The organism is Metapseudomonas cellulosilytica (assembly GCF_049334135.1).
In the GTDB taxonomy this organism is placed as follows: Bacteria; Pseudomonadota; Gammaproteobacteria; order Pseudomonadales; family Pseudomonadaceae; genus Metapseudomonas.
Map to the genome: position 1 here is coordinate 1 of NZ_JBHZGN010000023.1, position 57,671 is coordinate 57,671.

Annotated in this window: 42 protein-coding genes, 1 tRNA gene, 1 other RNA gene and 3 pseudogenes (1 of these 47 running past the window's edge); 18 read left to right on the top strand and 29 right to left on the bottom strand. The window is 65.5% G+C overall.

The window, feature by feature from the left end; translation table 11 throughout:
- A partial coding sequence (gene mmsA / locus ACFW0H_RS23510) for a CoA-acylating methylmalonate-semialdehyde dehydrogenase (RefSeq protein WP_422916263.1) occupies window positions 1–1,004 on the top strand: 1,004 nt, incomplete at its 5' end.
- Window positions 1,005–1,061: 57 nt separating this feature from the next.
- Here mmsA and ACFW0H_RS23515 read toward each other — a convergent pair.
- The 4 genes from ACFW0H_RS23515 to ACFW0H_RS23530 form a co-directional block, all read right to left on the bottom strand.
- Window positions 1,062–1,322: a helix-hairpin-helix domain-containing protein gene (locus tag ACFW0H_RS23515; protein WP_422916264.1), complete on the bottom strand. Its 261-nt coding sequence runs from the start codon at window positions 1,320–1,322 to the stop codon at window positions 1,062–1,064.
- A gap of 111 nt (window positions 1,323–1,433) precedes the next feature.
- Entirely contained in the window at window positions 1,434–1,967 is a 534-nt protein-coding gene (locus ACFW0H_RS23520; RefSeq protein WP_422916265.1) for an REP-associated tyrosine transposase, read from the bottom strand.
- Window positions 1,968–2,081: 114 nt separating this feature from the next.
- A complete protein-coding gene (locus ACFW0H_RS23525) occupies window positions 2,082–2,531 on the bottom strand; it encodes a BRO-N domain-containing protein (protein WP_422916266.1) in 450 nt (149 codons plus the stop codon).
- Between the two features lie 357 nt (window positions 2,532–2,888).
- Window positions 2,889–3,704: an NYN domain-containing protein gene (locus ACFW0H_RS23530; protein WP_422916267.1), complete on the bottom strand. Its 816-nt coding sequence runs from the start codon at window positions 3,702–3,704 to the stop codon at window positions 2,889–2,891.
- A 131-nt stretch (window positions 3,705–3,835) separates the two neighbouring features.
- Between ACFW0H_RS23530 and ACFW0H_RS23535 the strand changes: the two genes are divergently transcribed.
- Both ACFW0H_RS23535 and ACFW0H_RS23540 read left to right on the top strand, forming a co-directional pair.
- Window positions 3,836–4,018 (top strand): type II toxin-antitoxin system HicA family toxin, encoded by a 183-nt coding sequence (locus tag ACFW0H_RS23535; protein ID WP_422916268.1) that lies wholly within the window; start codon window positions 3,836–3,838, stop codon window positions 4,016–4,018.
- A 32-nt stretch (window positions 4,019–4,050) separates the two neighbouring features.
- Window positions 4,051–4,458, top strand: coding sequence for a type II toxin-antitoxin system HicB family antitoxin (locus ACFW0H_RS23540; protein WP_422916269.1), 408 nt, complete (start codon window positions 4,051–4,053; stop codon window positions 4,456–4,458).
- A 17-nt stretch (window positions 4,459–4,475) separates the two neighbouring features.
- Here the strand turns inward: ACFW0H_RS23540 and ACFW0H_RS23545 are convergent, their stop codons facing one another.
- From ACFW0H_RS23545 to ACFW0H_RS23560, 4 genes are all read right to left on the bottom strand, one after another.
- Window positions 4,476–5,765 carry an NAD(P)/FAD-dependent oxidoreductase gene (locus ACFW0H_RS23545; protein WP_422916270.1) on the bottom strand — a complete coding sequence of 430 codons (1,290 nt, stop codon included), beginning with the start codon at window positions 5,763–5,765 and terminating at the stop codon, window positions 4,476–4,478.
- 246 nt (window positions 5,766–6,011) lie between these two features.
- Entirely contained in the window at window positions 6,012–6,353 is a 342-nt protein-coding gene (locus ACFW0H_RS23550) for a zinc ribbon domain-containing protein YjdM (protein WP_422916271.1), read from the bottom strand.
- A gap of 605 nt (window positions 6,354–6,958) precedes the next feature.
- Window positions 6,959–7,708 carry a phytanoyl-CoA dioxygenase family protein gene (locus ACFW0H_RS23555; protein ID WP_422916272.1) on the bottom strand — a complete coding sequence of 250 codons (750 nt, stop codon included), beginning with the start codon at window positions 7,706–7,708 and terminating at the stop codon, window positions 6,959–6,961.
- A 194-nt stretch (window positions 7,709–7,902) separates the two neighbouring features.
- The gene (locus ACFW0H_RS23560; RefSeq protein WP_422916273.1) at window positions 7,903–8,745 is read right to left on the bottom strand and encodes an arylamine N-acetyltransferase family protein; all 843 of its coding nucleotides are present in this window, start codon (window positions 8,743–8,745) and stop codon (window positions 7,903–7,905) included.
- A 382-nt stretch (window positions 8,746–9,127) separates the two neighbouring features.
- Here ACFW0H_RS23560 and ACFW0H_RS23565 point away from each other — a divergent pair, with 382 nt between their 5' ends.
- Window positions 9,128–10,573: a high affinity choline transporter 1 gene (locus ACFW0H_RS23565; RefSeq protein WP_422916274.1), complete on the top strand. Its 1,446-nt coding sequence runs from the start codon at window positions 9,128–9,130 to the stop codon at window positions 10,571–10,573.
- A gap of 204 nt (window positions 10,574–10,777) precedes the next feature.
- On the opposite strand, the gene ACFW0H_RS23570 is transcribed toward ACFW0H_RS23565, so the two are convergent.
- From ACFW0H_RS23570 to ACFW0H_RS23585, 4 genes are all read right to left on the bottom strand, one after another.
- Window positions 10,778–11,089, bottom strand: a complete 312-nt coding sequence (locus tag ACFW0H_RS23570; RefSeq protein ID WP_422916275.1) for a hypothetical protein — start codon at window positions 11,087–11,089, stop codon at window positions 10,778–10,780.
- 108 nt (window positions 11,090–11,197) lie between these two features.
- Window positions 11,198–12,016 carry an outer membrane protein OmpK gene (locus tag ACFW0H_RS23575; protein ID WP_422916276.1) on the bottom strand — a complete coding sequence of 273 codons (819 nt, stop codon included), beginning with the start codon at window positions 12,014–12,016 and terminating at the stop codon, window positions 11,198–11,200.
- Between the two features lie 534 nt (window positions 12,017–12,550).
- Window positions 12,551–14,761 (bottom strand): Ig-like domain-containing protein, encoded by a 2,211-nt coding sequence (locus tag ACFW0H_RS23580; protein ID WP_422916277.1) that lies wholly within the window; start codon window positions 14,759–14,761, stop codon window positions 12,551–12,553.
- 41 nt (window positions 14,762–14,802) lie between these two features.
- Window positions 14,803–16,095, bottom strand: coding sequence for a hypothetical protein (locus ACFW0H_RS23585; RefSeq protein ID WP_422916278.1), 1,293 nt, complete (start codon window positions 16,093–16,095; stop codon window positions 14,803–14,805).
- 389 nt (window positions 16,096–16,484) lie between these two features.
- Between ACFW0H_RS23585 and ACFW0H_RS23590 the strand changes: the two genes are divergently transcribed.
- From ACFW0H_RS23590 to ACFW0H_RS23600, 3 genes are all read left to right on the top strand, one after another.
- Entirely contained in the window at window positions 16,485–17,897 is a 1,413-nt protein-coding gene (locus ACFW0H_RS23590) for a sensor histidine kinase (protein ID WP_422916279.1), read from the top strand.
- 5 nt (window positions 17,898–17,902) lie between these two features.
- The gene (locus ACFW0H_RS23595; RefSeq protein WP_422916280.1) at window positions 17,903–19,333 is read left to right on the top strand and encodes a sigma-54-dependent transcriptional regulator; all 1,431 of its coding nucleotides are present in this window, start codon (window positions 17,903–17,905) and stop codon (window positions 19,331–19,333) included.
- A 191-nt stretch (window positions 19,334–19,524) separates the two neighbouring features.
- On the top strand, window positions 19,525–20,040 hold the full coding sequence (locus ACFW0H_RS23600; RefSeq protein ID WP_422916281.1) for a response regulator: 516 nt from the start codon (window positions 19,525–19,527) through the stop codon (window positions 20,038–20,040).
- An 87-nt stretch (window positions 20,041–20,127) separates the two neighbouring features.
- Here ACFW0H_RS23600 and ACFW0H_RS23605 read toward each other — a convergent pair.
- The 3 genes and pseudogenes from ACFW0H_RS23605 to gspG all read right to left on the bottom strand — a co-directional run bounded on the left by ACFW0H_RS23605 (window position 20,128) and on the right by gspG (window position 21,450).
- Window positions 20,128–20,203: transfer RNA gene (locus tag ACFW0H_RS23605), tRNA-Ala, on the bottom strand.
- A 201-nt stretch (window positions 20,204–20,404) separates the two neighbouring features.
- Window positions 20,405–20,887 (bottom strand): annotated as a pseudogene (locus ACFW0H_RS23610) (type II secretion system F family protein); the annotation flags it as partial.
- A gap of 146 nt (window positions 20,888–21,033) precedes the next feature.
- On the bottom strand, window positions 21,034–21,450 hold the full coding sequence (gspG, locus tag ACFW0H_RS23615; RefSeq protein WP_422916341.1) for a type II secretion system major pseudopilin GspG: 417 nt from the start codon (window positions 21,448–21,450) through the stop codon (window positions 21,034–21,036).
- 172 nt (window positions 21,451–21,622) lie between these two features.
- Between gspG and ACFW0H_RS23620 the strand changes: the two genes are divergently transcribed.
- Together ACFW0H_RS23620 and ACFW0H_RS23625 are read left to right on the top strand one after the other, a co-directional pair.
- Window positions 21,623–22,243 (top strand): lytic transglycosylase domain-containing protein, encoded by a 621-nt coding sequence (locus ACFW0H_RS23620; protein ID WP_422916282.1) that lies wholly within the window; start codon window positions 21,623–21,625, stop codon window positions 22,241–22,243.
- Between the two features lie 362 nt (window positions 22,244–22,605).
- Window positions 22,606–23,007 (top strand): annotated as a pseudogene (locus ACFW0H_RS23625) (hypothetical protein); the annotation flags it as partial.
- Window positions 23,008–23,037: 30 nt separating this feature from the next.
- On the opposite strand, the pseudogene ACFW0H_RS23630 reads toward ACFW0H_RS23625, so the two are convergent.
- A pseudogene (locus ACFW0H_RS23630) lies at window positions 23,038–23,619 on the bottom strand (hypothetical protein); the annotation flags it as partial.
- Between the two features lie 374 nt (window positions 23,620–23,993).
- Here ACFW0H_RS23630 and ACFW0H_RS23635 point away from each other — a divergent pair.
- From ACFW0H_RS23635 to recD, 6 genes are all read left to right on the top strand, one after another.
- Entirely contained in the window at window positions 23,994–25,451 is a 1,458-nt protein-coding gene (locus tag ACFW0H_RS23635) for a sensor histidine kinase (RefSeq protein WP_422916283.1), read from the top strand.
- Window positions 25,451–26,848: a sigma-54-dependent transcriptional regulator gene (locus ACFW0H_RS23640; RefSeq protein WP_422916284.1), complete on the top strand. Its 1,398-nt coding sequence runs from the start codon at window positions 25,451–25,453 to the stop codon at window positions 26,846–26,848. Before ACFW0H_RS23635 ends, ACFW0H_RS23640 begins: the two co-directional genes overlap by 1 nt.
- 903 nt (window positions 26,849–27,751) lie before the next feature.
- A complete protein-coding gene (locus ACFW0H_RS23645; RefSeq protein ID WP_422916285.1) occupies window positions 27,752–27,928 on the top strand; it encodes a hypothetical protein in 177 nt (58 codons plus the stop codon).
- Between the two features lie 260 nt (window positions 27,929–28,188).
- Window positions 28,189–31,590, top strand: coding sequence for an exodeoxyribonuclease V subunit gamma (recC, locus tag ACFW0H_RS23650; RefSeq protein WP_422916286.1), 3,402 nt, complete (start codon window positions 28,189–28,191; stop codon window positions 31,588–31,590).
- Window positions 31,587–35,222 carry an exodeoxyribonuclease V subunit beta gene (gene recB, locus ACFW0H_RS23655; RefSeq protein WP_422916287.1) on the top strand — a complete coding sequence of 1,212 codons (3,636 nt, stop codon included), beginning with the start codon at window positions 31,587–31,589 and terminating at the stop codon, window positions 35,220–35,222. The genes recC and recB overlap by 4 nt, the downstream gene beginning before the upstream one ends.
- Complete coding sequence (gene recD / locus ACFW0H_RS23660) at window positions 35,219–37,249, top strand: exodeoxyribonuclease V subunit alpha (protein WP_422916288.1); 2,031 nt, start codon at window positions 35,219–35,221, stop codon at window positions 37,247–37,249. Before recB ends, recD begins: the two co-directional genes overlap by 4 nt.
- A gap of 55 nt (window positions 37,250–37,304) precedes the next feature.
- On the opposite strand, the gene ACFW0H_RS23665 is transcribed toward recD, so the two are convergent.
- The 6 genes from ACFW0H_RS23665 to ACFW0H_RS23690 all read right to left on the bottom strand — a co-directional run bounded on the left by ACFW0H_RS23665 (window position 37,305) and on the right by ACFW0H_RS23690 (window position 42,566).
- Window positions 37,305–38,213 (bottom strand): MurR/RpiR family transcriptional regulator, encoded by a 909-nt coding sequence (locus ACFW0H_RS23665; protein WP_422916289.1) that lies wholly within the window; start codon window positions 38,211–38,213, stop codon window positions 37,305–37,307.
- Window positions 38,214–38,386: 173 nt separating this feature from the next.
- A complete protein-coding gene (locus ACFW0H_RS23670) occupies window positions 38,387–39,151 on the bottom strand; it encodes an ABC transporter ATP-binding protein (protein WP_422916290.1) in 765 nt (254 codons plus the stop codon).
- 18 nt (window positions 39,152–39,169) lie between these two features.
- The gene (locus ACFW0H_RS23675; RefSeq protein WP_422916291.1) at window positions 39,170–40,282 is read right to left on the bottom strand and encodes a succinylglutamate desuccinylase/aspartoacylase family protein; all 1,113 of its coding nucleotides are present in this window, start codon (window positions 40,280–40,282) and stop codon (window positions 39,170–39,172) included.
- Between the two features lie 10 nt (window positions 40,283–40,292).
- Entirely contained in the window at window positions 40,293–40,991 is a 699-nt protein-coding gene (locus ACFW0H_RS23680) for an ABC transporter permease (RefSeq protein WP_422916292.1), read from the bottom strand.
- A gap of 16 nt (window positions 40,992–41,007) precedes the next feature.
- Window positions 41,008–41,697: an ABC transporter permease gene (locus ACFW0H_RS23685; RefSeq protein ID WP_422916293.1), complete on the bottom strand. Its 690-nt coding sequence runs from the start codon at window positions 41,695–41,697 to the stop codon at window positions 41,008–41,010.
- A 92-nt stretch (window positions 41,698–41,789) separates the two neighbouring features.
- Window positions 41,790–42,566: an ABC transporter substrate-binding protein gene (locus ACFW0H_RS23690; RefSeq protein WP_422916294.1), complete on the bottom strand. Its 777-nt coding sequence runs from the start codon at window positions 42,564–42,566 to the stop codon at window positions 41,790–41,792.
- 408 nt (window positions 42,567–42,974) lie between these two features.
- Here ACFW0H_RS23690 and ACFW0H_RS23695 point away from each other — a divergent pair, with 408 nt between their 5' ends.
- Window positions 42,975–43,415: a CopD family copper resistance protein gene (locus tag ACFW0H_RS23695; protein WP_422916295.1), complete on the top strand. Its 441-nt coding sequence runs from the start codon at window positions 42,975–42,977 to the stop codon at window positions 43,413–43,415.
- Between the two features lie 260 nt (window positions 43,416–43,675).
- Window positions 43,676–44,392: a LuxR C-terminal-related transcriptional regulator gene (locus ACFW0H_RS23700; RefSeq protein ID WP_422916296.1), complete on the top strand. Its 717-nt coding sequence runs from the start codon at window positions 43,676–43,678 to the stop codon at window positions 44,390–44,392.
- Between the two features lie 291 nt (window positions 44,393–44,683).
- Here ACFW0H_RS23700 and ACFW0H_RS23705 read toward each other — a convergent pair whose 3' ends face one another.
- From ACFW0H_RS23705 to ssrA, 4 genes are all read right to left on the bottom strand, one after another.
- On the bottom strand, window positions 44,684–49,204 hold the full coding sequence (locus ACFW0H_RS23705; RefSeq protein WP_422916297.1) for a T1SS-143 repeat domain-containing protein: 4,521 nt from the start codon (window positions 49,202–49,204) through the stop codon (window positions 44,684–44,686).
- Between the two features lie 324 nt (window positions 49,205–49,528).
- Window positions 49,529–49,789 (bottom strand): hypothetical protein, encoded by a 261-nt coding sequence (locus tag ACFW0H_RS23710; protein WP_422916298.1) that lies wholly within the window; start codon window positions 49,787–49,789, stop codon window positions 49,529–49,531.
- A gap of 493 nt (window positions 49,790–50,282) precedes the next feature.
- Window positions 50,283–52,106, bottom strand: a complete 1,824-nt coding sequence (locus ACFW0H_RS23715) for an ABC transporter ATP-binding protein/permease (RefSeq protein WP_422916299.1) — start codon at window positions 52,104–52,106, stop codon at window positions 50,283–50,285.
- A gap of 297 nt (window positions 52,107–52,403) precedes the next feature.
- Window positions 52,404–52,778, bottom strand: a transfer-messenger RNA (tmRNA) gene (ssrA, locus tag ACFW0H_RS23720).
- A gap of 234 nt (window positions 52,779–53,012) precedes the next feature.
- Here ssrA and ACFW0H_RS23725 point away from each other — a divergent pair.
- Complete coding sequence (locus tag ACFW0H_RS23725) at window positions 53,013–55,931, top strand: hybrid sensor histidine kinase/response regulator (protein ID WP_422916300.1); 2,919 nt, start codon at window positions 53,013–53,015, stop codon at window positions 55,929–55,931.
- Between the two features lie 76 nt (window positions 55,932–56,007).
- Here ACFW0H_RS23725 and ACFW0H_RS23730 read toward each other — a convergent pair whose 3' ends face one another.
- The 3 genes from ACFW0H_RS23730 to ACFW0H_RS23740 all read right to left on the bottom strand — a co-directional run.
- Complete coding sequence (locus ACFW0H_RS23730; RefSeq protein ID WP_422916301.1) at window positions 56,008–56,253, bottom strand: hypothetical protein; 246 nt, start codon at window positions 56,251–56,253, stop codon at window positions 56,008–56,010.
- Window positions 56,254–56,390: 137 nt separating this feature from the next.
- Window positions 56,391–56,669 carry a hypothetical protein gene (locus ACFW0H_RS23735; RefSeq protein ID WP_422916302.1) on the bottom strand — a complete coding sequence of 93 codons (279 nt, stop codon included), beginning with the start codon at window positions 56,667–56,669 and terminating at the stop codon, window positions 56,391–56,393.
- A 578-nt stretch (window positions 56,670–57,247) separates the two neighbouring features.
- On the bottom strand, window positions 57,248–57,671 hold the final stretch of the coding sequence (locus ACFW0H_RS23740; protein ID WP_422916303.1) for an FAD-binding and (Fe-S)-binding domain-containing protein. Its footprint extends 2,390 nt past the window's final position; 424 of the gene's 2,814 nt are visible here — the last part of the coding sequence; its start codon lies beyond the right edge, outside the window — the gene reads right to left on this strand; its stop codon occupies window positions 57,248–57,250.

The window sequence follows — 57,671 nt, forward strand, 5'->3', positions numbered from 1 at the left end:
GCGGCAACACCTTCATCTTGAAGCCCTCCGAGCGCGACCCGAGCTCCACCCTGTTCATCGCCGAACTGTTCCACCAGGCCGGCCTGCCCAAGGGCGTGCTGAACGTGGTCAACGGCGATAAGGAAGCCGTGGACGCGCTGATCGAAGCGCCGGAAGTCAAAGCCATCAGCTTCGTCGGCTCGACCCCGATCGCCGAGTACATCTACACCGAAGGCGCCAAGCGCGGTAAGCGCGTGCAGGCCTTGGGCGGCGCCAAGAACCACGCCGTGCTGATGCCGGATGCCGATCTCGACAACGCCGTCAGCGCGCTGATGGGTGCCGCCTACGGCTCCTGCGGCGAGCGCTGCATGGCGATTTCCGTCGCCGTGTGCGTGGGCGACCCGATCGCCGACGCCCTGGTGGACAAGCTCGTCCCGCAGATCAAGGGCCTGAAGATCGGTGCCGGCACCCACTGCGGCCTGGACATGGGCCCGCTGGTCACCGCCGCCGCCCGCGACAAGGTGGTCGGCTACATCGACGACGGCGTGGCCGCCGGTGCCACGCTGGTGGTGGACGGCCGCGGCTACCGCGTCGCCGGCCATGAGGACGGCTACTTCGTCGGCGGCACCCTGTTCGACCACGTCACCGCCGACATGCGCATCTACCAGGAAGAGATCTTCGGTCCGGTACTCTGCATCGTCCGCGTCGGCAGCCTGGAAGAGGCCATGCAGCTGATCAACGACCACGAGTACGGCAACGGCACCTGCATCTTCACCCGCGACGGCGAAGCCGCGCGCCTGTTCTGCGACGAGATCGAAGTGGGCATGGTCGGCGTCAACGTGCCGCTGCCGGTGCCGGTGGCCTACCACAGCTTCGGCGGCTGGAAGCGCTCGCTGTTCGGCGACCTGCACGCCTACGGCCCGGACGGCGTGCGCTTCTACACCCGCCGCAAGGCCATCACCCAGCGCTGGCCGCAGCGCGCGACCCACGAGGCGGCGCAGTTCGCGTTTCCGAGCAATGGTTGAGTGATGTGTTGAATGAAGAAGCCCCGGCAATTGCCGGGGCTTCTTCGTTTGGGCGTCTCACGCCGAGCGGCTTGCCCGGGCGAAATCAATGATCGCCTGGATCGCCCCGCGCGCCTGGGGGCTGTTGTGCCAGCAGGTGGAGCCCATCATCTGCGATATCTGCTTCGTCAGGTCGGCCGCCTCGCAGCCGGCCAATTGCTCCAGAGCGTTGAAGCCGATCTGTTCCAGCCGGGCCACCACCGTCGGGCCGACGCCTTTCAGTTTGACCAATTGGGTGCGGATTTCCGCGGGAAAGCCTGCGCTGTCCTTGTTTCCCATGGTGTTCTCCTTGAGTGCTCTTGCTCCTAAATCGATGGGTATCGCTTCGCTCCACCCATCCTACAAATGTGCTCCGTAATCCGTAGGATGGGTGGAGCGAAGCGATACCCATCACATTTCCCCCACACCGTGTTCCATGTCCCCTCCATCCCCCGCCCAATCCACCGGCAGGATGCCCGCTTTCACATACCGGTGAAACGACGACCAGGGCCAATCGGCCACGCGCTCAACGTAACCATGCTTGCGCGGGTTGTGATGGATGTAATCCACATGCCGGGCGAAGTCTTCGTCATCGCGGATGCGGTGCTCCCAGAAGCGGCGTTGCCAGATGCCGCGTTCGCCTTTGCTCAACCGGCTTTCAGATGCCTGCTCGCCAAAGGGAAGCGCGCGGGAAAACTCAGTCTTGATCAGTCGCCAGCGCCGGGCGTAGTCGGCGTCTCCCGCCGGCAGGGTGCACAACGCGTGAAGGTGGTCTGGAAGGATGACGATGGCGTCGATGCGCCAGGGATGGCGCTTCATGCAATAGCGAAAGCTGGCACGCAGCAGGTCGATCTGGTCGATGAGCACGCGGCTTCGTCGGTCGGCGAGATTCAAGGTGAAGAACCAGGTAACGCCTGGGGTGTGGTCGCGACGGTAGTCAGTCATGGTGAGGCCTCCTTGCCATTGGTTGATGGGTATCGCTTCGCTCCACCCATCCTACGGTGGTGCGGGGATGGTGTTTCGTAGGATGCGGTGGAGCGAAGCGATACCCATCGTCGTTCAAGCGCCCATGTACCGCGGCACCTGCTCCCACGGCATCCACAACTCTCCTTGCCATTCCAACAGCGTCAGCCGTTGCGACTGCCAACTAAGCATCACCCTGCGCGGACGGAAGTAATCCTCGGCATGCTGGTCGCGCAGGGTGGGGATGACTTCGCGGGTGAGCCATTCATCCAGCTGCTGGCATTCGGGATGGCCGAAGCGGATCAGGGCTTTGTAGAGGCCGGCTTCGTTGATGACGTCGATATGCTCCTCGCTGCCGGTGGTGTAGCGGAGGCGAATGCGGCGGGTTTCATGGGGCTTGAGGCGGCGGGGCAGGGCTTGTGGATGGTGCAGGCCGAGCAGGCGGGCGAAGTCGTAGGCGGAGAACCAGGGCTGATTGTCGATCATCACGCCACGCAGTGGGCGGTTGTGGCGGTGGAAGAAGGTAGGGGTGTGTGCGTCATGCATGGTGGAACTCCTGTGGCTCGTTTAGGAGCTGCCACCTTCGTCGTCATCGAAAGGGTGGCAGACCGCGCGGGGTTGACGAACCGGGCCACAGAACCGGCAGACCCCGAGGGATCTCCCCACGCGGTCTGCCATAAGGGCGGTGCAGTTTAAGGGACTGCGAGCAGGTCGCAGCTTGCGAGGGAACGTCCGCCGTTCTCCGCATGCACCGTAGGCAAAATCGCGCTTGTGGCTTCAGGTCGTCAAACCCGGTCGCGGGATTGACCGCGACCGGGGCACGTTAGGGAGCAGGCAGGGGAGGAACAAGACCCGGAAACGGGTTTGGGAAATTTCCGACGATTTCCCAGGGAGGCATTGCGGCTACTTGCCGTTCTTGCGATTGCGGACGAAGAGCACCTTTCCTCCGGTGGTCGTGGTTCCGCGTTCTTCGAGCTCGAAGCGATGAGGGTTTCCCTTGATCAGGTCGCTCAGCTTCTTGAAACCGTACAAGCGTGGATCGAAGTCGGTTCGAATCTTGGTGATGTCGGAGCCCACTGCCGCGAGCGGCGCCCAGCCGTCTTCGTCGTCGAGTCCGTCGATCACCGTGGCGATTGCGTCAACCGGAACCTTCTGCGGCTTGATCGGCGCAGGCTTGTCAGTCGACTTGACCGCTTCGGTGGCTGGCGGTGGTGGCACGGGCAGTGGCTTGTCGCTGCCCGTGGTGGACTCCGGCAACGCCTCTGCGCGCAGTATCTCCGTATAGATGAACTTGTCGCAGGCCGAGACGAAGGGCTTGGGTGTCTTCTCTTCACCGAATCCGTAAACGGTCAGGCCCTCTTCTCTCAGGCGCGCGGCAAGGCGAGTGAAATCGCTATCGCTGGAAACCAGGCAGAAACCGTCAAAACGCCGGGTGTAGAGCAGGTCCATGGCATCGATGATCAGTGAACTGTCGGTGGCGTTCTTGCCCTTGGTATAGGCGAACTGCTGGATCGGCTGGATGGAGTGGTCGAGCAGAACCTTCTTCCAGCTACCGAGCTGCGGCGCGGTCCAGTCTCCATAGATGCGTTTGACGCTGGCGACGCCATACTTGGCAATTTCCTCGAACAACCCTTCGATGATGGACGCTTGTGCATTGTCGGCATCGATGAGCACGGCAAGGTGCTTCTGTTGGTGTGTCGGGTGGGCTTTGCTGGCCATGGTTCGTCCTTGAAGGGAGATGGCTGAACATACTGCGAACTTGCCAAGCGACGCCAATCCAACGGGCGATTGATTTGCTCTTTCAAGATTGGTGGTTACTATAACCACCAAATTTGCGCCAAGGACTGGATGTGAACAGCCGACAACTCATGGAGCTGATCGAAGCCGATGGATGGTTTCTGGTCAGGATCAGGGGCAGTCATCACCATTTCAAACATCCGGCCAAACCTGGATTGGTGACGATCCCCCACCCGAAGAAGGACCTGCTGCCACGGACGGCGGCTAGCATTCTCAAACAGGCAGGGCTCAAGTGAGCTCGTCTTCATCTCTCCCGAAGGGCTACATCATGCTTTATCCGATTGCGATTCTCCCCGGTGACGATGGGCACGCCTGGGGCGTAGAGGTGCCGGACCTGCCCGGCTGCTTCTCTGCCGGCGATGATCTGGATGAGGCGATGGCCATGGCGCGAGAAGCCATTGAGGGGCATCTGGAAATCCTGGCGGAGGAGGGTACGCCGATTCCAGTCGCGAAGAAGGTCACGTTCCATGCCGCAAATTCGGACTATGCCGGCTGCACCTGGGCTCTGGTGGATATCGATGTGACCCGTTACATGGGCAAGGCGGAGAAGCTGAACATCACCTTGCCCGGCTATCTCCTGAATCGCATCGACGATTACGTACGGAATCACCCTGAGCAGAAGAGCCGGTCGGGCTTCCTGGCCGCCGCGGCTCTGCGAGTGTTGCAGGAGTCCTGAAGGAGGACGGAAAGCCCTTACCGATTCAAGCGCCGCGCATCAAAGGCATCGCGGGCCTGGAAGGCGGTGTAGGTCATCTGCGCGGCGAGCATCCCGGCGAGGCCGAAGGTGCGGGTCAGGCCGAACTTCTTGAAGCCGGCGGGAATTGGCGCGGCGTTGGCGATGGCATCCGCCAGTACCTCGCCAGCCACGGTGGTCGGCGCCATGCCGTGGCCGCCGAAGCCGACGGCGTGCCAGATGCCGTCGTCGTCCTGGCCGATCTGTGCCATCTGGTGGCGGCCGTAGCTCATCAGCCCGCCCCAGGAGTACTCGATTTCCACGTCTTCCAGCTGGGGATAGACCGATACCAGGTCCGCCCTGAGCAAGCCGGCGATGGCTTCCGGGCCGCGGTCGAGGATGGAGATCCGTCCGCCCCAGAGAATCCGGCTGTCCTGCAGCGGCCGGTAGTAGTCGAAGGCGAAGCGCGTGTCGTAGACCGCCGCCTCGCAGTCGATGGCGTCCTTCAGGCGCTGGCCGAGCGGCTTGGTCGCGACCACGTAGGTGGCGATGGGCAGCACTGCCCGTTCGACGCGGCGGTGGACGCCACGGGCATAGCCGCCGCCGGAGAAGACGACCTGTTCGGCATGCACTTCGCCGCCTGCCGTTTTCACCACGTACTTCCCGTCGCGTTTCTCGATGGACAGGGCAGGGGAGCGCTCGTGGATGCGCACGCCCAATCCCGCTGCCGTGCGGGCCACGCCGCAGACGTACTTGAGCGGGTGGAAGTGGAAGGCGTTGCGCTCCAGCAGGCCGCCGAAGTAGCGCTCGGTCTTCAGCATCTCCTTCAACTGGCCGGGCGGGATGTACTCCCAGTCCACGCCGTAGGCTTGCTTCATCAGCTTGCGCGGGGTTTCCAGGCGGGCCGGGTCGTTGAACCAGTTGGCGAGGATCACGCCCTTGTCCACCAGGTCGCAGTCGATACCGTACTGCCGGACGCGATGGCGAATCAGCTCGACCGCATCGATGGTCAGCCGGTACAGGCGGCGCGACTCATTGGCGCCCAAGGTGGCAAGGAGGTCGGCATTGCCCAGGCTGTAGCCGCCGAACACGAAGCCGCCATTGCGCCCCGAGGCGCCGTGGCCGACGCCATGGGACTCCAGCACCACCACATCGGTGACACCCCGTTCAGCCAGACCGAGGGCGGTCGAAAGGCCGGCCAGGCCGCCGCCGAGGATGCAGACGCGGGTGTCGATCCGTCCGGCCTGGGCAGGGAAGGTCGGTTTCTCGACCGTGGCTTCGTAGTAGGTCTGGTCAAAGGAGCTGTGCATCAGTCGATCCTGTCGGGCCTTTCGGGACTCACGCTGGCAGAGGGCATTAGGCTGGCGCGTTGTTGAACGACTGTTTAGCTTTTCCGCGCTGGGGAAGGCAACCGAATAATCCTCGGCATGTCATTCCGTGGGGGAATGTTGGCCAAGGCAAGGGCGCCACGCACACGAGATTCGAGGGAAATCCGGGGATTCCGGCGCCAACAAAAAGCCCGGCATGTGCCGGGCTTTTGGTCAGTCGGTGGCGGATCACACCTTGCGCACGAACTCCGACTTCAGCTTCATCGCGCCAATGCCGTCGATCTTGCAGTCGATGTCGTGGTCGCCATCCACCAGGCGGATGTTCTTCACCTTGGTGCCGACCTTGACCACCAGGGACGAGCCCTTGACCTTGAGGTCCTTGATCACGGTGACGGTGTCGCCGTCCTGCAGGACGTTGCCGACGGAGTCCTTGATCACCTTCTCGTCACCGGCGGCGTCGGCGCTGGCGTCGGCGGACCACTCGTGGGCGCACTCGGGGCAGACCAGCATCGCGCCGTCCTCATAGGTGAATTCGGAGTTGCATTTGGGGCAGGGCGGCAGTGTGCTCACGGTGTACCTCGGCTTCGATGTCACGAAAAGCCGCATATTGTATAGGGTTTTGCCATGGCTTTGCCCATTTCTGCGGTTTCGTAAGTGCGATGTGTCGGGGTCATTACCGACTTGACCATGTCTAGACCTGCCCGCCAGATGCGGCTGCTAGCCTGCTCGCACTGTGCGCACAAATTCTGTGGAGCGTGCTGTGGATATCTTCTGGATGAATTGCGCCAGGGCTTGTTCCAGATGGGTTCGGCCGGGTTGCTCGTTTCATGCGCAGGAAAGGTGCAACCGGGGTGATTGGGCTACCTGCCCCGGATACCCACGAAATCTGTGGGGCAAGTTGTGGATAGCTTCTGGATTGCGGGCTGGAGGCCGCGCGGGGCGCTTGTTTCAGGCAGGTGTACGGATTTTGATCAGCGTCCCTGAGGCCATGGGCGCCGGGTTGCAATGTTCAGGCATGAAGCCTGAAAGGCGCTTGACATCGCCGCCACGAGTGAAGCAGAGCGGGGGTGGGAAATGCCCACAAAAGCTGTGGGCCTCTCTGTGGATATCTTCGGGATAAGTCCGTGGATGGCCCTCGGCGGCTGGGCCGGAAGCGCTTGCTCGGTTTTTCGTCGTCAGTCGTACTCGGCAGCCTGGTGGTCGCCCAGCAGGCGGCGCTGGCGAGCCGTGCAGGCGGCCAGCACCTCGGCGTTGAAGCGGAACGCCAGGTAGGGCGAGAACTTCTGCGCCACCATGCGCCGGCCATAGTGGATCTGCAGCAGGTAGCGGCTGCGATCGAGGGTGCGGTTGCGGCTGCCGGCGTGCCACAGCTCGCTGCGGAACATCAGCACATCGCCGGCCTTGCACAGTACCGGCTTGGCGGCTGTGCCGCGCCAGTCGGTTTCGCCCGGCCGCGGCCTGCGGCCGGCGCGATGGCTGCCGGGGATGACCAGGGTGGGGCAGAGGTCGGCGTCGATGTCGTCGAGGTAGAGGTGCGCCGTGCAGATCTGCATCGGCAGCGCGAAGGTCGGGTCGGCCAGCAGGCTTTCCGGCAGCTCCATCACCAGGTGGTCGAGGTGCAGGTCGGCGCCGACGAAGCCGGGGTGGCAACGCCAGGCGGTCTGTCCGATCACATGGCAATCCTCGCCCAGGGCTGCCTCGGCCAGTTCGATCACCCCCGGCAGGTCCAGGTAGGGCAGCCACTCCGGACCCCGGTTGAACACGCACTTGAAGTGGTCGTCCACCAGCCCGGTGTAATCCCAGTGGATGGGCTGGAGCTGGTTCATCAGGCGGCGCAGGGTGGCGATGCCTGGAGCGTCCAGCACGCCGGGGAGGAGGGTGAAGCCCCGGGCGTGGAGGGACTGGAGATGATCGGCGGTGGACATGCTCATGTCCTCGAACGCGGGGGCACCACCTGTAGGGTGGACCACCCTTCACCGGTCCACCAATCGCGCTCCGGGTTGGTGCCGATGGTGGATGGAAAAGCGCCATCCACCCTACGGGTCAGCCCGTAGGTTGGGCTGAAGCATGAAGCCCAACGAACCCCCGCACGTTGGGCTTCGCTACGCTCAGCGCCAACCTACGGTGTGACGTTCAGCAGTCCGGCCAGCCGGGTGTGCAGCGGTTCGAGCTCGTCCTCCGTCAGGCTCAGCAGGAAATCGTTCTTCAGCACGTCGACCAGCTCGGTGGCGTCTTCGATCGTGCGACTTTCCACGCGGCCATCGCGGAAGCGCTTGTTGAACAGGCCGTTGGCCAGGGTCAGGCGGCAGTCGCCTTCGCTGCGGGCGCACATCAGCATCTGGCGGAACACGCTGTCGGGGTGGGTGGAGGTGTACCAGTTGCGCGGGATGCAATCGACCCAGGCGTTCACTGCGGAACCGAAGCGGTAGCAGGCGGCCCAGCCGCTCTCGGTACGGAAGTTTTCCAGCTGCACTTCACCGGAACCGTCGTCCTGGGGGCGCAGGCGGTAAGGCAAGTCCGGGTCTGCCGCGCCCTCCAGGGGTACGGCGCGCCAGGGGGTGGCGGAGCCGAAGCCGACGTCCGCCAGGTGCGGTCCCTCCGGGAGCAGCACGCGCAGCATCAGATGGGACAGCATGGTCTGCGGCGCGTCCAGCGGCAGGCCCCAGCGTACCCGGCCGCCCAGCAGTTCGACGCGGTAGCCGAGGGCCAGCAACAGGCGGGCGAAGAGGTTGTTCAGCTCGTAGCAGTAGCCGCCACGCTGGCGCCCCACCACCTTGGCGAACACCGAATCGGCGTCGATGCGGATGGGACGGTCGAGCAGTACGTCGACATTCTCGAAAGCGACCCGGCGCTGGTGGGCGGCGATCAGGCGGTCGAGGCCGGCGAGGTCGGGTTGCTGTGGAACCGGGGTGTCCAGGTGACGCAGGTAGGCCTCGGTTTGCTGCGGGTTCAGCGCATGCATGCAGGAAGGCTCCATGACAATGAAGCCTGGATGCTAGCAGATACCTTTGCCTGGGCGATGAACGGTAGCTTGGTGTCTTTCTTAATCAACGGCGCCTGTAAAAAATAAAAAACTGACGGGTCACGAGGTGACGTTGCAAATGCCTTTAAACCGGTGTATTGCGACGAGTCCTGTCTTGAGGGTCAAAAGCGTTCTGTCGATTTTTTTGCTCATCTCCAGCTTATTTGTTTGACATATTTTACGTCTTTGGCAGACTTCGCCTCCGTGGTAACCGCCCGGATCGCTCCGAGCCGGGCCCCGCCGTCAATAACAAAAACTCCGTCAGTCGAGGCGCCTCCCCCAGGCCCCGGCCCCGACGGGCGTGCCTCTGGAACAAGAACAAATGCTGATCTGGTTTGTTGCGGTATACCTGCTGATCACCGTCGCTGTCGGTTTCTACGCCTCCACCCGCGTCAAGAACTCCACGGACTTCGCCTCCGGCGGTCGGAGCATGTCCTTCCCCCTCGTCGTGGCGATGGTGTTCGCCACCTGGTTCGGCTCGGAGGCCGTGCTGGGCATTCCCGCCACCTTCCTCGAGGAAGGTTTCGCCGGGATCATCGAAGACCCCTTCGGTTCCTTCGGTTGCCTGATGCTGGTGGGCCTGGTGTTCGCCCGTCCGCTCTACCGCCTGAACCTGCTGACCATTGGTGATTTCTTCAAGAAGCGCTTCGGCCCGAACGTGGAACTGCTCACCAGCCTGGTCATCATCGCCTCCTACCTGGGTTGGGTCGCGGCACAGCTCACCGCGCTGGGCGTGGTGTTCAGCGTGCTGTCCGACGGCGCCCTGACCACCACCCAGGGCATGATGATCGGTACCTTCATCGTCCTGCTGCACACCCTGTTCGGCGGCATGTGGTCGGTGGCCATGACCGACTTCCTGCAGATGATCATCATCGTCGCCGGCCTGTTCTACCTGACCTGGCTGGTGGGCGACATGGCCGGCGGCCCGGCCACCGTGATCAGCCATGCCGCTGCCGAAGGCAAGTTCACCTTCCTCCACGGCACCTCGGCCAAGGATATCGTCGCTTTCCTCGCCGCCGCGGTGACCATGATGTTCGGCTCCATCCCGCAGCAGGACGTGTATGCCCGCGTGATGTCGGCCAAGAGCGAGAACATCGCCGCCCGCGCGTCGATGACCGGCGCCTGCTTCTACCTGTGCTTCTGCATGCTGCCGATCTTCCTCGCCTACTCGGCCAAGATGATCGACCCGGAAATGGTCAAGCACTGGCTGGCCGAAGACTCGCAGATGATCCTGCCGCGCCTGATCCTGGAACGTACCCCGCTGTTCGCCCAGATCATGTTCTTCGGCGCGATCCTCTCGGCGATCATGTCCACCGCTTCCGGCACCCTGCTGGCGCCGTCGGTGACCTTCACCGAGAACATCCTCAAGCGCTTCATCCCCGACATGAACGATCGCCAGGCCCTGCTGGCCATGCGTTGCAGCGTGCTGGCGATGACCTTCGCCACCGGCCTGTTCGCGCTGAACTCCGAGTCCAGCATCTACGAGATGGTCGGCAACGCCTACAAGGTGACCCTGGTTGCCGCCGCCGTGCCGCTGTTCGCCGGCCTGTTCTGGAAGCGCGCCACCACCCAGGGCGCCCTGCTGGCTATCTTCGCCGGACTGGGTTCCTGGGGCCTGCTGGAGATGACCTACCAGGAAACCGACTTCTGGCCGCCGCAACTGGCCGGCCTGCTGTTCAGCTGGGTGGGCATGGTGGTGGGTTCGCTGCTGCCGCAACTCGTGCGCAGCCGTGCCGAGATCATCGGCGCTACCCCGGCCAGCGCCTGAGTGCCTTGAGTCCATGAAAGAGCCCCGCCATGTGCGGGGCTTTTTCATGGGGGGAGATCCATCCCATGGGCGACGGGAAACCTGTAGGGGCGAATTCATTCGCCATGCAGGCCGAAGGCCTGCTCTACGAGGGTGGAGAGGGGCAGCTGCGCCGCCCTTGGCGAATGAATTCGCCCCTACAGAAAACGCTCCAGCCCAGGCGCCTCAGGCCACCAGCTCGACGAAACCGCGCAGCACCGTCAGGCCCACGAACACGGCCATGGCGATGGCGCTGCCACGGGGCACGTTGTCGGCGAAGCGGCGGTAGTTGATGGGCGTGAGGAAGAGCTTCGGCCAGCAGGCGAAGGCGGCGCAGAGGGTGATCAGGGACAGCAGCGCCAGGCCGCTGGAAACGTCGAAAGGGTCGTCGGAGAAGATGCAGCTGATGGGGATGATGATGCCGAGGGCGATCCAGCCGCCGGTGACCAGTTTCTCACCCGGGGTACGTGGGGAGGCGTGGGGGCTGTCGCTGGCCATCGGTAGTTTCCTTGTCAGACTGCAGGCGGAGACTGCCGCGCATTCTCCACCTGCGTCCTGCAAGGCGCAAGACAGAGAGGCCCGCCATTGCGACGGGCCCCACAGTCGTCAGAAATGGACCTTGGCCAGCAGGCTGAAGGTGTTCTGGTCGGTGCCGCCGAGGATCTCGTCGCCGAGGAAACCGTTGTCGTCGATGGCGTACTTGTTTTTCCAGTAGTCGTACTCGATGCCGACGTAGAAGTGCTTCACCGCGCTCCAGCCCATGGCCTTGCCCAGGTCGTACTTGATCTGCGGGTTGAAGTGCAGGTTGGCGTGCAGGTCGTTCGGACGGTCCGAGGTGGCGTCCTTGTTGTTCCACACCCAGTCCATGAACCCGTCGATCAGGATGTCCGAGTTGCCCACCGGGATGGTGTAGGACCACACCGGGGTGACCTGCCACTGGCCGGACGGGTTATTGGTGATGCCGTCGGGCTTGCGGTAGTAGAAGTTCAGCTGGAAGTAGTCGAAGCCGGGGACCTTCAGGTCGAATCCCGGGCCGAGCAGGTAGTTCTGGTTGCGGTTCTCGCCACGCTCGTAGGTGGCGGCCAGCAGCACGTCGCTGATGGGGCCGAATTCCAGCTTCTGGTCGAAGATCTTGCCGAAGGACAGGCGCGGGGAGATTTCACCGTAATAGGTGTTCTTGCCGAGGTTGGGGTCTTGCTCGCTGTTGTAGTTGATCTGGTCGACGAAGATGAACAGGTCGCCGAAGGTCCAGCCGCTGGCGTGCTCGAAGGTGAAGGTCTGCTGGATTTCCGGGTTGATCTGGAAATCCTTGCCATAGAGGTAGGTCAGGCTGTTGTCCTGCCACAGCAGGGGACCGTCGGCCAGGGCATTGCCGGCCGCCAGCAGGCCGCCGGCGAGCATCAGGGAAGGGAGGGTGCGGTTCATCGGGGGTGGAGCTCCAGGAACTTGAAGAGGCTATCGGCGCAGAACTTGTCTGGCTGGTCAGGCTGAGCTGACGACAGGGCGCGGGATTATCGGTGGAAATCGCAGCTTTTCAAGAGGTTATGCGCAGTTCGCGGGTATTTGCCGACCGCTGGCCGGTGGCTCCCAATTGCCGCATGGCCCCCCGCAGGATGGATCGGGCGGCGTTCCGCGAGCTTGCGATACCCATCAGCCCCGTCCGCATGGGTATCGCTCCGCTCCACCCATCCTACGAGCTGCCCCACCTCTCCGGCGCAGGTTCAGGCAATGAGCAGGCTTCAGGATTGCTGCGCCTTGTCAGGCGCGAGTCACCCCTCTCCGCTTCAGGGAGAGGGGCCGGGGGAGAGGGCTATGTCAGGCAAGCATGGAGACCTGAAAGGCCCGTACTAGAGGATTCTGTTCGATCCCGCAACAGCTAACGCAGACATAACCTTTCGCCAGGCAAAAAAATCCCCCGGCCAAGCCTCGGTCAGCCGGGGGGCGAGGAGAGCGGGTCGGTCAGCGCACCGTGATGGCGCTGGTGGCGACGCCTCCTGAGGTGGAGCGCACGGTGACGCTGGGATTGGCGGTGGGCACCACGGCGGTGGAGTTGTTCACCGACAGCCGCCAGCGGCCGTTGCCCGACGGGGTGGCGGTGCCCAGCAGGACCTGGCCCTGGGTACTGCTGACTTCCACGCGGATCTGGTTGCCCTGTGGCCGCGAGGTGGTGCCGGCGAAGGTCCAGGAATAACGACCGTTCCTGGCGGCCCGGACCTCCGCGGTGGTCACTGTCAGGGTATCGGCGGCCGCCGCCGGGTTCACCGTGACGGTCACCGTGGCCGAGGCGGAGGTGGCGCCCACGGCGTCCTGTACCTGGTAGGTGAAGCTGGTGGTGAAGGCGGTGGTCACGCTGGCCGGCGGGGTGTAGGTCACCGTGGTGCCATCGCTGCTGGCGCTGCCAAGCCCGATGGCGGGCTGGGTCAGGTTCACCACGTTCATGGCGTTGCCTTCCGGATCCAGGTCGTTGGCCAGTACGTTGATCGTCACTTGCGCGCCGGCGCTGGTGGTGGCGGTATCGGCCTGCACCGTCGGCGGCAGGTTTGGCCGCACGGTGATGCTGACGTTGGCCGGGGCGGAAAGGGCGCCCAGGTTGTCCTGGACCTGATAGCTGAAGCTCACCACTTCCGTGGCTGCCACCTGCGCCGGCGGGGTGTAGGTCACCGCGCCGTTGCCGCTCTGCTCCAGGGTACCGAGGGTGACGCCACCGAGGTTGGCGATGGACAGCGGCAGGTTGCCGTCCGGGTCGCTGTCGTTGGCGGTGAGGTTGAGGGTCACCGCTACGCCGGCGGTGGTGGTGCCGCTGTCCGGATTGGCCAGCGGAGGCTGGTTGGCCGGTGGGGCGGACGGGCCGCCCTGGACCACGACGAACTCGCTGTCGCTGCCACCCGCGGCGGACTTCACCGAGACTTTCGCCGGTGGCTGGTCGATGTTCGCGGCCACCAGGCGCTGGGTCGCGCCGCTGACCGGCAGCAGCCGGCCGAAGCCTTCGGCGACCAGCGCGGGTATCTGCACTTCATCGCTGGAGCGGGCTTCCACGGTCAGGGTCTTGTCCGGCCAGGAGTAGCGCGCCTGGCTGATCTTGACGACGTCGGTGAGCGCCTGGGTCTGGGTGGTGGCGCTGGTGTTGGCGGTTTCCTCGCGGGCGTTGACCAGCACGAAGGTCGGCAGGCTGGTGGGAGCCAGGTCCTGGCCGAAGAAGCGGCCATTGCCATCGGCGGTCATCTGGAACTGGCAGGGAGACGGCGGGTCGCCCACCAGATCGAGGCTCTCGCGGAAGCACAGGGTCGCGTTGGCGCTGGCGCTGGCGAACACCGAAATCCAGGTGCGCTGGGCGTTGCGGCTGTAGGTGGCGCGATCGACGTTCAGGGCGGCGGCGGAGCCGCCGGTGAACAGCTTGCCGGAGAGGTTGAACAGGGTGGTCTGGATGGACAGGCCGTTGGGGCCTTCGATACGCACGAAGTTGGTCCCGAAGGGGCTGCCGATGACCGGCTCGGCCAGGTTGGGGTCGCCGATGAAGGTCTCCACCGCGCCGGTTTCCGGGTTGGTTTCCTCATAGAGCGGACCGTTGCGGGTGAGGAAGGGACCGACGTTGCCGGCCAGGGCGCCACTGAAGTTGCCCGGAGCGCCGATGCCGATGTCGCGGGTCAGGTTGATGGAGCGGCGGCCGGAGTTGGGGACATTGACGGTTTCCACGCCGTAGGGATGGATGACCTTGTAGGTGCCGGCCACCGGCACCGTGGCGCGAATGCGGATGCGCGCGAAGCTCTGCTGGTCGCCCTGCAGCGGAACGCCCCCGGCGAAGGCCGCTTCGATGCCCGCCACGTAGGCGATCAGCTCCAGGCCGTTGCCGGGGTCGTCGATGCTGGTTTCGGCGAGCATCCAGAAACTCTCGTCGGGGAAGTTTCCGGGGAAGGCGATCGGCCTGGTTTCATCGAATATGCCGGGGTTGGGCAACAGGGTGCACATGAAGCTGCCCGGCACCCGCGAGCTCTGGGTCTTGGACAGGCACAGCTCCAGCGGCACGCCCTGGGTGTCCTGGTACCAGCGGGGAAAGTAGCCGGTGGCGGCGGTATAGGGGCCGGGGTCTACCGCCGCCAGTTCCGCCTTTGCGGTCGGGGTGCCGGCGAGCAGGCCCAGCGCCATTGTGAACATGACTGGCCATTTGAACATGACAGCCTCCATCCACCCGCGTCAGGCGGGTGCATCCGAATTCAGGGAAGGATCTCGACTTCTTCGCTATCGCTGCCGCCGTTGGCCGAAAGCACTTTCACCGAGGCGGGCGGAATACTGGTGATCGGAACCTGCAGCCGACCGCTCACCAGGTCACCCAGGCCGTCGACGGTCAGCGTCGGCTGGCCGCTCTGGTCGCTGGAACTGGCTTCCACTGTCAGCAGGCCGCTGACCAGGCTGTACTCGGCACGGCTGATGGTGACCAGGTCAACCAGCGGCGCGCTGACGGTGTTCGCGGTGCTGCTGGGAATGGCCAGGCTGTTGTCTGCGCTGAACGACACGCTGGCGCCGGGCAATGGCGTGCCGCCGGACTGGCCGTACCAGGCGCCGGTGGCGTTGCCCCGCATGGCGCCGCTGGTGCCGGCGGTGTCGGTGTAGTTCACGCTGGCCGGCGGCGGCGGGGCGAGGGTGAAGAAGTCCTGCTGCTGCGCCGCACCGGCATCGCGGGAGTAGCTGGCGCGCTCGACGATCAGGGGCGTAGGCAGCTCCACCGTGGAGAGCTTGCCGGAGATGGCGAACAGGCGCGTTTCGGCGCGCAGGCCGTTGGGGCCTTCGATACGCACGAAGTTGGTCCCGAAGGGGCTGCCGCTCACTTCCTCCAGCACGTTGGGGTCGCCGATGAAAGTTTCCGGCAGGTTGGTGACCGGGTTGGTTTCCACGTAGGGGCCGTTCACCGAGCGCAGGAAGGGCCCGATGTTGCCCTTCAGTGCGCCGCTGAAGTCGCCCGGCGCGCCGATGCCGATGTCGCGGGTCATGTTGATGGCGCGGGTGCCGGGGGCGTCCACCTCGAACACGTCCATGCCGTAGGGGTGGGTGATGGTGTAGGTGCCGGCCACCGGCACCGTCACCCGGATGCGGATGCGCGCGAAGCTGACCTGGTCGCCTGCCGCCGGCAGCCCGCCACCGAACGCGGCTTCCAGGGCCGAGACGTAGAGCAGGTCGATGCCCGTGGCGGCGTCGGTGATGGCGGCATCGCCGGTGAACCAGAAGGCCTCGTCGGGGAAGTTGCCCGGGAAGGCGATGGGCAGGGTCTCGTCGAACACCCCAGGCGCCGGCAGCAGGTTACACATGAAGGAGCCCGGCACGCGCGTACTCTGCGCCTTGGACAGGCAGAGGTCGAGGGCGCGGCCGTGGGTGTCCTGGTACCAGGCCGCGAAGAATCCGTTGGCCTCGGAATAGGTGGTCTGGTCGACCGCGTAGAGACCGGCCCTGGCCGGGCCGACCAGGAGTCCGAGCAGAAGCGGGAGCGCGAGTTTGGGCAGTGCGGTGTGCATGGTGTCGCCCCTTCCAGTCGATGAACTTCGCCGTTTGTCAGGCTCCGACAGGCGGCGGCCCGTCGTTGGGTTGGGGCGGGCGCAACTCTCGTGCCATCCGGCGCCGCGCGCTCTGCTCCGCGGGTGGGGAGAAAAACGGCCAAATCCCGGTCGCGCAACCGCGTGCCAAGGGTTGGGGACTGGTGCCCCAGAACTGGGGAGGAAGTGGGTGGAGAAATGGGGGATCGCCGTCCCTGTCGATCCGGCAGTCGCCGGGCGGCAGGCCTGCGGATGATCCGGCCTGCGCTATAACTACCCCGGAACCGGCGCAGGAGCGGCCGGCCGGCCGACGGCCCTTATCAGACGCTCTCCCTGGGAGCGAACCGCCGGTCACTCAAGGGGAGGTTGTGATGATGACGGCGCTGCTGGCAAAGCCCTTCAATCTGTTCCGCTGGTTTTCCCTGGTGAGCCTGGTGATCATCCTCGCGGTGGCCATCCTGCTCGGCCTGGCGGCGACCCGCTTCCTGATGAGCGAGAGCATCGACCGCGATGCCATGCTCAGTGCCCAGTTCATCAAGTCCATCGCCGACGTGGAGGTCATCCACGGCAATTTCTCCCCCGGCCTGACCCTGGGCGAGTTCCTTGACAAGCGGGTGGACGGTACCCGTCTCGGGGTATCCCACGAGCAACTGGTGAAGTCCCACGAAGAATTCTTCGACCACATCGTGCGACTGCCCGATGTGCTGCTGGCCAATGTCTATGCCCCCGACGGCGTGGTGATCTGGTCCACCGACGCCCGGCTGGTGGGCGGCCGCTCGCTGACGAAGGCCAAGCTGGCTGAAGCGGTGCGCACCCGCGACACCGTGACCACGTCCCATCACGGCCCCGACGGCAGCCCGGCGGAGTTCTACTTCATGCGCGTGCCCAACAGCCTGTACCTGGAAAGCTTCATCCCCCTGCTGGATAGCCGGGGCGAGGTGCTGTCGGTGATCGAAATCTACAAGGAACCGGTGGACCTGATCGCCCGCATGAAGCGCGGCTTCATCCTGCTCTGGATCGCCACCGCCCTGGGAGGCGCGGTCATCTACCTCAGCCTGTTCTGGTTCGTCCGCCACGCATCGCGTCTGGTGGACGACCAGCAGCGGCAACTGGTGGAGAACGAAACCCTGGCCCTGCTCGGCGAGATGTCCACCGCGGTCGCCCACAGTCTGCGCAATCCGCTGGCTTCCATCCGCTCCAGCGCCGAGCTGGCCCTGGAGGTGGACCCGGGGCCGCTGCACAAGAACCTGGGCGATATCATCACCCAGGTCGACCGCATGTCGAAGTGGGTGCGCGAGCTGCTGCTGTCGGCCCGCCCGCTCAGCGGCGATCAGGAAGCGGTCGACCTCACCGCCGCCATCGAAGAAACCCTGGCCGCCTACGAGCCGCAGATCCGCCATGCCGGAATCTCGGTGGCGTGGGACCAGACGCAGGCCCCCAGGGTGGTCAGCCATCCGGTCCTGCTGCAGCAATTGCTCAGCAGCGTGTTCGCCAACGCCATCGAGGCCATGCCGCGCGGCGGCCTCCTGGCCATCCACCTGAAGCCGGAAACGCGCAGCCAGATGCTCACCCTCACCATCAGCGACACCGGCAGCGGCATGTCGCCGGCCATGCTGGAGATGGCCTTCAAGCCTTTCCACACCACCAAGCGGGGCGGCCTGGGCGTCGGCCTGATGCTGGTGCGCAAGATCGTCGAGCGCTTCGGTGGCGCAGTCAGTATCGACAGCCGGGAGAACGCCGGCACCAACGTGCACCTGACCTTCAGGGCCACGGCAGGGGGATGACCACAATGGGCAACAGCATTCTGATCGTCGAAGACGACGAGATCCTGGCCGACAACTTCTGCACCTACCTGCAGCGGCGCCAGTTCGACGTCATGGCCTGCAGCTCGGCCGAGGAAGCGCTGTCGATCATCGAGGCGCAACACCCGGACCTGGTCCTCACCGACTATTGCCTGCCGGGCATGAGCGGCTGTGACCTGATCAGCCGCGCCCGCGCACTGGACGAGCAGCTCAAGGTGGTCATGATCACCGGGCACGGCAACGTGCAGGGCGCGGTGGAGGCCATGAAGGCCGGCGCCAGTGACTACCTGACCAAGCCGGTGGCCCTGGCCGAGCTCAAGCTGGTGGTGGACAAGGTGCTGGAAGCGCGTCGCCAGGAACAGCGGCTGTCCTTCTACCAGCAGCGCGAGGCCCAGGACTCCGGGCTCGCCGCGCTGATCGGCGATTCCGAACCGATGCAATCCATGAAGAACGTGGTGCGTCAGCTGCTGGCGGCCGAGGAGCGCATGGCCGGGGAAGACCTGCCGGTGGTGCTGATCGAGGGCGAGACCGGGACCGGCAAGGAACTGGTGGCCCGCGCCCTGCACTTCGACGGCGCGCGGGGCAAGGGGCCCTTCGTCGAGTTCAACTGTGCATCGATTCCCTCGCACCTGCTCGAAGCCGAGCTGTTCGGCCACGAGAAGGGCGCCTTCACCGATGCCAAGGACCGCCGTGTGGGCCTGGTGGAAGCGGCCGACGGTGGCACCCTGTTCCTCGACGAGGTGGGCGAGATCGACCTGCTGCTCCAGGCCAAGCTGCTCAAACTGCTGGAAGACCGCACCATCCGCCGCCTGGGCTCGGTGCGTGAGCGCAAGGTCAACCTGCGGATCATCAGCGCCACCAACTGCAACCTCGAGCAGATGGTGCAGGAAGGCAAGTTTCGCCGGGACCTGTTCTTCCGCCTGCGCATCATCACCATCAAGGTGCCGCCGCTGCGCACCCGCGGCGACGACGTCCTGACCCTGGCCGAACACTTCGTCGCCCAGCACGGCAAGCGCTATGGCAAGCCGGGGCTGCGCTTCAGTCCCGAGGCGCGCGACGTGCTCAAGGGCTACAGCTGGCCGGGCAACGTGCGTGAACTGCGCAACATGCTGGAGCAGACGGTGCTGCTGGCGTCGGGCAACACCATCGGCCCGGAACAGCTGACCATCTGCCATGGGCTGCTGGCCGGCGCCGGCGTCACCGAGGCGGCCGTCCCGGCCGTCACCGGAGGCGGCGTGGTCCTGGACGACGAGAACATGAGCCTGTCCGATGCCGAGCGCGACCTGGTGGTGAGGGTGCTGGGCAAGACCGACTGGAACATCTCCAAGTCCGCCCGCATGCTCGGCCTCACCCGCGACATGCTGCGCTACCGCATAGACAAGCTGGGCCTGGAGCGCCCGGATCGCCACCAGCAGTGATCCGGCCCCGCTTTCGGGGCCCTGGCCCAACCAGGTTCGGGGATTTGTCCACTGGTGAAACTGTCACTGCGTTCTAGACTCTTGAACCATCGGTCCGCGCGGACCGATGCACCCTTGGCGCGGAACGTGCAGGGATGCAAGCAGCGTCCAATGGGGTCGCCGTCCGGTCTCCTGACAGGGGAGCAGCCACAGTGTCGAAGAAAGTACTGATCGTCGACGATGAAGAAATCCTCGCAGGGAATTTCCAGACCTACCTGGAGATGCTCGGCTGTGAAGTGCAGACTGCCGCCAATGGCGCCATCGCCCTGCAGACGGTGCAGAGCTTCAAGCCTGACCTGCTGGTGCTGGACTATCGCTTGCCGGACATGACCGGCTTCGATGTCTTCGACGCCATGTGTAGCCTGCACCTGTGCGAGACGGTGCTGATGACCGCGCACCCCAGCATCGAGGTGTGCAACCGCGCCATCGAGCGCCACATCGACATCATCCTGCTCAAGCCCTTCCCCTTGCATGAGCTGGGCAACGTGGTGCTGCACGGCCTGCCCACGGGCACGCCGCGCGAACAGCCGGAGCTGGCGGAGCGTCGCCATGGCGGCGAAGTGAGTTTCCCGCTGAAGCTCTTCGACGGTGCCTGGGTGCTTTCCGACCGCCGCCGTCCCGCGGCCAGCGCCGAAGGGCCGCCGAAGCAGATCAAGAAAGGCACTTGAATCCGAGACTGTCCTGGCCTGGTTCGCCCCTGGCCACGCCTGAAACGCCAGGCCCCCGAAGCGCGCGTGCCTTCGGGGGCCTTGTTGTGGTGGAGACGAGGAGGATCGAACTCCCGACCTCGGCGTTGCGAACGCCGCGCTCTCCCAGCTGAGCTACGTCCCCGGTAGGCACAAGACTAGACCCCGATACGGTGGATTGCCTCGCGGCATGACTGCCGCACGTGGTCAAACGTAGGGTGCGCCATGCGCACCGATTGCGGGGGCTGGCCCCGGCGCCGGGATCAACCGCTAGTGCGCGCGGCGCACCCTACCAGGGTGGTCCTCGTTGGGGCGGCTGCGCGGCCCATCGCGAATGAATTCGCTCCTACTGGATGCTCGATGCCAACTCGAAGATCGGGATGTACATCAGGATCACGATCACCCCGATGATCAGCCCGATGAAGGTCATCAGCAGGGGTTCGAACAGGCGCACGAACCATTCGATCCAGCGGCTGGTTTCCTCGTCATGGAAATCGGCGGTGCGCTCCATCATCTCCCCCAGGTTGCCGGACTGTTCGCCGGCCCGCAGCATGCGCAGCGAGACCGGTGTGGCCAGGCCGTGTTCCTCCAGTGAACGGGACAGCGCCTGGCCTTCGCGAATGCGGGCGGCGGCCTGGTCCAGTCGCGGGCGCGAGGTGGCGCCGACTAGGCCGCGAATCATGCCGATGGCGGTGAGGATGGGGATGCCGCCTTGCAGCAGGATGCCCAGGGAGCGGTAGCAGCGCGCCAGTTCGTAGACCTGCAGGCGCTCCACCTGGCAGGCCAGGGCGCGGCGCACAGCTTCCTGGCGCAGCAGGGCCAGCAGCGACCAGCGCCGCTCCGGTTGCAGGGCGAGCACGCGCAGCCCCTGGGCTTCGGTCTGGCGGCGGGCGTCCTCGCGGTCCGTCGCCTCCACCAGCAGCGACACCACGCCGGCTTGCGCCCGTACCGCCTTTACCTGGAAGCGCATGGCGGTCACTGCCAGCTGGTGACTTCGGCGTTCTCGCCGTCGCCGCCGAGCTGGCCGTCCTTGCCGAGGGTGAGCAGGTCGAAGTCACCGTTCTCGCCGGGAGCGCGGTAGACGTAGGCGCGTCCCCAGGGGTCGTGGGGCACTTCCTTCTGCAGGTAGGGGCCGGCCCAGCGCGGCTCGTCGGACGGCGCGCTCACCAGCGCGGTCAGGCCCTGCTCGGTGCTGGGATAGCGGCCCACCTCCAGCCGATAGATATCCAGGGCCTTCACCAGCCCCTCGATCTGCGCGCGGGCCACCTTGGTTTCGGAACGGCCCAGTTGGTTGAAATACTTGGGCGCTACGATTCCGGCCAGCAGGCCGAGCACCACCAGCACCACCAGCAATTCGAGGAGGGTGAATCCGTGTATGGTTCGACGACGCATCTTCATGGCAACCTCCGCCGCGGGTCAGTGGAGGTGACTATGCAAGAGCTGTGCACGACGAGCGGGCGAGAGAAGCGACACGTCGCCGGTTGGATCATCCGGCACGTGCTTTGCTGACGGTACAGCACCCTACAACCCAAAAGGGCATCGGCCCTCTCAGGGGAGAAGAACGATGAAAGTGCCCGCCCTGGTGCTGTTCAGCATCCTTGCATCCACCGCTTACGACGCCCGTGCCGACATCTACCAGGTGGTGTCCGCCAACGGCACCATCACCCTCACCAACATCCATCGAACGGACCGCAAGCAGGTTCGCGTGGCCCGCGAGAAACCCAAGCTGGCCAAGGCGCCGAGCCGGGCCGCGCCCTCGCGCAAGCGCCCGCTGAAGGCACCGCGCTACGCCCTGATCGTGGCCCAGGCCGCATTCGACTACGACCTGCCGACGGAGCTGCTGCATGCGGTGATCCAGACCGAATCCAACTACGACCCGTCCGCGCTCTCGCCCAAGGGCGCGGCCGGGCTTATGCAACTGATGCCCGACACCGCGAAGGACCTCGGCGTGCATGACGTCTTCGACCCGACCGCCAACGTGCGGGGCGGGGCGCGCTACCTCAAGCGCATGATGACCCTGTTCGACAATGACCTGTCCCTGGCGCTGGCCGCCTACAACGCGGGTCCCGGGGCCGTGTTCGCCTACAATCGCGCCATTCCCCCCTACCCGGAAACCCAGCGCTACGTACCCAGCGTGCTGGGGCATTACCAGCGCCTCCAGGCCGACGCGAAACGCCCCCGCTAGTGGGGAAATTCCCCACTAGCGGGGATGGATTCCGAGCGATGGATTCCGCTAGGGCGCAGCGAAGCCCATCAGCCGGGTAGGGTGGACAGCGCTTTTCTGTCCACCATCGGAGTCCCGCCTGACTTCGCTGGTGGATAAAAGAGCGTTATCCACCCTACACGCCGACCCGCACCACCATCTTCGCCCCAACCCCCAGAAAACCGGGGAAATGGGTGGGAATCGGGTGGGGGAAATTCTGGCCCATCCGCGTTCTCTGGTCGCAAGCGATTGAATCCAAAGGCTTTCCTGTGGTGACACAGGCATTGCTCGGGAAGTCCTGCCCTCTATTGGCATCCGTGCACCTGATACCGAGGTCAGCCAAGATGAAACGGACTCCCCCTTCGAGCAGTGCAAACCCTATTTCCGATGGTGCCCCGAGGGCAGCTCTCTATCTGGGGGGCGCCCTCCTGTTGCTGGGGGCGCTCTTTTCCACCGAGGACGCCCGGGCGGCGATCCGCTGCGAGCGGAACCTGGTGGCCAACGTGGTGGCGCTGGACCAACCGCTGATGTTCAACCGCCTGGGGGCGCAGAACATCAACGGCATGATGCTCGCCCTGCGCCGCGATGTGCTGGACAAGAATGACGTGCCGCTAAGCCGGGGCGGCGCCGCCGTGCCCGGCGAAGTGGCACTGCGCCCGGACAAGCGCCCGCGTCCGCTGGTGCTGCGGGTGGCCGCCGGCGACTGCCTGACCATCAACCTGCAGAACCTGCTGGCCTACCAGGCCAAGCTCGTAGCCGTTGTTGCCCACTGTCGGGATGCTGGCTTCAGCCATGAACCAGAAGAGCTCGCTGGGCCAGTTGTTGGGGAACACCATGGGCTGGGTGTCGTCGTACAGGCCCGGCTCCGGCAGCAGGGTGCACATGTAGGAGCCCGGTGCGCGCGAGCTCTGTGTGCGGGACTGGCAGAGTTCCACGCTGAGGTCGTTCTCATCCTGGTACCACTGGGGGAAATGGCCGGTGGCGGCCGTGTAGGGCCCGGGGTCGACGGCCTTGAGATCGGCCTGGACCGCGCCGGTGCCACCGATTGCGAGACCCAGGGTTGTGAAGAACAGGCTGGACCACTTGTTCATGTTGCCTCCTGGCGCTAGAGCGCTCGGCTCCGGGTTCGCTTAGGGAAGGATGACCACTTCTTCGGTGTCCACGCCGCCCCGTGAGCTGACGGCCTTGGACAGGCAGAGGTCGAGGGTCCGGCCGTGGGTGTCCTGGTACCAGGCGGCGAAGGAGCCGCGCGCCGGGTCGTAGGGGCCGGGATCTACGTCGAACAGCGCCGCCTGGGACTGGCCGGCCGCAACGACGATGAGGAACGGAAAACTGGCCTTGCGGAGTGTGCGTTGCATGAGCATTCCCTCTTGCAATGTGGGCGCCTCCCTGCGAATTCGCGTTGCCACAGGCCGGCTGCCGGGCCCTCCGCAACGAGCGTGCCAGCAGGTCGGAATCGGGCCGCGAGGCCGCGCCACACAAGGCTTATTACCGTGGCGAAGAAATCCGCCAGGCCCACCGGAAAGGTGGGGGAGTCCACCCACAATTGGGTGAATCTGGGGGTGGTGGGGACGCCGGGGAAGACCTGGGGATTTGCGGGGGAACCGCACGGGGCGGGGCTTTCAGGCGGTCAGGGGGAAACCGGCCTGGTTTATGCAGCGACACTGTCGTCCAAGGCCGCCCGGTTGGCACGACGGGTCAAACCCCTCACGCAACGGATAGGAAGGCTTCCATGAGCACTCTGTCAGTGATCTGGGATCGCTACACCACCGGAAAGACCGGCGATACGCCACCCCCGCAGTTCAACCTGCTGCGCTGGTTCTCGCTGGTCAGCCTGGTGGTGATCGCCAGCGTGGCCATTGGCCTGGGCATCATCTCCACCCGCTTCGTGGTGACCGAGAGCATCGAACGCGACGCCCTGCTGAGCGCCCAGTTTATCCAGTCGATCGCCTCGGCCGAGATCCGCCATGTGGCCCTGCCGGCGAGCATGACCATGGGCGAGCTGCTCGATGCCCGCCAGGACGGGCACCAGCCGCAGAGCCTGCTCGAGGCCCGGCAGCGGGCGCGCAACGAGTTCCTCGATCACCTCACCATGCTGCCCGACGCCTTGCTGGCCAATATCTACGGCGCTGACCGGGTGATCGTCTGGTCCACCAACCCGAACCTGGTGGGCAAGGACATGAGCGGCAACGATGACCTGGAGCAGGCCTTCTCCTCGCCGACCCAGGTGGCGTCCAGCTATGACGAGGTCACCGGTGGGCGCAGCGAGCAGAAATTCCTCCGCGCCCCGCGCACCCTGTTCATCGAGAACTACATCCCGCTGCAGGACGACGCCGGCAACGTGGCCTCGGTGGTGGAGATCTACAAGGAGCCCCGCGACCTGGTGCAGCGAATCCAGCGCGGCTTCGTGCTGATCTGGCTGGCCACCGCCATCGGCGGCGGGCTGATCTACCTCGGCCTCTACTGGATCGTGCGCCGGGCCTCGGGCCTGCTGGCCTCGCAGCAGAGCCAGCTGATCGCCAACGAAACCTTCGTCGCCCTGGGGGAAATGTCTTCCGCCGTGGCCCACAGCCTGCGCAACCCCCTGGCGGCGATCCGCTCCAGCGCCGAACTGGCCCAGGAGCTGGTGGACCCGCCGGTGCGCAAGAACATCAGCGACATCATCAGTCAGGTGGATCGCATGTCGAAGTGGGTGCGCGAGCTGCTGATCTCGGCGCGGCCGCTCTCCGGCGACTGCGAGGCGGTGGAGCCGGTGGCGGTGATCAGCGAGGCGCTGCACGGTTTCGACCAGCAGATCCGCCATTCCGGCGTGCGCGTGGAGTTCCACGCCGAGGCGGCGCCGGCGGTGGTCAGCCACCGGGTGCTGCTGGCACAGGTGCTCAACAGCCTGTTCGCCAACGCCATCGAGGCGATGCCCAACGGCGGCCTGCTGCGTATCGAGCTCAGGCCCGATGGCAGTGGCAAGCGCCTGCTGCTGGCCATCACCGATACCGGCCAGGGCATGTCGCGCAAGCAGGAAACCCTGGCCTTCAAGCCCTACTACACCACCAAGCAGGGCGGCCTGGGCGTTGGCCTGGTGATGGTCAAACGCATCATGGAACGCTTCGGTGGCCAGGTCAGCCTGACCAGCCGCGAGCGGGAGGGAACCCGTATCTGCCTGAACTTCAAGGTCGCTGGGGGGCGGAGTTGATGGAACACAGCGTGCTGATAGTCGAAGACGATGAACTGCTGGCCGGCAACATCCAGACCTACCTCGAGCGCAAGAACTTCGAGGCCCTGGTCTGCCACTCGGCGGAGGAGGCGCTGGAGCTGCTGCGCAGCCAGTTGCCCGATGTGCTGCTCACCGACAACTCCCTGCCGGGCATGAGCGGCCATGAGCTGATCCGCCAGGTGAGCGCCAGCGCGCCGCAGGTCAAGCCGATCATGATGACCGGCTACGGCAACATCGAGGACGCGGTGCAGGCGATGAAGGCCGGCGCTTTCCACTACCTGACCAAGCCGGTGGCCCTGGCCGAGCTCAAGCTGCTGCTGGACAAGGCCCTGGAGGCCCAGCGCCTGGAGCACAAGCTGGACTTCTACCAGAGCCGCGCCGCCCAGGACGCCGGGCTGGCGGCGCTGATCGGCGAGTCGCCGGCGATGCTCGAAGTCAAATCCATGGTGCGCCAGTTGCTGGACGCCGAAAGCTGCATGGTCGACGCCGAGTTGCCGGCCGTGCTGATCGAGGGCGAGACCGGCACCGGCAAGGAACTGATCGCCCGCGCCCTGCACTTCGACGGCGCGCGGGGCAGCGGGCCCTTCGTCGAGTTCAATTGCGCGTCGATCCCGGCGCATCTGCTGGAGGCGGAGCTGTTCGGCCACGAGAAGGGCGCCTTCACCGACGCCAAGGACCGTCGCCTCGGCCTGGTGGAAGCGGCCGATGGCGGCACCCTGTTCCTCGACGAGGTGGGCGAGATCGACCTGGTGCTCCAGGCCAAGCTGCTCAAGCTGCTGGAGGACCGCACCATCCGCCGCATCGGCTCGGTGAAGGAGCGCAAGGTCAACCTGCGCATCATCAGCGCCACCAACTGCAACCTGGAGCAGATGGTGCAGCAGGGCAGGTTCCGCCGGGACCTGTTCTTCCGCCTGCGCATCATCTCCATCCGCGTGCCGCGCCTGTATGCCCGGGGCGACGACATCCTGCTGCTGGCCCGGCATTTCCTCAGGCAGCACGGCAAGCGGTACGGCAAGCCGGGGCTGCAGTTCTCCGCCGAGGCCGAGGACCTGCTGCTCGGCTACAGCTGGCCGGGCAATGTGCGCGAGCTGCGCAACATGCTGGAGCAGACCGCGCTGCTGGCCCAGGGAAACCTGGTGAACGCCGCGCAATTGCACATCTGTCCGACCCTGGTGGAGGACCACGGCAGCCGCTACCGCGATCCGGGGAACGGCCATGGCGGCGAGCCCGAGGCGGAGCGCGACATGGTCATCCGCATGCTCGACAAGACCGATTGGAACGTCACCAAGTCCGCCCGCCTGCTGGGCCTGACGCGGGACATGCTGCGCTACCGAATCGAGAAACTGGGCCTGGTCAGGCCGGATCGCCGTCACTGATCCGCCACCTTGCCCCGGCGCCTGACGGCGCCACTGTTCCCTAGCAACTCCCTCTCGCCACCACGGGAGGAGGAGATCCTTGTGGCCGGGCCGCGATCCTGCTCGCATCGCGTCATCGTCCACCGGGGCCGGTGCCCTCACACTGGTCCCGATTTCTTATTCCAGACGCCAGCCCCCGGGCTGGCGTCTTCGCTTTCGGGAAGCCCGGGCGGTCCATGGCGAACGAACGGGCTATGTCTGAGTTAGCTATTGCAGCGCCGAACAGAAGGGTCTAGTACGGCTCCTTCATACCTCCGCACCCGCCTGACACCTCCCTCTCCCCCGGCCCCTCTCCCGGGGGGAGAGGGGTGACTCGCGCCTGACAGGGCGCAGCAATCCTGATGCCTGGTCAGCGTCTGAACCTGTGCGAAAAAAGGTGGGGCAGCGACTTCGCCCCGTCAGGAGGCCGAGCGGAATCGTTGCGCAGGGGGACGAGCGGCATGGATGCCGCGAGAGGCGTGCGGGGCCATGGATGGCCCCTCACGCCGGGCCCCCGGAGCAACGATGGAGCGAGGGAAACGCAGTAACAGCCGAAGGCTGGTCACCCCGGCGCAGCCGGGGCCGGATGCAGGGGCAAGCCTTTTTGGTTTCTTTTTTGGCGACTGAAAAAAGAGACTCGCCGGGAGGCGAAACAGGGACACGCCGCACACTCGATAAGCAGCTTGGCTCAGGACGTTCCAGCAACAGTTAACGTAGACATAGCCAACGAATTCGCTCCCGCAAGCTGGGGCCAGGTCAGTGGCAGGACATGCTCGGCACCACCCGATCGTCATTCGCGCCCGACACTCGGTCATGTCTGCTGAACAATGTCCCGCCTGTGCCACTCAAATGTTCACGGACCCTGTCGGTCGAAAGAGGTGCAGCATGAGCAGTGAACGAAGCAGCGGCATTTCCGGGAATGACAGCAAACGCCAGCCTGAGGTGCCGCGCTGGCTGATCGACCCCGATTGCGTCGACCTTGAACTGGAACGCGATCCGGACGATCCCCTGTTCGATACCACCCTGGACGATGCCGAAACCTTCCGGCATTCCCACAGGTGATGAACGAGAACTGTTTTTACCGGTAGCGCTGCCTGACTGCATGATGGCAGAATGAGATCAAGCGACATGGACGTCACCCATCTTCACCGCGCCCACGGGCGCGCCAGACAGAACCCCCGGAGGCCCAGGCCACCGGGGGTTCTGTCGTTTCAGCGGCCGACAGGGCTGGGGCACGGCCGCCATCTGGGCTAACCTCTCGGCGCCGTGCCGGCGTCCCGGACCCGCCGGCACTCTCGTTCGTCTTTCCCAGGAGCTCGCAGATGCAGCAAAGCCAGGAGCTGTCGCCCGGCATGATCGTCATCCATGGCAACCATCTGGAGGAGCTGCGCGCCCTGGCGGTGGAGTGGATGCGCCGCTACCCGCTGCGCCCGCTGGAAGACGAAGTGCTGCTGGTGCAGAGCAACGGCATCGCCCAGTGGCTCAAGCTGGCCCTGGCCGCGCAGGATGGCTGCGGCATCGCCGCGGCGCTGCAGGTGGAGCTGCCGGCGCGTTTCCTCTGGCAGGCCTATCGCACGGTGCTGGGGCGCGAGGCGATCCCGCAGCAGTCGCCGCTGGACAAGGCGCCGCTGACCTGGCGCCTGATGCGCCTGCTGCCCGCGTTGCTGGCTGACGAGGCCTTCGTCCCGCTGCGCCGCTTCCTCGCCGACGACCAGGACATGCGCAAGCGCTACCAACTGGCCGAGCGCCTCGCCGACCTCTTCGACCAGTACCAGGTCTACCGCGCCGACTGGCTGGCGGACTGGGCCGAGGGACGCGACCGCCTGCGCACCTCCCGTGGCGGTGAACAGCCGCTGGACGAAGCCTCGCGCTGGCAGCCGGCACTCTGGCGTGCGCTGCTGGCCGACGTCGGCCACGAGCACCTGGCCGAGAGCCGCGCCGGCGTCCACCCGCGCTTCATCGCGCGGCTGCGCGAGCTGGACGCGCCGCCGCCCGGCCTGCCCCGGCGCATCACCGTGTTCGGCATCTCGTCGCTGCCGGCCCAGGTACTGGAGGCCCTGGCGGCGCTGGCGCGCTTCAGCCAGGTGATGCTCTGCGTGCACAACCCCTGCCAGCACCACTGGGGCGACATCGTCGAAGACAAGGACCTGCTGCGTCACCAGTACCGGCGCCAGCAGCGCAAGCCCGGCCAGGCCGGCCTGCCCGGCGATGACGAGCTGCACCAGCACGCGCAGCCGCTGCTGGCCGCCTGGGGCAAGCAGGGGCGCGACTACATCAACCTGCTCGACCAGTACGACGAACCCCAGCGCTACCGCGAAGAATTCGAACGCATCGACCTGTTCAGCCCGGCGCCGACGGACAGCCTGCTCGGTCAGCTGCACAACGACATTCTCGATCTGCGCCCGGTGGCGGAAAGCCGCAGCACCTGGCCGGCCGTCGATCCCCGACGCGACCATTCGCTGCGTTTCCATATCGCCCACAGCGCCCAGCGCGAGGTGGAAATCCTCCACGACCAGTTGCTCGCCTGTTTCAACGCGGACCCCGGCTTGCGGCCGCGCGACGTGATCGTCATGGTCCCCGACATCAACACCTATGCGCCGCACATCCAGGCTGTGTTCGGCCAGTTCGGCGCGGACGATGCGCGGCGCATCCCCTTCACCCTGGCGGACCAGGGGCTGCGCGGCAAGGAACCGCTGGCGATCGCCGTCGAGCACCTGCTGCGCCTGCCGGACAGCCGCTTCAGCGTCAGCGAGGTGCTCGACCTGCTGGACGTGGCGGCGCTGCGCGAACGCTTCGCCATCGCCGAGGACGACCTGCCGACCCTGCGCCGCTGGCTGGAGGGCGCGGGCGTCCGCTGGGGCCTGGACGCGCGGCAGCGCGAGGCGCTGGGCCTGGGCCAGGGGCTGGAGCAGAACACCTGGCGCTTCGGCCTGCGGCGCATGCTGCTGGGCTATGCCGTGGGCGGTGCCGGTGCCTACGCCGGTATCGAACCCTATGACGAGATCGGCGGCCTGGACGCGGTGCTGATCGGTCCGCTGACGCGCCTGCTCGATGCCCTGGAACGCCAGCTCGAAGCGCTGCGCCAGGACGCCACGCCCAAGGGCTGGGGCGAACGCCTGCGCGCGCTGCTGGAGGACTTCTTCCGGCCGTGCGGCGAACGCGACGAAGTGCTGCACAACCAGTTGCTGGACGCGCTGGATGGCTGGCTGGAGCTCTGCGAGGCCGGCGGCCTGGACGAGCCCGTACCCTTGGCGGTGGTGCGCGAAGCCTGGTTGGGCAACCTCGACCAGGGGCGCCTGAGCCAGCGCTTCCTCGCCGGTGCGGTGAATTTCTGCACCCTGATGCCGATGCGCGCCATTCCCTTCCGCCTGGTCTGCCTGCTGGGCATGAACGATGGCGATTACCCGCGGGTCCAGGCGCCACTGGATTTCGACCTGATGGCGGCGGACTACCGCCCCGGCGACCGTTCCCGCCGCGAAGACGACCGCTACCTGCTGCTCGAAGCGCTGCTGGCGGCACGCGACCGGCTTTACGTCAGCTGGGTGGGCCGCAGCATCCGTGACAACAGCGAACGCCCGCCGTCGGTACTGGTCGGCCAGTTGCGCGACCATCTCGGCAATGCCTGGACCCTGGCCGGCGAGGGTGATCTGCTGCACGCCCTGACCACCGAACACCCCCTGCAGCCCTTCAGCCGCCGCTACTTCGGCGATGACCCGGCGCTGTTCAGCTACGCCCGCGAATGGGCCGCGCTGCATGGCCAGCCCGTGGAAAGGGCGGAGGCCGGAGAGCTGCCGCCCTGGCAGGATGGCGGGCAACTCGGCCTGGAGGCGCTCCAGGGCTTTTTGCGTGACCCGGTGAAGTACTTCTTCACCCGCCGCCTCAAGGCCTATCTCGACGAAGAAGAGCAGCCGCAGCTGGACAGCGAACCCTTCGCCCTCGACGGCCTGCAGCGCTATCAGTTGCAGGACGAGCTGCTGAAGGCGGCGAGCCTGGCCCAGGTGCCCGAGGATGCGCTGCTGGCGGCCGCCGAACGCATGCAGCGCAGCGGCCGCCTGCCGCTCGCCGGCTTCGGCGAGCAGTGCCGCGAGTCGCTGGTGGAGCCGCTGCCGGCGCAACTGCAACGTTACGCAAGCCTCTGCGCCCGTTGGCCGCAGCCGGTGGAATCCCCACGGCCACTGGACTTCGCCCAGGGCGAAGTGCAGCTCTCCGGCTGGCTCGGCGGGCTGCGCGAGGGCGCCGATGGCAGCCTGGCGCGCATCGAACTCTTGCCCAGCGCCCTGGCCAAGGAGAAGAGCTGGAAATGGCATCGCCTGCTGCGCCCCTTCGTCGGCCATGTGGTGGCCGCCGCCAGCGGCGTGAGCCTGCGCAGCCTGCTGGTGGGCGAGGATTGTGCGCTGGAGTTCGCACCGCTGGATGCCGACCATGCCGCGACCATCCTGCGCACCTGGCTGCAAGCCTGGACCGAGGGCATGCGCGCGCCGCTGCCGGTGGCGCTGAAGACCGCCATCGCCTGGCTGCAGGAGGCCAATGAAGACAAGGCCCGCAACGTCTACGAAGGCGGCTACAACCTCACCGGCGAAGTGACCGGCAGCGCCAGTCTGGCGCGCCAGTACCCGGATTTCGCCGCGCTCAGTGCCGATGGCGCCTTCGCGCAGTGGAGCGAAGTGCTCTACCGGCCATTGCTGGACAGCCAACCCACCCGCATCGAGGAGCCCCAGGCATGAGCCGTCCCCTTGCCCTGAGTTTTCCCCTGCACGGCAGTCGCCTGATCGAGGCCAGCGCGGGGACCGGCAAGACCTACACCATCTCCGCGCTCTACCTGAGGTTGATCCTCGGCCATGGCGGCGACGCGGCGTTTGCGAACCCGCTGCTGCCGCCGCAGATCCTGGTGGTGACCTTCACCGATGCCGCCACCCGCGAATTGCGCGACCGCATCCGTGCGCGCCTGGTGGAGGCGGCCGCCAGCTTTCGCGGCGAAGGGGAGGGCGACGGCCTGCTGCAACTGCTGCGTGCCGACTTCCCCGCTGCGCAGTGGCCGGCCTGTGCCCGGCGCCTGGAACTGGCCGCCCAGTGGATGGACGAGGCCGCCGTCTCCACCATCCACGGCTGGTGCCAGCGCATGTTGCGCGAACACGCTTTCGACAGCGGCAGCCTGTTCAGCCAGACCCTGGAAACCGATCACAGCGAACTGCTGGCCGAAGTGGTGCGTGACTACTGGCGCCAGCACTGCTACCCGCTGGATGGCGCCGCGCTGGACTGGGTCGCGCGCCATTGGGGAACCCCCGCCGGTCTGGGTGCACGCCTGCGCCCCTTGCTGGGCGAGAGCGAGGCGGTTGCGGCACAGGCCCTCGGCACCTTGCTCGACCTGGTCCTGCAACAGCGCGAGACGGAACTGGCGGCGCTCAAGGCGCCCTGGGAACAGTGGGCCAACGATTTGCAGAACCTGCTGGATGCCGCCGTGGCGGCCAAGCAGGTGGATGCGCGCAAGATCCAGGCGCGCTATTACCAACCCTGGTGCGACAAGCTGCGGGCCTGGGCGACGGGCGCCGATGCCCAGCTGGAGCTGGGCACCGGCTTCAGCCGCCTGACCCCCGACGGCCTGGCCGAAGCCTGGAAGGGCGACGCTCCCCGCCACCCGGCGCTGGATGCCATGGTTGACCTGCAGGCGCGCCTCGACGGCCTGGCCGACCCGGCCGAAGTGGCGCTGCGCCATGCCGCCGCCTGGGTGCGCCAGCGCTTCGACCAGGAAAAGCGCCAGCGCGCGGAAATGGGCTTCGACGACATGCTCACGCGTCTCGACGCGGCCCTTCAGGGGGAAGGCGGCCAGCGCCTGGCCGAGGTGATCCGCCGCCAGTTCCCGGTGGCGCTGATCGACGAATTCCAGGACACGGACCCGCTGCAATACCGGATCTTCGACTACCTCTACCAGGTCGAGGCGAGTCGCAGCGACTGCGGCCTGTTCATGATCGGTGACCCCAAGCAGGCCATCTACGCCTTCCGGGGCGCCGACATCCACACCTACCTGCGTGCCCGCCGCGCGACCGAAGGCCGGCACTACAGCCTCGACACCAACTTCCGCTCCAGCCAGGCCATGGTGGATGCGGTGAACCGGGTGTTCCGCCTCGCCGAGGAGCGCGAGGCCGGACGCGGCGCCTTCCTCTTCCGTGAAGAGGGGCGCAACGAGCTGCCGTTCTTCGAAGTCGGCGCCCAGGGGCGCAAGGAAGTCTGGACGGTGGACGGCCAGGCGCAGACCGCCCTCGACCTCTGGCATCTGCACAGCGACGAGCCGCTGGCCAAGGGCGCCTACCTCGACGCCTTCGCCGCGGGCGCCGCCAGCGAGATTGTGCGCCTGCTCGACCTCGGCCAGCAGGGCCGCGCCGGCTTCACCAGGGGCGAAGACTCGGTACCGCTGCGGCCGAGCGATATCGCCGTGCTGGTGCGTGACTTCAACGAGGCCCAGGCGATTCGCGGCGAACTCGCCGCGCGCGGGGTGCGCAGCGTCTACCTGTCGGACAAGGACTCGGTGTTCGACGCCCGGGAAGCCCGCGACCTGCTGCTCTGGCTGCGCGCCTGCGCCGAGCCGGACCAGGACCGCCCGCTGCGCGCCGCCCTGGCCAGCGCCACCCTCGGCCTGGACCTGGCTGAACTGGAGCAGCTCAACCTCGATGAGCGCATCTGGGAACGGCGCGTCATGCAGTTCCGCGACTACCGCCAGCGCTGGCAGCGCCAGGGCGTGCTGCCGATGCTGCGCCAGCTGCTGCAGGACTTCCACTTGCCGCAGCGCCTGATGGGCCGCGTCGATGGCGAGCGGGTGCTGACCAACCTGCTGCACCTGGCCGAACTGCTGCAGCAGGCCGCCGCCGAGCTGGATGGCGAGCTGGCGCTGATCCGCCACCTGGGCGAATTGCTCGGCGGCGATGGGCAGGCGGCCGAGGAACAGGTGCTGCGCCTGGAAAGCGACGAAGCCCTGGTGCGGGTGGTGACCATCCACAAGTCGAAGGGCCTGGAGTACCCGCTGGTGTTCCTGCCTTTCATCTGCGCCTTCCGTCCGCTGGATGGCGGCAAGCCGCTTCAGGTGCACGACGGCGAGCGTCGTCGGCTGGTGCTCAGCGCCGACGACGACACCCTGGCGCGCGCCGAGCGCGAACGCCTGGGCGAGGACCTGCGCCTGCTCTACGTGGCCCTGACCCGCGCCCGCCACGCCTGCTGGCTGGGCATCGCCGACCTGAAGATCGGCAACGCGAAGAAGTCGCGCCTGCACGATTCCGCCATCGGCTACCTGCTGGGCGGCGGCGAGGTATTGTCCCAGAGCGCGGCGCTCGGCCAGTGGCTGGCGCCGCTGAATGACCTGCCGCGCAGTGAAGTGCAGGTCGCCCCCGAGGCCACCGCGCAGCTCTACCGCCCGGCAGTGGTCGAACGCGCCGAGCCGGTATGGCGCACGCCGCAACGCAGCGCCGCCGAACACTGGTGGATCGCTTCCTACAGCGCCTTGCGCATGGAGGAGGGCGACCTGCCGCCCGCGACCCGGCATGACGACGCCGCGCCGGATAGCCCGGCCATGCAGAACTCCACCGATGACGAGAGTCCCGAGCTGGCGCAGGCCCAGCTGCCGTCGGGCGCTCGCGGCCTGCACCGTTTCCCTCGTGGCCCCAACCCCGGCACCTTTCTCCATGGCCTGCTGGAAATGGCCGCCGACGAAGGCTTCGCCCGGCTGGCCGAGGCGCCCGCGGAGCTGCGCGAACTCCTGGCGCGGCGTTGCAACCGGCGTGGCCTGGAAAGCTGGATCGAGCCGCTGCACGAATGGCTGCAAGCGCTGTTGGCCCAACCGCTGGGGCTCGGCGAAGGCCCTTCGGCCAGCCTCGCCAATCTCGACCAGTACCAGCCGGAGCTGGAGTTCTGGTTCGAGGCCAGCCGCGTCGACGTGACGCGCCTGGACGCCCTGGTGCAGCGCTTCGAACTGCCGGGTGTGGCACGCCCGCCGCTGCGACCGGACACCCTCAATGGCATGTTCAAGGGCTTCATCGACCTGGTGTTCGAGCATGACGGCCGCTACTACGTGGCCGACTACAAGTCCAACTGGTTGGGCGCGGACGAGTCCGCCTACACCGTCGAGGCGATGGCGGCGACCATGGCCAGCCAGCGCTACGACCTGCAGTACGTGCTCTACCTGCTGGCCCTGCATCGCCAGTTGCGCCTGCGCCTGCCGGACTACGCCTACGACCGTCACGTGGGGGGCGCGCTCTACCTGTTCCTGCGTGCGCCATCGCAGGGGCTGTACCTGGCCCGCCCGCCGCGGGAACTGATCGAAACCCTGGATGCCCTGTTCAAAGGCGAGCACGAGGAGACCGCGGCATGAGCCAACACCTGTCCCAGACACTGCGCGAGCGTGGTGAACTGCTGGTCCTGCTCGCCACCTGGACCGAGCGCGGCTGGCTGCGGGAGCTGGACCGTGCCCTGGCGCTGTTCTTCGCCGAGCTGGACCCGACCGCGCCGCCACTCTTGATCCTCGGCGCCGCCCTGGCCAGCCACCAGCTCGGCCAGGGCCACGTCTGCCTGGACCTTGCCACGACCCTCGCCGATCCGGACTTCGCCCTCTCCCTGCCGCCCGAGGGTGAGGAGGCCGAGAACGCCGCGCTGCTACCCTCGCAACTCCTCGCCGGCCTGGAACTGGCGGAGTGGCTGGCCGCCTTTACCGGCAGCCCGCTGCTGGCGGGGGAGGATGCCGCGCCGCTGGTGCTGGCTGGCCAGTGCCTCTACCTGCGTCGTTACTGGGATTACGAGCGCCGCGTGGCCGGTCGAATCGCCGAACGCCTGCAGGCTTCGGCCGCGCCCGGCGACTTGGCGCAGCGCCTTGGCACACTCTTCCCCGAGCCGCTGGTGCTCGATGGCGTGCGCCGCACCGACTGGCAGAAGCTGGCCTGCGCCCTGGCGGCCCAGGGGCGCTTCACCCTGATCACCGGCGGCCCCGGCACCGGCAAGACCACCACCGTGGTGCGCCTGCTGGCGCTGCTCCAGGAAGCGGCGCTGGACGCCGGCCAGGCGCTGCGCCTGAGCCTGGCCGCCCCCACCGGCAAGGCCGCTGCGCGCCTGACCGAATCCATCGGGGCCCAGGTGGCCTCGCTGCCGGTGGCCGAGGCGGTGCGCCAGCACATCCCCACCGAGGTGACCACCCTGCATCGGCTGCTCGGCAGCCTGCCGGACAGCCGCCACTTCCGTCACCACGCCGGCAACCCGCTGCCGCTGGACGTGCTGGTGGTGGACGAAGCCTCGATGATCGACCTGGAAATGATGGCCAACCTGCTCGACGCGCTGCCTGCCCACGCGCGGCTGATCCTCCTCGGCGACAAGGATCAACTGGCGTCGGTGGAAGCCGGCGCGGTGCTCGGCGACCTCTGCCGCGACGCCGAGGCCGGCTGCTACAGCCAGTCGACCCGGGCCTGGCTGGAACAGCAGAGTGGCGAGCACCTGGACGACCCGGCGCTGCGCCCTGGCAATGACGACCAGGCGCTGGCCCAGCACATCGTCATGCTGCGCCACTCGCGGCGCTTCGACAGCGGCTCCGGCATCGGCCGCCTGGCTCGCGCGGTGAACGTCGGCGACGCCGGCACCGCGCGCACTACCCTCGCCGCCGGCAGCGCCGACCTGCACGCGCTGCGCCTTGCCGACGAACAGGACCGCGCCCTGGAGCGGCTGCTGCTGGATGGCCTGTCCGCTGCCGGAGAGCGCCCGGTCGGCTATGCCCACTACCTGGAGCGGATGCACCAGCAGCGTCCGGCGCCCAGCGCCGACGAGGACAGCTGGCAACGCTGGGCCGCCGGCGTGCTGGCCGACTTCGAGCGCTTCCAGTTGCTCTGCGCGGTGCGCAAGGGCCCCTGGGGCGTCGAGGCACTCAACCAGCGCATCGCCGAGGCCCTGCTGCGGCGCGGCCTGCTGGCTCAGGACCATGGCTGGTACGAAGGCCGCCCGGTGCTGGTGACCCGCAACGACTACAGCCTGGGCCTGATGAACGGCGATATCGGCATCGCCCTGCGCCTGCCGGAACCGCCGGAGTCCCCCGGCGCCGAGCCGCGCCAGGTGCTGCGCGTGGTGTTCCCGCGCAATGATGGCAGCGGTGCCCTGCGCTACATCCTGCCGAGCCGCCTGGGAGCGGTGGAAACCGTGTTCGCCATGACCGTGCACAAATCCCAAGGCTCGGAATTCGCCCACTGCGCGCTGATCCTGCCCGACACGCTCAACCCGGTGCTGACCAAGGAGCTGGTCTACACCGGTATCACCCGCGCCCGCCACTGGTTCAGCCTGGTGGAGAGCCGCGCGGGGATTTTCGAGCAGGCGGTGCAGCGTCGCGTCGAACGCCGCAGCGGCCTGCGTGAGGCGTTGGGGTGACGGGCCGCTTCGCCTTGCCTGTTCCGCACCTTGGCCTCTCGGCGGCGCTGCCTGCTTACTTCTTCGGCGATTTGCGGCCGGTCGGCATGTGCAGGTAGGACATCACGCTCTCGGTCAGTTCGGTGGCCAGCTTCACCGCCTCCTTGTTGCGCGCCATGACGCCTGCCACCAGGGCTTCGATCAGGGCGAGGACGGCGATGTTGGAACTGGTCAGGACCGGGTGATCGGCGGGAGCGAAGAGTACGTGTTCGGCGATGTTGCAGAGCGGCGATGCAGGTGAGTCGGTGATCGCCAGCACCGTGGCGCCTCGCTCCATGGCGAAGCGCGCCAGTTGCAGGGTGTCGAGCGAATAGCGCGGCAGGGTAATGGCCAGCAGCACATCCTGATCGGTGATGGCCGCCAGGCGATAGGCGGCGTTTTCATTGCCGCCCTCCATGCTGATGGCGGTTGCGTCGGCGCAGAACGGCGTCAGCGTGGCGGCGGCCAGGCCGGCCAGGTAGGCACTGTTGCCAAAGCCGAGGACGAAGATCTTGCGCGCCTTGGTCAGGCGGTCGACAAAGGCTTCGAAGGTGGTCGCGGGGTTGTTGGCGCCTGCGCTGCCGAGGTTGCTGCTGGCAATCCGGATCTGTTCATGCAGGCCGAACTCGCCACCGGCGCGTTGTTCCAGCTCGTTGCGCAGCTTGTCGACCGGGGAAACCATCTGCTGCAAGGTGACGACCAGCTCGGTCTTCAGACCGGTGTAGCCCCCCAGGTCCATCACCCTGGCCAGGCGGTTGACCGCTGAAGGCGAGGTGCCGGTCTCCTGGGCCAGTTCCTCGATGGTCAGGGTCGCGGCCTTCAGGGGATGACGCAGGATGAAGTCGGCAACCTTGCGCAGCGACGGCTGCAATTCCGGCGCGAGCTCCGTCAGTTTGCGCATCACCGGTGCGGCATAGACCGTTGCATTCTTGGGGGCGGTAGGCATGGGTAATCAGCGCTTCTGAAAGTGTCTGGGAGGCGCAAGCGCCCGGCTTGGCCGACCTGCATGAGTCGGGCTGAAGTGTATCCGAAGCCGGTGGAGCAAATGCACGGCCCTGCCAGAGATCTCGCAATGATCCCCGGCAGGCCGCTTCCCGCGCGCCCCCGTCCAGCCTGGCGCTATTTCAGGCTGCCGGACAGGAACTGCTTGAGGCGGTCGGACTGCGGATTGGCCAGCACGTCTTTCGGGCACCCACGCTCTTCCACCAGGCCCTTGTGCAGGAACACCAGCTGGTTGGACACCTCGCGGGCAAAACCCATTTCGTGGGTCACCACCACCATGGTGCGGCCTTCCACGGCCAGATCCTGCATGACCTTGAGCACTTCACCCACCAGCTCCGGGTCCAGCGCCGAGGTCGGTTCGTCGAACAGCATCACCTCCGGCTCCATCGCCAGGGCACGGGCGATGGCCACGCGCTGCTGCTCACCGCCGGACATGTGCGCCGGATAGGCGTCCTTGCGATGGGCCACACCCACCTTGGCCAGGTAATGCTCGGCCTTTTCGATGGCCTCCTTCTTCGGCACGCCGAGGACATGCACCGGCGCTTCGATCACGTTTTCCAGGGCGCTCATGTGCGACCACAGGTTGAAGTGCTGGAACACCATGGCCAGGCGCGAGCGCATGCGCTGCAGCTGCTTGGGATCGGACGCTTTCAGGCCGCCAAACTTGTCGGCCTGCAACTTGAGTTCCTCGTTGTTGAGCTTGATCGAACCGCTGTGGGGCTGTTCCAGGAGGTTGATGCAGCGCAGGAAGGTGCTCTTGCCCGAGCCGCTGGAGCCAATGAGGCTGATGACGTCGCCCGCCTTGGCGGCCAAGGACACGCCCTTGAGCACTTCGTGATCGCCGTAGCGTTTGTGGAGGTTGTCGATTTCGAGTCTGTACATGGGGGTTGCCTCGTGAAGTCAGTCGCTGAGCAGGCGACCGTGGCGAATGGGAGTACGGCCGGCGACCTTGGCCAGCCACAGGCCAGGCTGGGCGAAGCGCAGGCGCTCGCGGGCGTAGAGGATGCCGTCGGTGCTGGCCAGGACCACGCTGCGGCGATCACTGAGCGGATCGATAACCTCGAACAGGGGGTCTCCCACCTTGACCCGCGTACCGAGCGGTTGCAGAAAACTCACCACACCCGGATGCGGCGCACAGGCGTACTGCGCGCCGGCGAAGGGTGTGGCTTCGCAGCGGCAATCCGGCGCGTCGGGCCGATCACCTTCGATCAATCCCTGTTCGGCGAGGAAGGCGAGAATGGCCTGGGCGCTGGCCTCGGCCTGCTCCCGGTCGGTATCGGCCATGCCACGCAATTCGATGGTGGTGGCCACGCAGGCTGACGGAATGTTCGCAGTCGGGAAGCGCTCGGCCAGGTGCAGCCAGGGCGCCGCGCAGGCTTCATCGAAGGCGTTGCCGCCGTAGCTTTCGGCCAGCAGCGCGGCACCGGCGCGCAGGTGCGCGGCCAGGCTGCGCAGGATTGGCCAGTGCTGGGGCAAGGCATAGAGCAGCATGATCGACTCGAAGTCGCAGTGCAGGTCGAGCACCAGATCGGCGTCACACGCCTGCAGCAACAGCAGGCGACGCAGGCCGTCGAGTGGCGAAGTAGCTGCTGGCAATGCATCGATGGCCTCGCGCATCAGGCGTCGGATCAGCTTCACATTGTCGGCCGCGTCGCTGCCGAGCCGGCCCTCGAGCTGGGGCGCGACCAGCCCGGCCAGTTGCGGGAATTCCCGGTTGAAGTTCTGCCCGCTGGCAAAATCGAAACGACCCTGGTGGGTCGCCTGAATCATCTGCGCGAGGCCGATCGGATTGGCCACCGGGACCAGCTCGATCACTCCGGCCAGGCGACCTTGCTCCTCCAGTTCGCCCAGCAGGCGTTTGAGTTCCACCGCCACGCGCATGCCGGGCAATTCGTCGGCATGCAGAGATGCCTGGATGTAGGCCTTGCGCGGCCCGCTGCCAAAACGAAAGAGCGACAGGCTCCGCTCGGTGCCCGGGGCGCTCCAGGGCAGGCTGTGTTGGATGTGTTCCATGGGCGAATCCTTAATGCTTTCTCGGTGCCAGGTACGCCAGCCAGCGGCGCTCGGCCAGCTTGAACAGACGCACGAGGATGAAGGTCAGGGTCAGGTAGAAAACGCCGGCAGTGATGAAGGCCTCGAACGGCAGATAGAAACGCGCGTTGACGGTGCGCGCCGCGCCGGTGATATCGATCAGGGTGACGATCGACGCCAGGCTGGTGGTGTGCAGCATCATGATCACTTCGTTGCTGTACTGCGGCAGTGACCGGCGCAGTGCCGAGGGCAGGAGGATTCGCCGGTACAGGGCCAGGCGCGACATGCCCGAGGCCGTGGCCGCCTCGATCTCGCCATGAGCCGTGGCCTTCAGGCTGCCGGCGAGGATTTCCGCGGTGTAGGCGCTGGTGTTGATGGCGAAGGCCAGGCAGGCGCAGAAGGTGGCGTTGGACAGGTAGGGCCAGAGCACGCTCGCCCGCACCGCCTCGAACTGCGCCAGGCCGTAGTAGATGAGGAACAGTTGCACCAGCATCGGGGTGCCGCGGATCACATAGGTGTAAAGCCAGGCCGGAGCGTTCAGCCAAGGCGAGCGGGAGACCCGCAGCAGCCCCAGTGGAATGGCCAGTGCCAGGCCGATTGCCAGGGAAACCAGCAGGGTCGACAGGGTTACCAGAACACCACCGAAGTAGAGCGGCAGGTTGGCCAGGATCAGGTTGTAGTCGAAGTTCATGCAATCGCTCCCGTACTTACAGAACGGCGGCTCTTGTGCCGACCGAGACGTGCCTTTCCAGGTAGCGCAGGGTCAGCAGGGAAAGACTGGTCAGCGCCAGGTAAAGCCCCGCCACGGTCAGGAAGAAGGTAAAGGGCTCATGGGTCGCATCCGCTGCGTTCTTGGCCTTGAACATCATGTCCTGCAGGCCGATCACCGAAATCAGTGCGGTGGATTTGGTCAGCACCAGCCAGTTGTTGGTGAAACCGGGGATGGCGAAGCGGATCATCTGCGGCACCAGGATGCGGAAGAACGTCTTTGTCGCCGCCATGCCGTAGGCTGCAGCGGCTTCACCCTGGCCCTTGGGGATCGCCATGAAGGCACCGCGAAAGGTTTCCGAGAAGTAGGCGCCGAAGATGAAGCCCAGGGTGCAGACACCAGCGACAAAGGGATTGATGTCGATGTACTCGGGGTGGCCGAGCAAGGGGGCCACACGGTTCACCAGGTCCTGGCCGCCATAGAAGATCAGCAGGATCAACACCAGATCAGGGAGGCCGCGAACCAGGGTGGCGTAGCTTTCGCCGAGCAGCGCCAGCCACTTCAGCGGTGACAGTCGACAGGCGGCCCCGACAAGACCCAGGGTGATCGCCAGGGCCATTGAGCTCAGGGCCAGGCTCAGGGTAAGCCAGGCACCATCGAGAATGGTCGGGCCATAGCCGTGAAGCATGATCGAGTTCCTCATGCGATGCGCCCCAAGGCGCGCGGTAAGACGAGAACTGGCGCCCCTCTCGGAGAGGCGCCGGCATCACAGGTGGGCAATCACTCGCCGTAGATGTCGAACGCGAAGTACTTGGCTTGCACCTGCTGGTACTTGCCATTGGCACGGATGGCGTCGATGGCGGCATTGAAGCGTGCGGCGTTCGCGCTATCGCCTTTGCGGAAGGCAATCCCGGCACCCCTGCCGAAGTAGTTGGGGTCGCTGAAGGCCGGGCCGACCAGGGCGAATCCCTTGCCAGCCGGCGTTTTGATAAAGCCTTCGTCGATATTGATGATGTCGGCCAGGGTGGCGTCCAGGCGTCCGGCGGCCAGGTCGAGGAAGGCCTCGTTCTGCGAGGCGTAACGCACCACTTCGATGCCCGCTGGTTCAAACCGATCGGTCGCGTAGCGGTCGTAGGTCGAGGCGCGTTGCACGCCGACCTTCTTGCCCTTGAGGTCGACCAGCGGGTCGTTGATCACGCTACCGGCCTTCATCGCCAGCCTGCCGGGGGTGTGGTAGTACTTTTTGCTGAAGTCCACCGATTTCAAGCGGTCTTCGGTGATCGACATCGAGGACAGCACCGCATCGACCTTGCGCACTTTCAGCGACGGGATCAGCCCGTCGAACTCCTGCTCGACCCATTCACACTTGATCTTCATTTCGGCGCACAGGGCGTTGCCGATGTCGTAGTCGAAACCACTGATGTTGCCGTCCGGAGTCTTGAAGCCGAAGGGTGGGTAGGCGGCTTCGATACCGATGCGCAGGGTGTCCTGGCCGGCCGAGGCCAGGGTGCTGAAGGCGGCGAGCGCCAGGGCGCCTAGAAGTACGATCTTGTTCATCTTGTTGACTCCTCGGAGGGGCGTTTGGGGATCGGTGCCTGAAAAATGCCCTGAGCGGCGTTTTTCGAGGGCAGCGTTGGCTCAAGCGCGGCGTCAGGTGACGCAACGTCATTCCGAACCTTGTGAGTAGGCGGCGCCCGATCTGGACAGGTTGGCCAGGTCGGCTGCTTGAGGTGCGCATATGAATGACATGTTTTGTGTCATTGATCAACTGTGTGACATTAAAAATGTCATTGCGCTATTCCTGGACCTTGCATGGAGTGCCGCAGTGGTCGGCGCGAGTCGCTGGGCTGAGGGAATCGCGGCCACGCCGCCACCGGAGCTTGATCCGGATCATGGCGCCGTCGCCGGCGCCCGGCATGATCGTCAGCTCAATCGGCGAGGCGGCCTTGGGCCAGAGGAGGAGAGGTGGGTTATCTGTTGCTGAAGTTCGTGCACCTGACGGCGGCCGCGTTCTTCATTGGCGGCGTGTTCTTCGAAGTGATGATCCTCAGCCGCGCCGCACGAAGCCTGGAGGCGGCGCCCCGGGACCACCTTTCCCGGGCCCTCGGCCAGCGGGCGCGCAAGGTCATGCACTGGGTGGTCCTGGCGCTCTATGGCGCCGGCCTGGGACTGGCCTGGCACTACCGCTCGGCGCTGCAGGCCCCCTTCGCCAGCAGCTTCGGCACCTTGCTGGCCCTGAAGATCTGCCTGGCGCTCGGCATCCTCGGGCACTTCATCGCCGTGGTCTATCTGATGCACACAGGGCGCCTGACCCCGGCCCGCTCACGGCTGATCCATTACAGTGTGCTGGCGCAGATGTTGGGCATCCTGTTCCTGGCCAAGGCGATGTTCCTGGTGAGTTGGTAGGGCGGTGTGCGTCCTGCCTGCGGCTGCACACAAGCGCCTGGAATAACCCTTATTGCCAGATCCGTAGGAGGCCAGGCGGTGGCGGGGGAGTCGACAGCACGACCGAAAATGCTCCGTTGCCCGGAGGGAGAGAGGAAATTGCCGCTTGTCCTGCCAATGCCGCTCCAAGTCTGGTGTTGCTGGCAATGTGCCCAAAGCCCACTTATATAAAACCTGCTGTCATCGCTACATGATTCATTTTGCAGGGGGCGAGAAAGGCCATGCCGGCTCGCACAAATTCCATACGCGTGATGCTGATCGATTGTCGTCCCCTCGTCCTCATGGGTCTTCACGACTTGATCAATGCCCGAAAGCCCCGCATGGAAGTGAGCGGCCAAGCCAGCACCTATGCCAGTGCGCTGGATCTGGCCGACCAGTCGCGTCCCAATGTCATTTTTTTCAGTTTCTTTCCGGATGCCCTGGACCCGCTGGAAGTCATCGCGGGCCTGGCACGCAACGCCGAAATGAAAGTGCTGGTGCTCAAGGGCCTGTACGAGGCCGTTCCCGTTGCCGAGGCGATAGAAGCCGGCGCACGTGGCGTCGTGCTGGCGGAAGCGCCGACGGAGTCGATCATCCAGGCCGTCATCAAGGTCCACCATCGCGACACCGGCCTTGATATTGCCTGGGCCGGCGGGCTGTCCGGCTATGCCGCGAACGGGAAAAAGCCCATCAAATGCAAGGTGGAACACGCGAAACAGGCGCAGCTGACGCTGCGCGAGAAGGAGCTGATTCGCGCCATCGTCAGGGAACCGTCCGCCAAATACATGTGCATTGCCGGACGCCTGGGCATCAGCGAACACACCGTGCACAACCACCTCAGCAACATCTATCACAAGCTCAATGTCATCAACCGCGTCGACCTGGTGATGTACGCGTTGAAACACGGGCTCACCAATAGTGAAGAGCCGCCCGACGCCAGTTGGATGGAGCTGGATTGACCGGGCGAGTCGCGGACAAGGCGACCGAGCCCTCCTGCCATTTCGAGGCATCACCCCCGCACCTGCGCAGGGTGCGCCATGCGCACCGTTTCCGCGAGCACGTCCAGCACAACGTCCAACCGCGGGTGCGCACGGCGCACCCTACCGGGCCGGCTTCGTCGCTTCCTCCAGGCAACTGGAGTCGTCACAGGCAGGGCCGGTTACTCACGTTCGGATCTCACTTTGGCCGTTTGAGAAACAATGCGGGGTGGCTTTTACGCCACCCCCGCATCCTTTCACACACGCGATGTGTCAGGCGCTGCCAAAGACAATGTCGGTGCTCAGGAGGGCCACCCCGACCACGGTGATGGTCGTCGTTGGCACGCCAGTCTCGTCGATCGTGACGATGCTGTTTGGACCGGTGTTGTCGATCGACTGGACGACGGCGCCCTGGTCGCCATTGAGCACCAGCGTATCTCGCAGGCTCGGGCCGGCATCGAAACCGGTGACCTGGTACAGGTTATCGGTGGAGGACAGATCGATGTTGAAGGCATCCCGCTCTCCGCTCGTGCCAGCCAGCCTGAAGTCGAAGAGGGGGTCGGCCGGGTCGTTGGCGATCAGGTTGGCGTCAAAGGTACTGGTCGCCGTGTCCCCATCCTTGTCCGTCAGCGTCGCGCTGAACGCCAGCTGGATATCGCTGGCCAGGCTCTCGGTCTGCTTGATGAACTGGATCACCGGGATCTTGACCACGCCCAGGCCCATGGTGAGCTGAACCGCGTCGATCATCTTCGTGCCATCCCACTGGACGAGGAAGGACTTCTGTCCTCCAGCCTCAGCGGTCAGGTTAGCGGCAAGTACCTTCGTCTGAGCCGAGCTCAAGCCGTCATCGAAGAAGATCCTGTAGTACAGCTCTTCCGATGACGGGGTGTACCCCCCCACCGCGTTGTCGATGAACACTTTCACGCCCGTCAACAAGCTTTCGGGGTTGATGACGAAACTCTCGTCACCGGCATTGATGCCGGCCGTCCCGTTTCCGTCCAGGTTGTTGTTGGCGATGCCGATGCCGGACGTGCTGACGTTCATGTTCGCGGTGCCGAGGAACGAGAAACCGCCGCTTTCCACCTGCGCTTCGGTGAGGTCGGGCGCTCCCTGCACGATGGCACTCACTATCTGCGTTGCGGTCGTGCCCGCGTTGACGCCAAAGAAGACAATCTCCTCGGATGGCGAAGGAATGGTCGGCGGATTCTGCGTCGGAATCAGCAACGTACGGACGGGGTCAGGGCCACCCGCACCGAGCGAGCCGTTGGCACTGCTGAGAACGATCGTCGAACTGAAACCTTGCACCAGATCCAGTTCATAGGTGCCATTGGCAAAGGCGGTCAGCGTGTAGTCGATGCTGGTATTCGCCGTGTTGGCGTTGTTGTCGAAATCGCCGGTCAAGGTCCCGGCGAAATGGTACGCGCCATTGGCATCCGGCGAGGGTGACTGCTCGGTGAGGGTGCCGCTCCCGGTGGTGGTCGTGTTGTCCGGCCTGACGAGGGTGAACTGGCCATTCACCAACGAGATATCCAGACCGGCCGCACCCAGCCCGTCGGCTCCGGACGCCATGTTCCAGTACCCGCGTTGCGGAAGGACGGTGCCGGTCCCGATCAGGTTGCCGAATGCGAGGGTCGGCGTGTCGTCGTCGACAGTGATGATCAGTTGCTCGGGGGCGGCGGTCACCGTGTCGCCGTCCTTGTCGGTGGCCTGCAGCAGCGAGCCCAGGTTGAGAGTGAGGTCGTTCTCGTCGTTGCCGGCCGCATGATCCAGCGACTTGAGCAGCGTGAAGGTGTACACCCCCGCCGCGGTGAGACTGAAGGTGAACACGTCGGCACCGCCCACGCCGGCCTTGGCGGTGAGCGTGTTGCCCGCGACGCTGTAAACCAGCGCTGTTCCGCCTGAACTCAGTGCCTGCAAGCCGCTGGTATTGCTGGACAGGCCATAGGTCAACGGCGCGTCGGCGCCGGACTGGAAGATGCCGGTCACGCTGCCGCTGGCCGTGGTCGCCTCGCCCGTCACGTCGCCGGTACCGCCGGCGATGCCGTTGGTCAGGCCGTCCTCGTCGACGGTACCGGTCACGGCGGCGCCAGTGGCGGTCGGGGTGTCGTCGTCGACGGTGATCACCAGCTTCTCGGCGGCGGCCGTCACGGTATCGCCGTCGGCGTCGGTGGCCCGCAGTAGCGAACCGAGGTTGAGGGTGATGTCGTTCTCATCGCCGCCAGCCGCATGATCCAACGGTTTGAGCAGGGTGAAGGTGTAGGCCCCTGCAGTGGTGAGGCTGAAGGTGAACACGGCGACCGCGCCGGCCGAGGCGGTGAGCGTATCGCCGACGACGTTGTAGGTCACCGCCACGCCGCCCGACGTCAGTGTCTGCGGCAGGCCGCTGGTGTCGCTGGACAGGGTATAGCTCAGTGGCGCGTCGGCGCCGGACTGGAAGATGCCCGTCACGCTGCCACTGGCCACGGTCGGCTCGTTAGCCACATCGCCGGTGCCACCGGGGATGCCATTGGCCAGGCCGTCCTCGTCGACGGTACCGGTCGCGGCGGCGCCGGTTGCCGTCGGCGTATCGTCGTCGACGGTGATGACCAGCTTCTCGGGCGCGGCGGTCACCGTGTCGCCGTCGGCGTCGGTGGCCCGCAGCAATGAGCCGAGGTTGAGGGTGATGTCGTTCTCGTCGTTGCCGGCGGAGTGATCCAGGGGCTTGAGCAGGGTGAAGATGTAGTCACCCGTCGTTGCGTCGAGGCTGAAGGTGAATACGTCGACCGCGCCGGCCGAGGCGGTGAGCGTGTTGCCCACGACGCTGTAGGTCACCGGCGTGCCGCCCGAGGTCAGTGTCTGCGGCAAGCCGCTGGTGTCGCTGGACAGGGCATAGCTCAGCGGCGTGTCGGCGCCGGACTGGAAGATGCCGGCCACGCTGCCGTTGGCCGAAGTTGCCGCGCCGGCCACATCGCCCACGCCACCGGGGATGCCACCGGTCAGGCCGTCCTCGTCGACGGTGCTGGTCGCGGCGGCGCCGGCTGCGGTCGGGGTGTCGTCGTCGACGGTGATCACCAGCTTCTCGGCTGCGGCTGTCACGGTATCGCCGTCGGCGTCGGTGGCCCGCAGCAGCGAGCCGAGGTTGAGGGTGATGTCGTTCTCGTCGTTGCCGGCGGCGTGATCCAGGGGCTTGAGCAGGGTGAAGATGTAGGCACCCGTCGTTGCGTCGAGGCTGAAGGTGAATACGTCGACCGCGCCGGCCGAGGCGGTGAGCGTGTTGCCCACGACGCTGTAGGTCACCGGCGTGCCGCCCGATGTCAGTGTCTGCGGCAAGCCGCTGGTGTCGCTGGACAGGGCATAGCTCAGCGGCGTGTCGGCGCCGGACTGGAAGATGCCGGCCACGCTGCCGTTGGCCGAAGTTGCCGCGCCGGTCACATCGCCCACGCCACCGGGGACGCCACCGGACAGGCCGTCCTCGTCGACGGTGCCGGTCGCGGCGGTACCGGTCGCCGACGGCCCGTCGTCCTCGAAGACGATCTTGGAGCCGATTTCGGCTTTGTCGGTAGAGATATGGGTCAGCTTGAAACCGCCGATATCGAAATCGGCGTGGTTGTTGCCCTTGGCGTCGAGGGCCGCGCCGTTCTCGACGAGTACGCGGTTGTGATCCCCCGTTGTGGCGTATTCGATCCTGTAGCCAGCCTTGACGCCGAAGATGGTGGCAATCCCATCAGTAATAGTGATGACAAGGCCGGGATCATTTACCACCTGCCCGGTGCTGCTGTTTTTGACGAGGATATTACTGATATCAACCTTCGTATCGTTCCCATATCCGTTGACGAAATTGGTGCCAGTTTCAGCAGCAGTAGTGAATGCGCTGATCTTTACGACAGCACTCTTGCCACTTTGCAACTGCACGACGTCGAAGCTGGCCGCCCTCGCATTGAAGACGCTGGTGAAGTCGATGTTGGATTCGAGATCGGCTTCGTTCTGATCCAGGTTGGGAATGGTCAGGTCCTGCCTGGCGCCGGTGACGAAGGTAAAGCGAATGCCCTCCTGTTCCGTGATCATCTGATTGTTGGTGCCGAAAGTGGTCGGGCCACCCGCCTGGCTGGTATTGATCGTGTCGCCCGTCGTTATGTTGGCGCCCGATGACTGGTCGGCGGGGTTCTTGCCGGTAGCGATGATGGTGGGATCCGTGATCCGACCGCCGACAACGTTGGGGGTCGCGGTCGTGAACATCAGAAAGAGGTTCTGACCGGAGGGCGCATTGGCCAGGCTGAATTGCACGTCCTGGCTGGTTCCGATGAAAACGATGCCCGACAGATCTATGGCATCGTCTGGGTCGGTGGCGTCCGGGTGCTCGAGCGGTTGATACTGCGCAGTCCAGATCTTGCCGCCCGTGGCGGTTTCTTCGATATAGGCAGCGAACACGATCGGGCCGTTTACTCCGGCCCGGCCCAGCAGGACGTTGTTGTCGGCCGTACTCGTATAGAGAAGGATGCTGGTGCCATCGAGGGTAACCAGTCCGCTGTCCAGGCCATTGAGCGGCGCGCCATTTTCGCCGACAAAGCTGATATCGGTAACGCTCGAGCTGAGGGTGAACGCATCGCTGCCCGTGTTGCCCGCGGCACCGGTATAGCCGCTCAAGGCCGCACCGATTGCGGTGCCGGCCCCAAGGGTAGAAAAGATCGAGGGTAGCGACGCCACCAGAATGTCGGTGTCGTTTGCGTCTTCAGCAACGCTTCCCGTAGCGGTGAGGTTCTGCAACCCGGCTGTCTCATCAAGAACTGTGAGGCTGCTCGACACTGTAATAGTCATGGTTTTCTCCGCAGCAGTTTCGGTCATCGAGGCCTGACCGTTGACCTTTCTTCGAGTCAGGCCCCAACTATGTGGAAGCGCCGGGCGATCGCACATCGACCGATACTCCCAGGCGGGCTAGGAGTTTCGGACTATCCGGGATGGGGAATCGGGAGGTGGAAGGGAGAAGAGATGGCACCTGTACCATTCGTGAGTCAGGACAGGGTGGCGGTGCTTGAGGTTGCACGGGTTTTGGCCGCCGACTGGCAGCGCCTGATATGAAGTGCGGAGGTGGGGAAGGCGTGTGAAAGGGGCAGGGCGTCAGTCAGGCGCCCCACCCGTGATTCAGCGATGAATCCAGGCCTGGTACGCGTGATACAGGGTCACCAGAGCCACCCCCCAGAGGATCAGCTCCCGGACCACCTTCAGTGACAGGAACCAGTAGACCGCACCGGCTACCAGGGCTCCCAGGATCAGGTTGTGGGTCGGGTCCCATTGCTTGTCATAGTCCACCGCCAGGTACCCGGCGGCGAGGGATGCCAGGATCTGCAGGACGGTCTGAAGGAGGAGTCCGTGTGCGCCTGACTTCGAAGCGGACTCGTACACCCGCCCCAAACCGCGGCAATAGCGACACTCTGCCACGTGCCCATTCTTGAGAATGGTGCGGCTACCACGACAGACGGGGCATTGTTGCCAGGCCATGATTTCCCCTCGGCATTTGCCAGGGCCTCTTAATGAGCAACGGTAGATGGCCCGGCGCCACTTCGCATGACCGTACGTTTGGCAAAGGCAGCCGCTCGGCTATGGAACGCAGTCCACCTGGGGAAATACGGAACCGAGCGACGAGGCCGACCCGGTAGGGTGCGCCGTGCGCACCGGCGGTTGGGCTGGCGGCAGCACACCGATCCTGCTTATGACGCGCTTGGCATCTCGACAGATCAACGGGGCCCAGTCCCGGTCGCGGCCGAAGCCGCAACGGGACAAGACGAGACGCTATCGGCCCGCCCAGAAGGATCGCAATGTGGATGGCCGGCAGGCCCTTTCGGATACGCCAGTCCCTGGCGACCGCGGGCTTTGAACCTCGTACTGCACCGGCGACTCAGGTGGAAGCGCTCGCCTCAACCGCCGGATGCTGTTCGAACAGCGTCCATGCCCCTTGCCCGTCCACCTCCAGGCGGTGGGTGTGGAAGCTTGCCAGGGTGCTGCGGTGGCCGACGCTGACCAGCATGGTGTCGCGCATTTCATGGCGCAGCAGCGAGTAGAGGGCGAACTCCAGGCCTTCGTCCATGGCCGAGGTGGATTCGTCGAGGAAGACGATCTGCGGCCGGTTGAACAGGACCCGGGCGAAGGCCAGGCGCTGTTGTTCGCCGACCGAGAGGATGCGCGACCAGTCGGTGCTGATGTCCAGGCGGTCCACCAGGTGGGCGAGGTTGACCTGGCGCAGGGCCTGCTGAAGTCGTGACTCGTCATCGGGCCCGCTGGAGGCCGGATAGGCGATGGCGGTACGCAGGTCGCCCAGGGGCAGGTAGGGGCGCTGGGAGAGGAACAGCGCCCGATTGCCGCCGGGGCGTCTCACTTCGCCTTCGGCGTAGGGCCAGAGGCCGGCCAGGGCGCGCAGCAGGGTGGTCTTGCCGCTGCCCGACGGCCCCTTGATCAGCAGGGCCTGGCCCGGTTTCAGGCTGAGGTTGAGGTCGGTCATCAGTTGGTGGCCGTCGGGGCGCAGCACCTGCAGACGTCCGATTTCCAGCGCATGGGTCTGATCCACGGTGGTCACCCGGGGCAGGCTGCTTGCCTGCTGGTTGGCATCGAGGAAACCGGTCAGACGGTCGAGGGTGGCGCGGTAGCGGGCGAAGGCGTCGTAAGACTCGCGGAAGAACGACAGCGAGTCCTGCACCTGGCCGAAGGCCTGGGAGGTCTGCATCACGTCGCCCAGCTTGATGGCGCCACTGAAGAAGCGCGGCGCCTGGAGGATGAAGGGAAACACCACGGCGACCTGGCTGATGGCGAGGTTGAAGCCGTCGAACTTGAGGCTCCGGTAGACCAGCGACCAGACGTTGCCGATCAATGCGGAGAAGCGTCCCAGCAGGGTGCGCCGCTCAATCTCCGACCCCTGGTAGAAGGCGACGTTTTCGGCGTATTCGCGCAGGCGCATCAGGGCGTAACGGAAGTTCGCGGTGAGCTGCTCGTTGAGGAAGTTCAGGCGGATCAGTGGGCGACCGAGGCGGAAGGCGATCCAGGTCGCGACTATCACGTAGATGTACACGGCGAAGACCATCGCCCGGGGTATTTCCACGCCCGAGATCGTCAGCGGCGCCGACAGCCCCCAAAGGATACCGGTGAAGGCCACCAGCGACACCAGCGCGCTGACGGCGCCAAGGGCGAGGGATACCGAGCCCGAGACGAAGGAGTTCACGTCCAGCTCGATACGCTGGTCGGGGTTGTCCACCGGCTCGGCGAGGAACTGCCCGCGGTAATAGGCGTCGCCCTTCATCCAGTCACCGGTCAGCCGGTCGGTCAGCCACACCCGCCAGTGAATATTGAAGGCCTGCGTCACGTAGTAATTGAACAGTGCGCGCAGCACATGAATGGTGGCGAGGATCGAGAACACCCCGAGGAGGAACCAGAAGGCCTTCTGGTCCAGGCCCTGCAAGGCGCTGTAGAAGCCGTTGTACCAGAACGAGAACAGCACATTCAGGCGCACCGAGAAAAGCGTCAGCACCAGCAGCAGGACGAAGACCAGCAGGGGCCGCCAGCTGCGCTTCAGGCTGAAGTAGGGGCCGGCGAGCTGCCAGAACTGGCTTCCCCAGCGGGTGAAACGTACGGCCAGGGCCGCCGCCGCGGCGAAGGAGACGATGGTGATGAGTGAGGCGACTGCGAGCCAGCTCAGGCTCTCCTGCAGGGCCTGGTGCCAATCCATTTCCATGGTGGTTATCCGGGGTCTGAGGGTGGTTTGTCGTGGGCGTCGAGCAAAGTGCCTGACAGCGTTCGACCGGCCAGAGATGCGGAACCAGGGACCTGGCGCCAGCGGCAGGATAGTAACACTGCGACCAGGTTTGCCCATGCCGTCCGGTCGGCCGATTGGCTGCCCACTCAGTGTGCGCACCGGGGGGGTAGCAGGGGCTCGGGCTGCCTGTGCAGAAGACGGGGTGTGGGCTGGCGGGAAGGCTATGAAAAAGCCCCTGAAATTCGCTAGGAAAATCAGGGGCTTAGTCTTGGATTTTGGTGGAGCCGGGGGGACTTGAACCCCCGTCCGCCAGCTCTCCGCTTTCGGGACTACATGCTTAGCCAAGTCTACTGAGTTAGCTCTTTGCGGCCCGACTGGCAGGGTGCTCAGAGCGAGCTGTATGAGTTTTAGCCGTTACGTCTACAGCGAACTTGGCGGCGATCCTGTTCTATCTGACAGTCATTTCGGGTTTACAGGCATCCCCTCATGACTGCTGGCAGCCGAAGCCGCCAGAAGGGTTAGGCCGCGAGGGCCGCCCCGTAGTTGTCGTCGTTGGCAACTAATAGTTTGCAGCAGCTAATTTACGAGGTCTGCTACCAGCTCGGCATGCCCCTAGAGTTTTGTTACCGGCGTCGAATCCTAATCGGCCCCAAGAACTGCAAGGGTGTACAACGGGGCCGATTCTACGGCATAAGGCAGGCAGCGTCGACCTCGCTTTTGACCTGGGCTCCGTATGGGCCATTTCCGCATAGCGGCGATGCTGCATTGATATCAGTCATTGCCTGACCGTCGCTCGACGACGTCGCCTACAGAACCTAACGTGATGGGTGCTTGCTATATGATTGCAGGCTATTGTCAGGAAGACCTTTGAGCCGAGACGTCGCCATGCCGCGTTCTGCCCGAACTCCCTTGCGCCAGTGGATCTGGCGCGCCTTCGTACAGAGTGCCCTGATCCCGCTGATTCTGGTCGAATCGGTGTTGATCACGGCTTACCTGCTGACAAACAGCGCGATCCGCGACGCGCAGGTGGACTACCTGCAGCAAAGTGCGCTGGAGGACCTCAGCAGTGCCGTGGTGCGCGAGGGCAAGGTGATCGACATGCGCCTGCAGGGCATCGAGGTGCCTACCCGGCTGTTCCGCGACGCGGTGGGCAGGGCGATCCAGGACCGGAGCTTCAGGCCGGATGACGTGGAGCGCCAGCGCCATGTGCTGAGTTCCGATGGGGTCTTCTACACCCGCAGCGACGATGGTCGCGCCGCCTCCTTCTATGCCAGCAGCACGCCGGTGGAACGCCAGGACCACGAGAAGGCATTGCGCCTGTCCCAGGTCGACCCGCTGATGCGCTCCATACGCGAGTCCAACCCCCTGGTGGCGGCGGTCTATTTCAACAGTTGGGACAGCTACAACCGCATCTATCCCTTCTTCATGACGCCCGAGCAGTATCCCCATGACATGGTGATACCCAACTACAACTTCTATTACCTCGCCGACGCCAAGCACAACCCGCAGCGCAAGACCGTCTGGACCGACGTCTACCTGGACCCGGCCGGCCTTGGCTGGATGATGTCAGCGATCACTCCGGTGTACCGCGGCGATTTCCTCGAAGGGGTGGTGGGCCTGGACATCACCGTGGGGCAGATGCTCGGCGAGATCGGCAGCCTCAAGGTGCCGTGGCAGGGGTACGCGATGCTGGTGAGCCGCGATCACAGCATCATGGCGCTGCCGGAGGCAGGCGAAAGGGACTTCGGCCTGCGTGAGCTGACGCGCTTCTCCTACGACGAGGCGGTGCGCCGTGAGGTGCTCAAGCCCGAGGACTTCAACCTGGCCCGCCATCGCGAGATGCAGCCGCTGCTGGAGGCCATGGCCGCCGGCAAGGGCAATGTGCAGGAAGTGGAGCTGGGCGGACGCAAGCAACTGGTGGCGTGGAGCGAGATCCCGCAGACCGGCTGGCGCCTGATGATGGTGGTGGACGAGGCCGACATCTTCAGGGAAACCAATCGCCTTGCCGAGCGTTACCAGCAGATCGGCTATCTGCTGATCGCCGGGCTGGGCTTCTTCTATGCGCTGTTCTTCGCCTGGATGTGGTCGCGTTCGCGGCGCCTCAGCGGTGAACTGGCCACCCCCATGGCCGGCATCATGGGCATGATGAAACGCATCGGCCAGGGCGACTTCCGCCCGCCGGCGCCCAGCAGCCGCATCGCCGAATTGCAGGCCCTGGCCGAGGCGGTGCAGCTCAGTGGGGCGCAGTTGCAGGCCAGCGAGGAAGAGCGGCTGGAGGCCCGGCGCAACCTCGACCTGGTGCTGGAAAGCACCACGGAAAGTCTCTGGGAAGTGGATGCCATCACCCTGTCGATGAAGATGAGCGGGCGCTTCGTCAAGCGTTTCGGGCTGCGCAGCGACAGCATCACCTTCGCCGAATTCAATGAACGGGTGCACCCGGACGACGTGGAGCGCGTGCGCCGCCTGCGCATGCTGTTCTCGGTCAGCGACCAGGACAACTTCGACGCGGAATACCGCTTCGCCGATGTCGAGGGTCGTTATGCCTGGCTGCTGAGTCGCGGCAAGGTGCTGGAGCGCGACTCCGACGGCCGTGCCTTGCTCGTGGCGGGCACCCATGTGGACATCACCCGTCTCAAGCAGGTCGAGGAAGAGCTTCGCGTGGCCAGCCGCGAGGCCCAGGCGGCGAGCCAGGCCAAGAGCCGTTTCCTCTCCAGCATGAGTCACGAACTGCGTACGCCGCTCAACGCCATCAACGGCTTCGCCCAGTTGATCGCCCTGGAGGCCGAGGGGCAGGAAGACCGCAAGGTGGAGGGCGACTACGCCCACGAAATCGTCAATGCCAGCCGCCATCTCACCTCGTTGGTGGATGACATCCTCGACCTGTCGAGCATCGAGAACCGCCGGCAGAAGCTGCAGCTCAAGCCGGTGGACATCGGCCCGCTGCTGGCCAGTTGCGCCGAGCTGATCCAGCCCGAACTGCAAGCCCGCCAGCTGCAGCTGCAGAAGATGCCGCCGCCGACGCCGCCGCTGCACGTGATGGCGGACGCCAGGCGCCTGCGCCAGGTGATACTGAACCTGCTGTCCAATGCGGTGAAGTACAACAGCCCGCAGGGCATGGTGAGCATGGGCTACGAAGTGCGTCCGGCTGCCGTGCGGCTGTGGGTGGCCGACAGCGGTCCGGGCCTCAGCCGGGAGCAGCAGGCCATGCTGTTCCAGCCCTTCCAGCGCCTGGGCCGGGAGAATTCCACCATTCCGGGTACCGGCATCGGCCTGGTGCTATGCCGCGAGCTGGCGGAGTTGATGGGGGGTGAAATGGGCTTCAGCAGCGCGCCGGACATCGGTAGTCGCTTCTGGATCGACCTGCCCAGTGTCGACGCCATGGAGGACTTCGAGCCCCCGGTCCCGGCCAAGCCTGATGTGGATGAGGTGCCTACGCTGCCGACCGTGCTCTGCGTGGAGGACCACCCGGCCTGCCTGAAGGTGCTGCAGGAAGGCCTGCGGGACATGGCCGAGGTACGCGGCGCAGGCTCGGTGGGCAAGGCGCTTGGGCTGCTGGCAGACGTTACGCCGGCCCTGTTGTTGCTGGACCTTGACCTGCCCGACGGTGACGGCCTGGATGTGCTGGACTTCGTGCGTTCCAGCCCGCGCCTGGCGATCACGCCGGTGCTGGTGGTGAGCGCCGCGGTGGATGAGAAGCTGCTGGCCGAGGCCCGCCGGCGTGGTGCCGACGCCTGCCTGAGCAAGCCGGTGGATTTGAAGCAGGTGCGCCGCATGGCGCTGTCCCTGCTCGGCCAGGAGGCATGAGGACTAGATCGGTCGTGCAGCGGCGGTGCCGCTGGTAGTCAGCGGCGCTCCAGCTCGCCCGGTCTTGAGCGGCTCCCTATTCGCTGGATTGCAGCAGGTTCAGTGCTTCGCTCAGCACCTTCTCGGACTCGGCATGATCCCCGGCGTTGTGCAGCTCCTCGCCTTCGGCGCGGAGTTTCTTCACTTGTTCGAGTACGGCGGGGTCGGCCGGGGGATCGCTCTTCAGGATTGCATCGATCTTCGCCATGTCCGCGGGGCAGTGCGAGGCGAATGCCGGGATGCTGAGCAGGGCGGCGGCGAGGAAAACGACAGTACGGCGCATATCGAACCTCCTTTTCGGTTTGACCGCTGAGCAGTATAGGAAAGCTCCTGGCCTGTGCTGGGCGCGCGTGGCCCTGGCGGGAGCGGGCCGCAATGCAGCCCTTCGCGAATCAGCGCGCTCCCGCAGGTTTTCCTGTGTCAGCTGGACTCGCCGCCGTTGCCTTCGCTGTTGGGCTCCTGCAGACGTTGCAGGGCCAGGCTGCTGGCATTGATGCAAGCTTCGGTGTCACCGGTCTGCTGGGCCTGTTCGGCCTTCATGCGCAGGTCCTGGACTTCCTGGCGCAGCGGTTCGCCGATGGCGGTGTTGGTCGCCAGGGCGTCGGTGATTTTCTGCAGGTTGACCGCGCACAGGTCGTCGGCGGCGAATGCCGGCGAGGCCAGCAGGGCGGCGGTGATGAACAGGGCTGTGCGTTTCATGGCGGGGTCTCCTCTCGATTTTCTCGGCACTCGGCCATTGCGTCCGAGACGGATAAGCCCATGCCTTTTGCCGGGCTTATGGGGTGGACTGCCCTGTTCTTCGAGGGGTTCAGGTTTTTTGCCCCACCGGGGGAAGTGGAGTCCCTGTGGGGGAGCCCATGTCAATCGGCGCGTAGGGTGAAAATCCCTTTAGGGATTTCCACCATCGGTGTCTTGCACGGCCTCGCCGGTGGATAGAAAAGCGCTATCCACCCACACGACTGGCTGGAACGACGAAGCTGACCGGGTAGGGTGCGCCGTGCGCACCAAGGGTTGAGCGAGGCGCAGGGGTTAATTCCGCGATCGGTGCGCATGGCACACCCTACGGTGGGGCAGGTGCAGGTCGGGCGGCGTTCCGCGAGCTTGCGATACCCATCAGCCCTGTCTGCATGGGTATCGCTCCGCTCCACCCATCCTACGGGGGGCCATGCGGCAGCGCGTAGGGTGGAAATCCCTATTGGGATTTCCACCATCGGTGTTTTGCACGGCCTCGCTGGTGGATAGAAAAGCGTTAACCACCCACGCGGCTTATCGGCGCCCTACAGACCAGCGCGGGGGCGGGTGACGCGGTCCACTAGGTAGACGAGTCCGTGATAGTCGATGCCACCGTGCTGGGTCAGGCCGATCTCGCAGGTACGGCTGGTGGAAATGCCTTCTTCGCAGATCTGCACCGCATCCTTCAGCGAACGCAGCGAATGGGCGTTCAGCTCAGGCGTGGTGAAGCCCTTGTCGCCGGCGAAACCGCAGCAGTGGATGCCTTCCGGGATCACCACCTCGCGGGTGCAGCGCTGGACGATGTCGATCAGCCCCTGGGCTTCGCCCAGGTGCTGGGTGCTGCAGGTGACGTGGATGGCCACCGGCTTGTCCTGGGGCGTGAACTCCAGGCGCTCCAGCAGGTGGCTGCGGATGAAACGCACCGGGTCGAACAGGTCCAATCGCGGATCCAGGCCGTCCTGCACCAGG

Excerpts from the sequence above, each read along its gene's own strand:
- ACFW0H_RS23515 (WP_422916264.1), bottom strand. The coding sequence starts at position 1,322 with ATGGGAAACAAGGACAGCGCAGGCTTTCCCGCGGAAATCCGCACCCAA.
- ACFW0H_RS23520 (WP_422916265.1), bottom strand. The coding sequence starts at position 1,967 with ATGACTGACTACCGTCGCGACCACACCCCAGGCGTTACCTGGTTCTTC.
- ACFW0H_RS23525 (WP_422916266.1), bottom strand. The coding sequence starts at position 2,531 with ATGCATGACGCACACACCCCTACCTTCTTCCACCGCCACAACCGCCCA.
- ACFW0H_RS23530 (WP_422916267.1), bottom strand. The coding sequence starts at position 3,704 with ATGGCCAGCAAAGCCCACCCGACACACCAACAGAAGCACCTTGCCGTG.
- ACFW0H_RS23540 (WP_422916269.1), top strand. The coding sequence starts at position 4,051 with ATGCTTTATCCGATTGCGATTCTCCCCGGTGACGATGGGCACGCCTGG.
- ACFW0H_RS23545 (WP_422916270.1), bottom strand. The coding sequence starts at position 5,765 with ATGCACAGCTCCTTTGACCAGACCTACTACGAAGCCACGGTCGAGAAA.
- ACFW0H_RS23555 (WP_422916272.1), bottom strand. The coding sequence starts at position 7,708 with ATGTCCACCGCCGATCATCTCCAGTCCCTCCACGCCCGGGGCTTCACC.
- ACFW0H_RS23560 (WP_422916273.1), bottom strand. The coding sequence starts at position 8,745 with ATGCATGCGCTGAACCCGCAGCAAACCGAGGCCTACCTGCGTCACCTG.
- ACFW0H_RS23565 (WP_422916274.1), top strand. The coding sequence starts at position 9,128 with ATGCTGATCTGGTTTGTTGCGGTATACCTGCTGATCACCGTCGCTGTC.
- ACFW0H_RS23570 (WP_422916275.1), bottom strand. The coding sequence starts at position 11,089 with ATGGCCAGCGACAGCCCCCACGCCTCCCCACGTACCCCGGGTGAGAAA.
- ACFW0H_RS23575 (WP_422916276.1), bottom strand. The coding sequence starts at position 12,016 with ATGAACCGCACCCTCCCTTCCCTGATGCTCGCCGGCGGCCTGCTGGCG.
- ACFW0H_RS23580 (WP_422916277.1), bottom strand. The coding sequence starts at position 14,761 with ATGTTCAAATGGCCAGTCATGTTCACAATGGCGCTGGGCCTGCTCGCC.
- ACFW0H_RS23585 (WP_422916278.1), bottom strand. The coding sequence starts at position 16,095 with ATGCACACCGCACTGCCCAAACTCGCGCTCCCGCTTCTGCTCGGACTC.
- ACFW0H_RS23590 (WP_422916279.1), top strand. The coding sequence starts at position 16,485 with ATGATGACGGCGCTGCTGGCAAAGCCCTTCAATCTGTTCCGCTGGTTT.
- ACFW0H_RS23595 (WP_422916280.1), top strand. The coding sequence starts at position 17,903 with ATGGGCAACAGCATTCTGATCGTCGAAGACGACGAGATCCTGGCCGAC.
- gspG (WP_422916341.1), bottom strand. The coding sequence starts at position 21,450 with ATGCGTCGTCGAACCATACACGGATTCACCCTCCTCGAATTGCTGGTG.
- ACFW0H_RS23620 (WP_422916282.1), top strand. The coding sequence starts at position 21,623 with ATGAAAGTGCCCGCCCTGGTGCTGTTCAGCATCCTTGCATCCACCGCT.
- ACFW0H_RS23635 (WP_422916283.1), top strand. The coding sequence starts at position 23,994 with ATGAGCACTCTGTCAGTGATCTGGGATCGCTACACCACCGGAAAGACC.
- ACFW0H_RS23640 (WP_422916284.1), top strand. The coding sequence starts at position 25,451 with ATGGAACACAGCGTGCTGATAGTCGAAGACGATGAACTGCTGGCCGGC.
- ACFW0H_RS23645 (WP_422916285.1), top strand. The coding sequence starts at position 27,752 with ATGAGCAGTGAACGAAGCAGCGGCATTTCCGGGAATGACAGCAAACGC.
- recC (WP_422916286.1), top strand. The coding sequence starts at position 28,189 with ATGCAGCAAAGCCAGGAGCTGTCGCCCGGCATGATCGTCATCCATGGC.
- recB (WP_422916287.1), top strand. The coding sequence starts at position 31,587 with ATGAGCCGTCCCCTTGCCCTGAGTTTTCCCCTGCACGGCAGTCGCCTG.
- recD (WP_422916288.1), top strand. The coding sequence starts at position 35,219 with ATGAGCCAACACCTGTCCCAGACACTGCGCGAGCGTGGTGAACTGCTG.
- ACFW0H_RS23665 (WP_422916289.1), bottom strand. The coding sequence starts at position 38,213 with ATGCCTACCGCCCCCAAGAATGCAACGGTCTATGCCGCACCGGTGATG.
- ACFW0H_RS23670 (WP_422916290.1), bottom strand. The coding sequence starts at position 39,151 with ATGTACAGACTCGAAATCGACAACCTCCACAAACGCTACGGCGATCAC.
- ACFW0H_RS23675 (WP_422916291.1), bottom strand. The coding sequence starts at position 40,282 with ATGGAACACATCCAACACAGCCTGCCCTGGAGCGCCCCGGGCACCGAG.
- ACFW0H_RS23680 (WP_422916292.1), bottom strand. The coding sequence starts at position 40,991 with ATGAACTTCGACTACAACCTGATCCTGGCCAACCTGCCGCTCTACTTC.
- ACFW0H_RS23685 (WP_422916293.1), bottom strand. The coding sequence starts at position 41,697 with ATGCTTCACGGCTATGGCCCGACCATTCTCGATGGTGCCTGGCTTACC.
- ACFW0H_RS23690 (WP_422916294.1), bottom strand. The coding sequence starts at position 42,566 with ATGAACAAGATCGTACTTCTAGGCGCCCTGGCGCTCGCCGCCTTCAGC.
- ACFW0H_RS23700 (WP_422916296.1), top strand. The coding sequence starts at position 43,676 with ATGCCGGCTCGCACAAATTCCATACGCGTGATGCTGATCGATTGTCGT.
- ACFW0H_RS23705 (WP_422916297.1), bottom strand. The coding sequence starts at position 49,204 with ATGACTATTACAGTGTCGAGCAGCCTCACAGTTCTTGATGAGACAGCC.
- ACFW0H_RS23715 (WP_422916299.1), bottom strand. The coding sequence starts at position 52,106 with ATGGAAATGGATTGGCACCAGGCCCTGCAGGAGAGCCTGAGCTGGCTC.
- ACFW0H_RS23725 (WP_422916300.1), top strand. The coding sequence starts at position 53,013 with ATGCCGCGTTCTGCCCGAACTCCCTTGCGCCAGTGGATCTGGCGCGCC.
- ACFW0H_RS23730 (WP_422916301.1), bottom strand. The coding sequence starts at position 56,253 with ATGCGCCGTACTGTCGTTTTCCTCGCCGCCGCCCTGCTCAGCATCCCG.
- ACFW0H_RS23735 (WP_422916302.1), bottom strand. The coding sequence starts at position 56,669 with ATGAAACGCACAGCCCTGTTCATCACCGCCGCCCTGCTGGCCTCGCCG.